Annotated in this window: 60 protein-coding genes and 1 other RNA gene (2 of these 61 cut by a window edge); 31 read left to right on the forward strand and 30 right to left on the reverse strand. The window is 64.0% G+C overall.

Going from position 1 to position 54,289, the window contains the following annotated elements; genetic code table 11:
• The 6 genes from fumC to ACEWPM_RS05335 all read left to right on the forward strand — a co-directional run.
• A protein-coding gene (fumC, locus tag ACEWPM_RS05310) for a class II fumarate hydratase (RefSeq protein WP_393963548.1) crosses the window boundary here: on the forward strand, positions 1 to 1,389 show its 3' portion. Its footprint begins 15 nt before the window's first position; 1,389 of the gene's 1,404 nt are visible here — the last part of the coding sequence; the start codon falls outside the window, past its left edge; it ends in the stop codon at positions 1,387 to 1,389.
• Entirely contained in the window at positions 1,386 to 1,577 is a 192-nt protein-coding gene (locus ACEWPM_RS05315) for a DUF4169 family protein (protein WP_393963549.1), read from the forward strand. Before fumC ends, ACEWPM_RS05315 begins: the two co-directional genes overlap by 4 nt.
• Complete coding sequence (locus ACEWPM_RS05320; RefSeq protein WP_393963550.1) at positions 1,574 to 1,810, forward strand: ribbon-helix-helix domain-containing protein; 237 nt, start codon at positions 1,574 to 1,576, stop codon at positions 1,808 to 1,810. The genes ACEWPM_RS05315 and ACEWPM_RS05320 overlap by 4 nt, the downstream gene beginning before the upstream one ends.
• Positions 1,811 to 1,884: 74 nt before the next feature.
• Positions 1,885 to 2,331, forward strand: coding sequence for a GNAT family N-acetyltransferase (locus tag ACEWPM_RS05325; protein ID WP_393963551.1), 447 nt, complete (start codon positions 1,885 to 1,887; stop codon positions 2,329 to 2,331).
• 160 nt (positions 2,332 to 2,491) lie between these two features.
• On the forward strand, positions 2,492 to 3,916 hold the full coding sequence (locus ACEWPM_RS05330; protein WP_393963552.1) for a protein adenylyltransferase SelO: 1,425 nt from the start codon (positions 2,492 to 2,494) through the stop codon (positions 3,914 to 3,916).
• Positions 3,917 to 4,024: 108 nt separating this feature from the next.
• Positions 4,025 to 5,275: a cation:proton antiporter gene (locus ACEWPM_RS05335; RefSeq protein WP_393963553.1), complete on the forward strand. Its 1,251-nt coding sequence runs from the start codon at positions 4,025 to 4,027 to the stop codon at positions 5,273 to 5,275.
• 132 nt (positions 5,276 to 5,407) lie between these two features.
• Here ACEWPM_RS05335 and ACEWPM_RS05340 read toward each other — a convergent pair whose 3' ends face one another.
• On the reverse strand, positions 5,408 to 6,694 hold the full coding sequence (locus ACEWPM_RS05340) for a DEAD/DEAH box helicase (protein WP_476454005.1): 1,287 nt from the start codon (positions 6,692 to 6,694) through the stop codon (positions 5,408 to 5,410).
• A gap of 371 nt (positions 6,695 to 7,065) precedes the next feature.
• Between ACEWPM_RS05340 and ACEWPM_RS05345 the strand changes: the two genes are divergently transcribed.
• Complete coding sequence (locus ACEWPM_RS05345) at positions 7,066 to 7,479, forward strand: Fur family transcriptional regulator (protein WP_393963554.1); 414 nt, start codon at positions 7,066 to 7,068, stop codon at positions 7,477 to 7,479.
• Here the strand turns inward: ACEWPM_RS05345 and ACEWPM_RS05350 are convergent.
• Together ACEWPM_RS05350 and dksA are read right to left on the reverse strand one after the other, a co-directional pair.
• On the reverse strand, positions 7,466 to 8,608 hold the full coding sequence (locus ACEWPM_RS05350; RefSeq protein ID WP_393963555.1) for an FAD-dependent monooxygenase: 1,143 nt from the start codon (positions 8,606 to 8,608) through the stop codon (positions 7,466 to 7,468). The two genes, ACEWPM_RS05345 and ACEWPM_RS05350, sit on opposite strands and share 14 nt — an antisense overlap.
• Before the next feature lie 77 nt (positions 8,609 to 8,685).
• On the reverse strand, positions 8,686 to 9,159 hold the full coding sequence (dksA, locus tag ACEWPM_RS05355; RefSeq protein ID WP_393934888.1) for an RNA polymerase-binding protein DksA: 474 nt from the start codon (positions 9,157 to 9,159) through the stop codon (positions 8,686 to 8,688).
• 143 nt (positions 9,160 to 9,302) lie between these two features.
• On the opposite strand from dksA, the gene ACEWPM_RS05360 reads away from it, so the two are divergent.
• From ACEWPM_RS05360 to ACEWPM_RS05375, 4 genes are all read left to right on the forward strand, one after another.
• Positions 9,303 to 10,142, forward strand: coding sequence for an AAA family ATPase (locus tag ACEWPM_RS05360; protein WP_393963556.1), 840 nt, complete (start codon positions 9,303 to 9,305; stop codon positions 10,140 to 10,142).
• 196 nt (positions 10,143 to 10,338) lie between these two features.
• Positions 10,339 to 11,694 carry a DUF2927 domain-containing protein gene (locus tag ACEWPM_RS05365; protein ID WP_393963557.1) on the forward strand — a complete coding sequence of 452 codons (1,356 nt, stop codon included), beginning with the start codon at positions 10,339 to 10,341 and terminating at the stop codon, positions 11,692 to 11,694.
• 13 nt (positions 11,695 to 11,707) lie between these two features.
• The gene (locus tag ACEWPM_RS05370) at positions 11,708 to 11,875 is read left to right on the forward strand and encodes a hypothetical protein (protein WP_393963558.1); all 168 of its coding nucleotides are present in this window, start codon (positions 11,708 to 11,710) and stop codon (positions 11,873 to 11,875) included.
• 9 nt (positions 11,876 to 11,884) lie between these two features.
• On the forward strand, positions 11,885 to 13,069 hold the full coding sequence (locus ACEWPM_RS05375; RefSeq protein WP_393963559.1) for a vWA domain-containing protein: 1,185 nt from the start codon (positions 11,885 to 11,887) through the stop codon (positions 13,067 to 13,069).
• A gap of 85 nt (positions 13,070 to 13,154) precedes the next feature.
• On the opposite strand, the gene ACEWPM_RS05380 is transcribed toward ACEWPM_RS05375, so the two are convergent.
• Together ACEWPM_RS05380 and mgtE are read right to left on the reverse strand one after the other, a co-directional pair.
• The gene (locus ACEWPM_RS05380) at positions 13,155 to 13,721 is read right to left on the reverse strand and encodes a 5-formyltetrahydrofolate cyclo-ligase (RefSeq protein ID WP_393963560.1); all 567 of its coding nucleotides are present in this window, start codon (positions 13,719 to 13,721) and stop codon (positions 13,155 to 13,157) included.
• Positions 13,718 to 15,121, reverse strand: coding sequence for a magnesium transporter (gene mgtE / locus ACEWPM_RS05385; protein WP_393963561.1), 1,404 nt, complete (start codon positions 15,119 to 15,121; stop codon positions 13,718 to 13,720). The genes ACEWPM_RS05380 and mgtE overlap by 4 nt, the downstream gene beginning before the upstream one ends.
• 167 nt (positions 15,122 to 15,288) lie before the next feature.
• On the opposite strand from mgtE, the gene ACEWPM_RS05390 reads away from it, so the two are divergent.
• On the forward strand, positions 15,289 to 15,537 hold the full coding sequence (locus tag ACEWPM_RS05390; protein WP_393963562.1) for a hypothetical protein: 249 nt from the start codon (positions 15,289 to 15,291) through the stop codon (positions 15,535 to 15,537).
• A gap of 29 nt (positions 15,538 to 15,566) precedes the next feature.
• Here ACEWPM_RS05390 and ACEWPM_RS05395 read toward each other — a convergent pair whose 3' ends face one another.
• From ACEWPM_RS05395 to ACEWPM_RS05405, 3 genes are all read right to left on the reverse strand, one after another.
• Positions 15,567 to 16,010, reverse strand: a complete 444-nt coding sequence (locus ACEWPM_RS05395; RefSeq protein WP_393963563.1) for a CAP domain-containing protein — start codon at positions 16,008 to 16,010, stop codon at positions 15,567 to 15,569.
• A gap of 108 nt (positions 16,011 to 16,118) precedes the next feature.
• The gene (locus ACEWPM_RS05400; protein WP_393963564.1) at positions 16,119 to 16,937 is read right to left on the reverse strand and encodes an inositol monophosphatase family protein; all 819 of its coding nucleotides are present in this window, start codon (positions 16,935 to 16,937) and stop codon (positions 16,119 to 16,121) included.
• Between the two features lie 85 nt (positions 16,938 to 17,022).
• On the reverse strand, positions 17,023 to 17,403 hold the full coding sequence (locus ACEWPM_RS05405; protein WP_393963565.1) for a helix-turn-helix domain-containing protein: 381 nt from the start codon (positions 17,401 to 17,403) through the stop codon (positions 17,023 to 17,025).
• Between the two features lie 319 nt (positions 17,404 to 17,722).
• On the opposite strand from ACEWPM_RS05405, the gene ACEWPM_RS05410 reads away from it, so the two are divergent.
• Positions 17,723 to 18,685, forward strand: coding sequence for an NADPH:quinone oxidoreductase family protein (locus tag ACEWPM_RS05410; protein WP_393963611.1), 963 nt, complete (start codon positions 17,723 to 17,725; stop codon positions 18,683 to 18,685).
• A gap of 4 nt (positions 18,686 to 18,689) precedes the next feature.
• Here ACEWPM_RS05410 and ACEWPM_RS05415 read toward each other — a convergent pair whose 3' ends face one another.
• On the reverse strand, positions 18,690 to 19,559 hold the full coding sequence (locus ACEWPM_RS05415; protein WP_393963566.1) for a LysR family transcriptional regulator: 870 nt from the start codon (positions 19,557 to 19,559) through the stop codon (positions 18,690 to 18,692).
• Between the two features lie 125 nt (positions 19,560 to 19,684).
• On the opposite strand from ACEWPM_RS05415, the gene ACEWPM_RS05420 reads away from it, so the two are divergent.
• Complete coding sequence (locus tag ACEWPM_RS05420; RefSeq protein WP_393963567.1) at positions 19,685 to 19,897, forward strand: YjiS-like domain-containing protein; 213 nt, start codon at positions 19,685 to 19,687, stop codon at positions 19,895 to 19,897.
• Between the two features lie 153 nt (positions 19,898 to 20,050).
• Positions 20,051 to 20,770 (forward strand): Bax inhibitor-1/YccA family protein, encoded by a 720-nt coding sequence (locus ACEWPM_RS05425; RefSeq protein WP_393963568.1) that lies wholly within the window; start codon positions 20,051 to 20,053, stop codon positions 20,768 to 20,770.
• Positions 20,771 to 20,830: 60 nt separating this feature from the next.
• Here ACEWPM_RS05425 and ACEWPM_RS05430 read toward each other — a convergent pair whose 3' ends face one another.
• The 7 genes from ACEWPM_RS05430 to gatC all read right to left on the reverse strand — a co-directional run bounded on the left by ACEWPM_RS05430 (position 20,831) and on the right by gatC (position 25,800).
• Positions 20,831 to 21,595 (reverse strand): Stf0 family sulfotransferase, encoded by a 765-nt coding sequence (locus ACEWPM_RS05430; protein ID WP_393963569.1) that lies wholly within the window; start codon positions 21,593 to 21,595, stop codon positions 20,831 to 20,833.
• 125 nt (positions 21,596 to 21,720) lie between these two features.
• Complete coding sequence (rpmG, locus tag ACEWPM_RS05435) at positions 21,721 to 21,888, reverse strand: 50S ribosomal protein L33 (RefSeq protein WP_007204264.1); 168 nt, start codon at positions 21,886 to 21,888, stop codon at positions 21,721 to 21,723.
• A gap of 219 nt (positions 21,889 to 22,107) precedes the next feature.
• Positions 22,108 to 22,519, reverse strand: an RNA gene (gene rnpB / locus ACEWPM_RS05440) — RNase P RNA component class A.
• An 11-nt stretch (positions 22,520 to 22,530) separates the two neighbouring features.
• Positions 22,531 to 23,238, reverse strand: coding sequence for an N-acetylmuramoyl-L-alanine amidase (locus ACEWPM_RS05445; RefSeq protein WP_393963570.1), 708 nt, complete (start codon positions 23,236 to 23,238; stop codon positions 22,531 to 22,533).
• 8 nt (positions 23,239 to 23,246) lie between these two features.
• Complete coding sequence (locus ACEWPM_RS05450) at positions 23,247 to 23,978, reverse strand: hypothetical protein (protein ID WP_393963571.1); 732 nt, start codon at positions 23,976 to 23,978, stop codon at positions 23,247 to 23,249.
• A 47-nt stretch (positions 23,979 to 24,025) separates the two neighbouring features.
• Positions 24,026 to 25,513 carry an Asp-tRNA(Asn)/Glu-tRNA(Gln) amidotransferase subunit GatA gene (gene gatA, locus ACEWPM_RS05455; protein ID WP_393963612.1) on the reverse strand — a complete coding sequence of 496 codons (1,488 nt, stop codon included), beginning with the start codon at positions 25,511 to 25,513 and terminating at the stop codon, positions 24,026 to 24,028.
• Positions 25,513 to 25,800 carry an Asp-tRNA(Asn)/Glu-tRNA(Gln) amidotransferase subunit GatC gene (gene gatC, locus ACEWPM_RS05460; protein ID WP_393963572.1) on the reverse strand — a complete coding sequence of 96 codons (288 nt, stop codon included), beginning with the start codon at positions 25,798 to 25,800 and terminating at the stop codon, positions 25,513 to 25,515. The genes gatA and gatC overlap by 1 nt, the downstream gene beginning before the upstream one ends.
• Before the next feature lie 151 nt (positions 25,801 to 25,951).
• On the opposite strand from gatC, the gene ACEWPM_RS05465 reads away from it, so the two are divergent.
• Both ACEWPM_RS05465 and ACEWPM_RS05470 read left to right on the forward strand, forming a co-directional pair.
• On the forward strand, positions 25,952 to 26,644 hold the full coding sequence (locus ACEWPM_RS05465) for a metal-dependent hydrolase (RefSeq protein WP_393963573.1): 693 nt from the start codon (positions 25,952 to 25,954) through the stop codon (positions 26,642 to 26,644).
• Between the two features lie 254 nt (positions 26,645 to 26,898).
• Entirely contained in the window at positions 26,899 to 28,533 is a 1,635-nt protein-coding gene (locus ACEWPM_RS05470) for an acyl-CoA synthetase (RefSeq protein WP_393963574.1), read from the forward strand.
• A gap of 12 nt (positions 28,534 to 28,545) precedes the next feature.
• Here ACEWPM_RS05470 and ACEWPM_RS05475 read toward each other — a convergent pair whose 3' ends face one another.
• Positions 28,546 to 28,998 carry a nucleoside deaminase gene (locus ACEWPM_RS05475; RefSeq protein ID WP_393963575.1) on the reverse strand — a complete coding sequence of 151 codons (453 nt, stop codon included), beginning with the start codon at positions 28,996 to 28,998 and terminating at the stop codon, positions 28,546 to 28,548.
• Between the two features lie 75 nt (positions 28,999 to 29,073).
• Here ACEWPM_RS05475 and ACEWPM_RS05480 point away from each other — a divergent pair, with 75 nt between their 5' ends.
• The 13 genes from ACEWPM_RS05480 to argE all read left to right on the forward strand — a co-directional run bounded on the left by ACEWPM_RS05480 (position 29,074) and on the right by argE (position 41,327).
• Positions 29,074 to 30,108, forward strand: a complete 1,035-nt coding sequence (locus ACEWPM_RS05480) for a pseudouridine synthase (protein ID WP_393963576.1) — start codon at positions 29,074 to 29,076, stop codon at positions 30,106 to 30,108.
• Between the two features lie 145 nt (positions 30,109 to 30,253).
• A complete protein-coding gene (locus ACEWPM_RS05485; protein WP_393963577.1) occupies positions 30,254 to 30,625 on the forward strand; it encodes a hypothetical protein in 372 nt (123 codons plus the stop codon).
• Complete coding sequence (locus tag ACEWPM_RS05490; RefSeq protein ID WP_393963578.1) at positions 30,625 to 31,455, forward strand: hypothetical protein; 831 nt, start codon at positions 30,625 to 30,627, stop codon at positions 31,453 to 31,455. Before ACEWPM_RS05485 ends, ACEWPM_RS05490 begins: the two co-directional genes overlap by 1 nt.
• Before the next feature lie 99 nt (positions 31,456 to 31,554).
• Positions 31,555 to 31,770 carry a hypothetical protein gene (locus ACEWPM_RS05495; RefSeq protein ID WP_393963579.1) on the forward strand — a complete coding sequence of 72 codons (216 nt, stop codon included), beginning with the start codon at positions 31,555 to 31,557 and terminating at the stop codon, positions 31,768 to 31,770.
• 4 nt (positions 31,771 to 31,774) lie between these two features.
• Positions 31,775 to 32,686: a 5-bromo-4-chloroindolyl phosphate hydrolysis family protein gene (locus ACEWPM_RS05500; protein WP_393963580.1), complete on the forward strand. Its 912-nt coding sequence runs from the start codon at positions 31,775 to 31,777 to the stop codon at positions 32,684 to 32,686.
• Entirely contained in the window at positions 32,686 to 33,882 is a 1,197-nt protein-coding gene (locus tag ACEWPM_RS05505) for a toxic anion resistance protein (protein WP_393963581.1), read from the forward strand. Before ACEWPM_RS05500 ends, ACEWPM_RS05505 begins: the two co-directional genes overlap by 1 nt.
• A 3-nt stretch (positions 33,883 to 33,885) precedes the next feature.
• Entirely contained in the window at positions 33,886 to 34,851 is a 966-nt protein-coding gene (locus tag ACEWPM_RS05510) for a DUF2927 domain-containing protein (protein ID WP_393963582.1), read from the forward strand.
• An 84-nt stretch (positions 34,852 to 34,935) separates the two neighbouring features.
• On the forward strand, positions 34,936 to 36,186 hold the full coding sequence (locus tag ACEWPM_RS05515) for a Hint domain-containing protein (RefSeq protein WP_393963583.1): 1,251 nt from the start codon (positions 34,936 to 34,938) through the stop codon (positions 36,184 to 36,186).
• Entirely contained in the window at positions 36,165 to 37,283 is a 1,119-nt protein-coding gene (locus tag ACEWPM_RS05520) for an SPFH domain-containing protein (protein WP_393963584.1), read from the forward strand. Before ACEWPM_RS05515 ends, ACEWPM_RS05520 begins: the two co-directional genes overlap by 22 nt.
• 51 nt (positions 37,284 to 37,334) lie before the next feature.
• A complete protein-coding gene (locus tag ACEWPM_RS05525) occupies positions 37,335 to 38,444 on the forward strand; it encodes a TFIIB-type zinc ribbon-containing protein (protein WP_393963585.1) in 1,110 nt (369 codons plus the stop codon).
• Between the two features lie 66 nt (positions 38,445 to 38,510).
• The gene (locus tag ACEWPM_RS05530) at positions 38,511 to 39,416 is read left to right on the forward strand and encodes a DMT family transporter (protein ID WP_393963586.1); all 906 of its coding nucleotides are present in this window, start codon (positions 38,511 to 38,513) and stop codon (positions 39,414 to 39,416) included.
• A gap of 52 nt (positions 39,417 to 39,468) precedes the next feature.
• Positions 39,469 to 39,906 carry a D-aminoacyl-tRNA deacylase gene (gene dtd, locus ACEWPM_RS05535; protein WP_393963587.1) on the forward strand — a complete coding sequence of 146 codons (438 nt, stop codon included), beginning with the start codon at positions 39,469 to 39,471 and terminating at the stop codon, positions 39,904 to 39,906.
• Between the two features lie 254 nt (positions 39,907 to 40,160).
• Entirely contained in the window at positions 40,161 to 41,327 is a 1,167-nt protein-coding gene (argE, locus tag ACEWPM_RS05540; RefSeq protein ID WP_393963588.1) for an acetylornithine deacetylase, read from the forward strand.
• 6 nt (positions 41,328 to 41,333) lie between these two features.
• Here argE and trmB read toward each other — a convergent pair whose 3' ends face one another.
• The 8 genes from trmB to ACEWPM_RS05580 all read right to left on the reverse strand — a co-directional run bounded on the left by trmB (position 41,334) and on the right by ACEWPM_RS05580 (position 49,367).
• Positions 41,334 to 42,047, reverse strand: a complete 714-nt coding sequence (gene trmB / locus ACEWPM_RS05545; RefSeq protein ID WP_393963589.1) for a tRNA (guanine(46)-N(7))-methyltransferase TrmB — start codon at positions 42,045 to 42,047, stop codon at positions 41,334 to 41,336.
• 162 nt (positions 42,048 to 42,209) lie between these two features.
• A complete protein-coding gene (locus ACEWPM_RS05550; RefSeq protein WP_393963590.1) occupies positions 42,210 to 43,727 on the reverse strand; it encodes an ABC transporter substrate-binding protein in 1,518 nt (505 codons plus the stop codon).
• Entirely contained in the window at positions 43,721 to 44,767 is a 1,047-nt protein-coding gene (locus ACEWPM_RS05555; RefSeq protein WP_393963591.1) for an ABC transporter ATP-binding protein, read from the reverse strand. The genes ACEWPM_RS05550 and ACEWPM_RS05555 overlap by 7 nt, the downstream gene beginning before the upstream one ends.
• Positions 44,764 to 45,762, reverse strand: a complete 999-nt coding sequence (locus ACEWPM_RS05560; protein WP_393963592.1) for an ABC transporter ATP-binding protein — start codon at positions 45,760 to 45,762, stop codon at positions 44,764 to 44,766. The genes ACEWPM_RS05555 and ACEWPM_RS05560 overlap by 4 nt, the downstream gene beginning before the upstream one ends.
• Positions 45,759 to 46,604 carry an ABC transporter permease gene (locus ACEWPM_RS05565; RefSeq protein WP_393963593.1) on the reverse strand — a complete coding sequence of 282 codons (846 nt, stop codon included), beginning with the start codon at positions 46,602 to 46,604 and terminating at the stop codon, positions 45,759 to 45,761. The genes ACEWPM_RS05560 and ACEWPM_RS05565 overlap by 4 nt, the downstream gene beginning before the upstream one ends.
• A complete protein-coding gene (locus tag ACEWPM_RS05570) occupies positions 46,601 to 47,539 on the reverse strand; it encodes an ABC transporter permease (protein WP_393963594.1) in 939 nt (312 codons plus the stop codon). Before ACEWPM_RS05570 ends, ACEWPM_RS05565 begins: the two co-directional genes overlap by 4 nt.
• Positions 47,536 to 48,480, reverse strand: coding sequence for a proline iminopeptidase-family hydrolase (locus ACEWPM_RS05575; protein WP_393963595.1), 945 nt, complete (start codon positions 48,478 to 48,480; stop codon positions 47,536 to 47,538). Before ACEWPM_RS05575 ends, ACEWPM_RS05570 begins: the two co-directional genes overlap by 4 nt.
• Complete coding sequence (locus tag ACEWPM_RS05580; RefSeq protein WP_393963596.1) at positions 48,477 to 49,367, reverse strand: proline iminopeptidase-family hydrolase; 891 nt, start codon at positions 49,365 to 49,367, stop codon at positions 48,477 to 48,479. Before ACEWPM_RS05580 ends, ACEWPM_RS05575 begins: the two co-directional genes overlap by 4 nt.
• A gap of 136 nt (positions 49,368 to 49,503) precedes the next feature.
• Between ACEWPM_RS05580 and ACEWPM_RS05585 the strand changes: the two genes are divergently transcribed.
• Positions 49,504 to 50,271: a helix-turn-helix transcriptional regulator gene (locus ACEWPM_RS05585; RefSeq protein WP_393963597.1), complete on the forward strand. Its 768-nt coding sequence runs from the start codon at positions 49,504 to 49,506 to the stop codon at positions 50,269 to 50,271.
• Between the two features lie 10 nt (positions 50,272 to 50,281).
• On the opposite strand, the gene ACEWPM_RS05590 is transcribed toward ACEWPM_RS05585, so the two are convergent.
• The 5 genes in view from ACEWPM_RS05590 to ACEWPM_RS05610 are tightly spaced (at most 51 nt apart) and all read right to left on the reverse strand, a layout consistent with a single transcriptional unit that may run on beyond the window.
• Entirely contained in the window at positions 50,282 to 51,289 is a 1,008-nt protein-coding gene (locus ACEWPM_RS05590; RefSeq protein ID WP_393963598.1) for a phosphotransferase enzyme family protein, read from the reverse strand.
• A 51-nt stretch (positions 51,290 to 51,340) separates the two neighbouring features.
• On the reverse strand, positions 51,341 to 52,111 hold the full coding sequence (gene fabG, locus ACEWPM_RS05595; protein WP_393963599.1) for a 3-oxoacyl-ACP reductase FabG: 771 nt from the start codon (positions 52,109 to 52,111) through the stop codon (positions 51,341 to 51,343).
• 23 nt (positions 52,112 to 52,134) lie between these two features.
• Positions 52,135 to 52,935 (reverse strand): ABC transporter permease, encoded by an 801-nt coding sequence (locus ACEWPM_RS05600; RefSeq protein WP_393963600.1) that lies wholly within the window; start codon positions 52,933 to 52,935, stop codon positions 52,135 to 52,137.
• Between the two features lies 1 nt (position 52,936).
• Complete coding sequence (locus ACEWPM_RS05605; RefSeq protein ID WP_393963601.1) at positions 52,937 to 53,788, reverse strand: ABC transporter permease; 852 nt, start codon at positions 53,786 to 53,788, stop codon at positions 52,937 to 52,939.
• Positions 53,785 to 54,289 carry the 3' end of an ABC transporter ATP-binding protein gene (locus ACEWPM_RS05610; RefSeq protein WP_393963602.1) on the reverse strand. Its footprint extends 584 nt past the window's final position, so the window shows 505 of its 1,089 coding nt (coding positions 585-1,089); the start codon falls outside the window, past its right edge; the stop codon is at positions 53,785 to 53,787. The genes ACEWPM_RS05605 and ACEWPM_RS05610 overlap by 4 nt, the downstream gene beginning before the upstream one ends.

The following is a 54,289-nucleotide window of genomic DNA, read 5'->3' on the forward strand; positions in this document are numbered from 1 at the left end:
ATGACCACCCGCACCGAAACCGACAGCTTTGGCCCTCTCGAGGTGCCATCGGACAAGTATTGGGGCGCGCAGACGCAGCGCTCGATCATCAATTTCCCCATCGGGTGGGAGCGTCAGCCCATCGCCATCGTGCGCGCCCTTGGCGTTATCAAGAAGGCTTGCGCGCAAGCCAACAAGGAAAACGGCAAGCTGGACGAGGCACGCGCCGATGCGATCATCGAAGCGGCAAGCGAGGTCATTACCGGCGATCTCGACGACAACTTCCCGCTTGTCGTGTGGCAGACCGGCTCGGGCACGCAATCGAACATGAACGCCAACGAGGTCATCGCCAACCGTGCGATCGAGATCATGGGTGGCACCATCGGCTCGAAGGATCCGGTGCACCCAAATGATCACGTCAACATGGGCCAGTCGTCCAACGACACCTTCCCCACCGCCATGCATATCGCCGCCGCGATGACCGCCCATGGCGTGACCCTGCCCGGCCTCGAAAAACTGCAGGACGCGCTGGAGGCCAAGGCACAGAAATGGGCGCATATCATCAAGATCGGGCGCACCCATACGCAGGACGCAACGCCGCTGACATTAGGCCAAGAATTCTCGGGTTACGTTCACCAAGTCGCCATGGGCATCGAGCGGATCCACTCCGCGCTCGAGCGGATCTACGAGCTGGCCCAGGGCGGCACGGCCGTCGGCACCGGGCTCAACACCCAAAAAGGCTGGGGCGAGACCGTCGCCGCCAACATGGCCGAGATCACTGGCCTGCCCTTCGTCACCGCGCCCAACAAGTTCGAGGCGCTGGCCGCCCATGACGCGATGGTTGAAATCTCGGGCGCGCTGCGCGTCGTTGCAGGTTCGCTCTTCAAGATCGCGAACGATATCCGCTTCCTTGGCTCCGGCCCCCGCTGCGGTCTGGGCGAGTTGATGCTGCCCGAGAACGAGCCGGGCAGCTCGATCATGCCGGGCAAGGTGAACCCGACCCAATGCGAGGCGCTGACGCAAGTCTGCGCGCATGTCATGGGCAATGACGCCGCTGTCGGCTTTGCCGGTAGCCAGGGCCATTTCGAGCTGAACGTCTACAAGCCGATGATGGCCTATAACGTGCTGCAATCCATGCAGCTTCTGGGCGATGCGGCATCGGCCTTCACCGACAACCTTGTGGACGGGCTGGAAGCGGACGAAACACGCATCGACAAGCTGATGCGCGAGTCGCTCATGCTGGTCACCGCGCTCGCGCCCGAGATCGGTTACGACAACGCCACCAAAGTGGCCAAGACCGCGCACAAGAACGGCACGACCCTCAAGCAGGAGGCGATCGCCCTCGGATTCGTGGACGAAGAAACCTTCGACCGGGTTGTGCGGCCCGAAGACATGGTCGGGCCGAAGTGAGCGAAACGCCCATCAACCTGAACCGCGCGCGCAAGACCCGCGCGCGGGTAAAGGCCAAGGCAGAGGCGGATGAAAACGCCGTCCGCTTTGGCCGCACCAAGGCGCAAAAAGCGGTCGAGCGCGCCGATGCCGAACGAGCGAAGCGCAGTTTCGAGGGGCACGAGCGCGCAGACCCGGAAGACGAATGACCCTGCGCCCGGTCAAACACTCTCTCACTCTGCGCGGGCACCGCACTTCGGTCACGCTCGAGCCGGAATTCTGGTCTGCCTTCCGCGCCATCGCTGCCAGCACCGGCACGCCGATCAACGCGCTAGCGGCCGAGATAGATGCGGACCGCGGCCCCGATCTGGGCCTCGCATCGGCCATTCGCCTTTTCGTGCTGCGCCACTACCGCGGGGCGGCGGAAAAGGGCCACGACTGAGCGCACCGCATGGACAGAGCGGCGCAGCGCGGGCATGTTGGCCCGGCGCTTCCAACAAAAGGCCAGTAGCCACCGTGACAGCCCTGACCCTCGCCAAGCCCGACGATATCGACCGCCTCATGCCGCTGGTCACCGCCTTTCACGCCGAAGAGGGTATCACGCTGGACGAGGGCCGGCGCCGCGAGGCCATACTCCCGCTGCTCGAAGGCTCCCCACATGGTGCAATCTACATCGTCGGCCCGCCCCGCGCCCCCATTGGGTATGCGGCGGTCAGCTTTGGCTGGTCGCTTGAATATGGCGGGCTCGACGGCTTCATCGACGAGATCTACATCCGTCCCGGCGTGCGCGGGCGCGGCATCGGCAGCGAAGTGCTGAATGCGCTTCCCAAGGCTTTGGGCGCAGCAGGCATGAAGGCGATTCATCTCGAAGTTCACGAGAAGAACGCCAAGGCGCGCACGCTCTATACCGCGCTCCATTTCGAGGCGCGCGATGGCTATGCGCTGATGTCGCGCATGCTGTAAGGTCAGTTTCCGGGGCGCTGCCCCGGACCCCGGAGTATTTGCGGAACGGTGAAAATGAAGTCGCCTACCTTGGCTTTTTCTTGGTAAAAATACCCATTGCGCAACGCCAGCACTTGGGCCGGGCATTGGCGAAGGTGCCGGCCGGTCCTATATCGAGACCATGACGCATACCGATATCCCTTTCGACAACACTTACGCGGCGCTGCCTGCAACATTTTATGCACGGCAAAAGCCCTCTCCTGTCGCGACGCCCCAACTGGTGGCTGTCAATCGCCCCCTGGCGGGCGAGCTTGGCCTCACGCTGGGCAGTGACGATGAGTTGGCCGAGATTTTCAGTGGCAACCGGGTGCCGCGGGGCGCCGAGCCGATCGCTCAGGCCTATGCGGGCCACCAGTTCGGCGGCTTTTCCCCGCAGCTGGGCGACGGGCGCGCCGTCCTTCTCGGCGAGGTCGTCGACCGCCAAGGCGTGCGGCGCGATCTGCAGCTCAAGGGATCGGGGCGCACACCCTATTCGCGCAGCGGCGACGGCCGCGCCTGGCTGGGTCCGGTCTTGCGCGAATACGTCGTCAGCGAGGCAATGCATGCGCTTGGAATTCCTACCACGCGCGCGCTGGCCGCCGTCCGCACGGGCGAGCGGATCCGCCGCCAGGAGGGCGCGATGCCCGGCGCGGTGTTGACCCGCGTCGCTTCAAGTCATCTTCGGGTGGGCACGTTCGAGTTTTTCGCGGTGCGCGGCGATGTGGGCGCGATCCGGCAGCTTTATGACTATGCCCGCGCGCGCCACTATCCGGAGGTTGGTGATCCTGCCGAATTCCTGCGGGCGGTGATTGCCCGGCAGGCGACCCTCGTGGCGCAGTGGATGGGGATCGGCTTCATTCACGGGGTGATGAACACTGACAACACCTCGATCTCGGGCGAGACGATCGATTATGGGCCCTGCGCCTTCATGGATCGCTTTAACGTTGATCAGGTTTTCAGCTCTATCGACGCTCATGGGCGCTATGCCTATTCCAACCAGGCGCATGTCATCGTGTGGAACATGGCGCAGTTGGCCACCTCACTTGTGCCGCTGATGCCCGATCAGGATGCAGCGGTGGCCGATTTCACCGCCGCCGTTCATACGATGCCGAAACTGATCGAAGCCGAATGGCTGCGCGTCTTCGGTGCCAAGATCGGCCTCGCCGCGCCCAACGAGGATGACTACGCGCTGATCCATGATCTGCTGGCCCTTATGCAGCGGGACAGCGCGGATTTCACGAACACGTTCCACGCGCTTGGCGAAGGCAAGGGCGGCGCGCAATTTACAGATACGGCAGCCTTTTCCGCGTGGCACGACCGTTGGAGCACGCGCATCCAGCGTGAAGACGGCTGGCGTGCGCGTATGGAGGCGGCGAACCCGGTCTTCATTCCGCGCAACCACCGGATCGAGCAGATGATCGACGCCGCAGTCGAGGGGGATGACGCGCCATTTCACCGAATGCTGAGCGTGCTGTCACGGCCCTTTGAAATGCAACCGGACGCAGCGGATCTGACAAATCCCCCGGCGCAAGACGAGATCGTCGCGCGGACCTTTTGCGGTACCTGATCCGGCGCCGCCGGGCGCAGCCTGGGTCTCAAGCAGGTTGCCAATCAGTCATTTTTTAAGCATGGCTTGCATCTTGCGCATCAAGTGCACGGGACAAGGGGGCACGTCATGACCATCCTGCAAATCACCTCGGCCCTGATCGTCCTTGCCGGGATATTCGGTGCGATCAACTACCTTTTCCTCAGGCTGCCATCGTCGATCGGCATCATGGTCGTCGCGTTGGCGGCGTCCTTTGCCCTTCTGGGCGTCGACGCGCTGGCCCCGCATCTGGGGATCGCAGACGCCTCTCGGCAGATCGTGACCGGCATCGACTTTTCGGATGCGCTGCTGGAGGGAATGTTGGGCCTTCTGCTGTTCGCGGGCGCGCTGCATGTCAAGACATCCGATCTGCGGGCACAATGGCTGCCCGTCGTGCTCATGGCGACGATCGGGGTCGGCCTCAGCACCGTGGTGATCGGCGCCGCCTTCAGCTGGTTGACAGGGATGCCCATCATCATCGCGCTGGTCTTTGGTGCGCTTGTTTCGCCCACTGATCCGGTTGCCGTTCTGGGCGTGCTGCGCGAGGCCGACCTGCCCCAATCGCTCGAGACGCAGATCGCGGGCGAGTCGCTCTTCAATGACGGGGTGGGTTACGTCGTTTTCCTGGTCCTGGTCGGAATTGCCTTTCCGTCGGGCGATCATCACGGCGACGGCGGTGTGGCCGGGGCTGCCACGCTCTTCCTGCGCGAGGCGCTTGGCGGCGCGGTTCTGGGCATCGTTCTGGGCTGGCTGGTCTTTCGCGTGATGCGCCTGATCGACGACTACTCGCTCGAGGTGCTGCTGACACTGGGCCTCGCCTTCGGAGGCTATGAACTGGCCGTCTATCTCGGGGTTTCGGCGCCGATCATGGCGGTCTGCGCGGGCCTTCTGATCGGGGATGTCGGCGCCAAGCATGGGATGAGCGACGAGACCCGCCGCTATGTCGAAGCCTTCTGGAAACTGATTGACGAGATCCTCAACGCCGTCCTCTTCCTGATGATCGGCTTCGAGGTATTCGCCGTGGCCTTCGGCGCCGATTACCTGCTGGCGGGCGCTGGCGCGATCGGTATCGCACTGCTCGGGCGGCTCATCGCCGTGGCCGTGCCGATCTACACTCTCAAACCCTTCCGCAGCTTTGACACCGGGGTCATCCGCATCATGACATGGGGCGGGCTGAAAGGCGGGATCTCTGTCGCGCTGGCGCTTAGCCTGCCGAGCAGCGAGTGGAGCCCGCTGATCCTGACTGCGACCTATATGGTTGTCGTCTTTTCGATCATCGTGCAGGGGCTGACGGTGGCCCCTCTGGCGCGCAAGGTCACCCAGCAGCCAGATCTTTTGTAATCTCGCGGGCCTACCCGAATCCGGCAAGGCCACTCGCAGGCTGCGCGAACAGATCCACACTATGCTTGCCGGGACTGCTGGCAGGTGAGCCTGCAACCGCCGCCAGAGCGGCGGTTGCTATCGTCTAGAGGGTCAGGCTGCGTTGCTGCGTGCGCCGCCACCACCGCCGCCACGACGACGCCGAGGCTTCGCTGAGGCGCCGCCGCCAGGCTTGCCACCGCCGGTGCCACGGCGACGACCGCCGCCGTTGCCGCCACGGTTCGGCTTGGCCTTCGGATCGGGAAGCTCTTCCCAAGCGCGGCCGGAGGCGACAGGGATAGAGAGACCCATGACCTTCTGGATATCCTTCAACTCGCCCATCTCGTCCGGTGCGCAGAAGGCGATGGCGGCGCCATCCTTGCCGGCGCGGGCCGTGCGACCGATGCGGTGAACGTAGTTCTCGGGCACGTTGGGCAGGTCGAAATTATAGACATGCTTGACGTCCGGGATATCGAGGCCGCGGGCGGCGACATCCGTCGCCACCAGCACCTTGACCTGCCCGTCGCGGAACGCTTTCAGCGCACGCTCCCGCTGACCCTGGCTCTTGTTGCCATGGATCGCGGCCACGGAGAAACCAGCGCTTTCAAGCTTGCGTGCCAGCTTGTCCGAGCCATGCTTGGTGCGGCCAAAGACCAGCGCCAATTCGCCCTTGTGTTTGCCCAGAAGCTCGACCAGCAGGTTGGGCTTTTCGGCCTTGGCGATGAAATGAACCGCTTGGGTCACCTTGTCGGCGGCCTTGCCCGGCGGGCTGACTTGCACCTTCTTGGGATGGGTCAGGTAGCTGCCTGCGATCTCTTCCATCTGCTTGGGCATGGTCGCGGAAAAGAGCATCGTCTGACGCTCTTTGGCCAGCAAAGAGGCAATCTTGCGCAGATCATGGATGAAACCCATGTCCAGCATCTGGTCCGCCTCGTCCAGCACCAGAAAGCGCGTTGCATCTAGACGGATGGCACGGCGGTCGATCAGGTCCAACAGACGGCCCGGCGTTGCCACCAGGATATGCGTGCCCTTCTCAAGACGGTTGATCTGCGGATTGATCGAGGCGCCGCCGACGACCACATTGATCTTCATTGGCGTGTCCTTGACCAGCGGCAGCAGTGTCTCGCGGATCTGGTTGGCCAGCTCGCGCGTCGGCGCGAGGATCAGGCTGGTCGCGGTGCGCGGCTTGGGCCGCTCGTCGTTTTCCATCATCTGCGCGATCAGCGGCAGGCCAAAGGCCGCCGTCTTGCCCGTGCCCGTCTGGGCAAGGCCCATGACGTCATTGCCGTCCAGCGCGTAGGGAATCGCGTGGGTCTGGATCGGGGTGGGCTCGGTGATGCCCATATTGCCCAGCTTGCGGACCAATACGGGCGGAAGGCCCATTTCTTCGAATAGGTTCAAATCTTATCCTTTCGGACATGGGAGTGCCCCATGCCGTTTTCCGGGCGCAAAAGGCCCGTGCGTCGGAGCGGCGTCCTGCCTGCCCCTGCGGTGGTTCCGCCAAGGCCCTGACGCACAGGCGGAATTGCCCGTCGCGCCGATCCGGCGGCTGGCCCCACGCGTGATATTGGGATCAAGTTCGCGGCATTTCGTTCACTGGGGGCGGCCATGCGGGCGGCCCGGCTGCTCACGCGGCAGGAAATGTCGTTGAGGGCTAAATGGACGCGGCCTGCGCGAAAGTCAACCTTTGCCGCACGGAAAGGCCATGAGCGGTGGAAATCGAAAGCGCCCCGCGCTAACAAAGAGGTCACGAGAGCCACGCGGATAGCCCCATGACCGACACCATTACCGACCGCTGCGAGGCACGCGGACTGCGCATGACCGGCCAGAGGCGCATCATCGCCGCCGTTCTCGAAGAGGCCGATGACCACCCCGATGTCGATGAGCTTTACGCCCGCGCTGCGGCGCGCGACCCCAAGATTTCCATCGCGACGGTCTACCGCACCGTCAAGCTGTTTGAGGAAAGCGGCATTCTGGACAAGCTGGAATTCGGCGATGGCCGCGCGCGCTATGAAGATGCCGAGCGGGGCCATCACGACCACCTGATCGACCTCGAGACCGGCGATGTCATCGAGTTCTTCGACCCCGAGATCGAGCGCCTGCAGGAAAAGATTGCGGCCCGCCTCGGCTACAAGCTGAAGGGGCACAAGATGGAGCTCTACGGTCGCCCTCTCAAGAAGAGCTGAGCGGAGGCGCGCCGCCGGTCACGTCATGGCCGTAGATCCAGTCAAACTGACCCATCATGCGGCGCGGCGCAAGGGCACTTCCCAGCTTAAGCGATAGATGAGCTGCGACACGTAGTGGCTTGAAAGTAATATGATATTTCCAGGCATTTCCATTGGCCGCCTCGACCACACGGCGCGCCCTGTCCTGCCGGGCCGCCTGATAGGCGCCAAGCGCGGCAGGCAGGTCCGGCGCATCATCGAGGGACGCGGCCAGCACCCAGGCATCCTCCAGCGCAAGGGACGCGCCTTGCGCCATGAAGGGCAGCGTGGGGTGCGCGGCATCGCCCAGAATGGCAAACCGTCCCTGCCCCCAGACCGGCGCCACGGGATGGCGGAAGAGGCCCCATTTGCCGACGCTCTCGACCTTGGTCAGCATGGCTTGCGCATTGGCGCCGAAATCGGCAAAGCGCGCGCGCAGCTCGCCCGGATCGCCCGCCGCGCTCCAGCTTTCCTCGGACCAGCCGGCGCGCTCCTCGATGGCAACAAGGTTCAGCTCGGTGCCGCCGCGCAGCGGATAGCTGACCAGATGCCGGTGCGGCGCCATATGAACGCGCGCCTCATGCGCTCGGCTGCCATCATGCGGCACCACCGCGCGCCACGCGACCTGTCGGGTGAAAAATGGCGCGAGCGTGCCGTTCAGCGCCCGCCGCACGATCGAATGCAGCCCATCTGCACCAATCACCAGATCCGCGTCCAGCGCGGCGGGGTCCGTCACTCGCGCGCACAAGGAAATTTGCACGCCCGCGTCCAATGCGCCCTTGTGGAGGATTTCGATCAGGTCGGCGCGGTGCAGGAACCAGTAATCGCGCGATGCCAGCTGCGTCAGATCCAGCCGCACCACCTGCCCCCGCCGATAGTCATGCAGGGCCACAGTGTTACCCTGCACCCCGGCGCTACGCACCGCGTCGCCCAACCCAAGGGCACGCAGAACGGCGAACCCGTTGGGCGAAGTCTGCAGACCTGCGCCCACCTCGGCAATCTCGCTCGCCTGCTCATGCACCGTGACGCGCGCGCCGCGTAGCGCACAGGCGCGTGCGACGGCCAGCCCGCCGATGCCCGCGCCGACGATCGCGATGGTGAGACCCTGCATATCCATGCCCCTAGATCATACGAAAAACGCCGGAGCGAAAGCCCCGGCGTCTGAAATCTCTCGCGTCTGCCCAGCGATCAATCGTCGCGGTGTACCTTTTCGCGGCGCTCGTGACGCTCTTGCGCCTCAAGGGTCATGGTGGCGATGGGGCGCGCGTCCAGCCGCTTGAGGCTGATCGGATCGCCGGTCATCTGGCAATAGCCGAACTCGCCCTCGTCGAGGCGGCGCAGCGCCTGGTCGATCTTGGCGACCAGCTTGCGCTGGCGATCGCGGGTGCGCAACTCCAGTGCGCGATCCGTCTCTTCGCTGGCGCGGTCAGCGACGTCCGGGATGGCACGGGTGCCGTCCTGAAGCGCCTCGATCGTGTCACGACTGCCGGCCAGCAGATCTTCGCGCCAATCCATCAACTTGCGACGGAAATATTCTTGTTGGCGCTCATTCATGAAAGGCTCGTCTTCGACGGGCCGGTAATCGTCGGGCAGGAAAACTTCGGCTTTCAAGCGTTGATCCTCTTTATTTTCAAGGTCCAAGGCGTCAGGATGCTGTGTCATCTGGCTCCCCCTCGGCCTGCGTTTACTGCAACCGGCGGCTCTTGTCACTACACGAATTCAGGCCGCATTGAACGAATGGAGCCCTCAAGCTATGGTCTGCCTCGATCTCAGTGAACTCTGCCGTGAAAAGGTTTGAAAGCATTATGAAATTCGAAGGAACGGACAGTTACGTCGCCACCGAGGACCTGACGGTGGCGGTGAATGCCGCTGTCGCGCTCGAACGGCCCCTGCTGGTCAAGGGCGAGCCGGGCACCGGCAAAACCGAACTGGCCCGACAGGTAGCCTCGGCGCTTGGTTTGCCGATGATCGAATGGAACGTCAAATCCACGACCCGCGCCCATCAGGGCCTTTACGAGTATGACGCCGTCTCGCGCCTCCGCGATAGCCAGTTGGGCGATGCGCGCGTCCATGACATCACCAATTACATCCGCCCCGGCAAGCTGTGGCAGGCATTTGCCGCCGAGGGCCGTGTCGTTCTTCTGATCGACGAAATCGACAAGGCGGATATCGAGTTCCCGAATGATCTGCTTCAGGAGCTCGACCAGATGGAGTTTCACGTCTACGAGACGGGCGAGACGATCCGGGCCAGGCAGCGCCCCATCGTCATAATCACCTCGAACAACGAAAAGGAATTGCCCGACGCGTTCCTGCGCCGCTGCTTTTTCCACTATATCCGCTTTCCGGATATGGAGACGATGCGCCGGATCGTCGAAGTACACCATCCGGGCATCAAGGATGCGCTGCTGACCACCGCGCTGACGCAATTCTACGAGATCCGGGACCAACAGGGCCTCAAGAAAAAGCCCTCGACCTCCGAAGTGCTGGATTGGCTCAAGCTGCTTCTGGCCGAGGATCTGGCGCCCGAGGATCTCAGGCGCAATGGCGCGGACGCCCTGCCACGGCTTCATGGCGCGCTGCTGAAGAACGAGCAGGACGTGCATCTGTTCGAGCGTTTGGCCTTCATGGCACGCCGCGGGGGATGACCACGGGCCACGCGCCCGCCCCTATTCGACGAAGGGAGCGACGCCCTATGCCGCAAAAAAGTCTCAAATGCTCCTTATACCGGACAACATGAGACCCGAGCCTTTGCCCAGGGCCGCTGTGGACGGCGGGCCATGCTCTTCGATGCCATTGCGGCGCCGGAGGGCTTTGTTGTCCGCTCCGCCTGAGGGAACGTTCATGCGCCAAATGATCCTGCCTATCTGCCTGATGCTGGGGGCCTGCGTGCCTGGCACATCGGGCGATGTCGCCTCGCGCGCGGCCACACCCGATCTGGGCGGCATGCACGGACTCAAGATGTTCTCGCTGCCCCAGCCCAGTGCGCCGACGCGCTCTAACGTGGATATCGCGCGCGATTTCATGGACTTGGCGCTGCGTCTCGAGTCGGGCCGTGATTTGTCCGTGCTCAGCCGGTTCGAAGAGCCGATCACCGTTGCGGTCACTGGCGCGCCTTCCGCCACACTGCAATCAGATCTGTCGCGCCTGTTGCTCCGGTTGCGCTCGGAGGCTGGCATCAAGATCACGCAGGTTTCTGGCCCCGCCAATATCACGATCGAGGCGGTCAGCCAGGACGATATCCGCCGCGCGCTACCGCAGGCGGCCTGTTTCGTCGCGCCCAACATCTCGACCTTGGCCGAGTACCGCACCGCCAAGCGCAGCCGCCAGACCGCCTGGAGCAACCTTGAGACCCGGCGCAAGGTCGCCATCTTCGTGCCGAATGATTCCAGCCCTCAAGAAGTGCGCGACTGCCTTCACGAGGAGCTGTCGCAGGCGCTCGGGCCGCTGAATGACCTCTACCGTCTGCCCGATTCGATTTTCAACGACGACAATGTACACACGGTCCTGACCGGGTTCGACATGCTGATTCTGCGCGCCTTCTATGCGCCCGAGCTGCGCTCGGGCATGCCCCGCCGCGAGGTCGCCGCGCGCATCCCAGCCATCCTTGCCCGGCTGAATCCGGGCGGCGAGCGGATCGCCTCGCGCCCCCTCGCAACCACGCCGCGCGCCTGGGTGCGCGCCATTCAGACGGCGCTTGGTCCGGGTGCCACGAATGCGCAGCGGCGCGCGGCCGCAGAAACGGCGCTCCGCATTGCCGAGACGAGTGGCCTGACCGACCATCGCCGCGCCTTCAGCCATTATGCCGTCGGCCGCATCGCCCAAAGCACCGACCCGGCCTACGCACAAACCCAGTTTGCCGCCGCCGATGCCTATTACCGCCGTGCGCCGGTAATGGCGCTTCACCGTGCCCATTCTTCCGCGCAACTGGCAGCCTTTGCCATCACCCAAGCGCGCGGCGACGATGCACTGGCCATCCTCTTGCCGCAGATCGCCATCGCCGAACGTCACGAGAATGCGGCCCTCCTGGCGCAGCTCATGATGATGCGCGCCGAAGCGCTGGAGCTGTCGGGGCGTGTCTCGGAGGGACGGCAGGTGCGTATGGACAGCCTTGGCTGGGCGCGTTACGGATACGGCGCGGATTGGGCCGTGCGTGCGAAACTGCGCGAGGTATCGGCGCTCAACCCGCTCAAAGGGTAGGAACGGACAGGTTATGATCGTCATTATCGCGGCCATCGTGGGCGCAATCGCAGGCAGCCTGATGGCCCGGCGCCGCAAGGGGCGCATGGCCGATATCCTGCAATATGCCTTCGTCTATGCGCTTGTTTTTGCGCTCGCCGCTCTTTTCGTGACAATCTTCATCCACCGCGCCGCCCTGTAGGGGGCCGCGATGTTCCTCCCCTTTTTCAACGCGCTTCGCGAGGCTGGCCTGCCGGTATCGCTGCGCGAGTATCTGACTTTTCTCGAAGGGGTTGGGGCGGGCCTTGTCACCTATGACGTGACCGGCTTCTACTATCTCGCCCGCGCGTCGATGGTGAAGGACGAGCGGCATATCGACCGATTCGATCGCGCCTTTTCCACCGCCTTCGGCGGACTGAGCCAGATCAGCGCCGAGGACGTGCTGAACGCGGTCGACCTGCCCGAGAACTGGCTGCGCAAGATGGCCGAGAAGCACCTGACCCCCGAGGAGCGCGCCGAGATCGAGGCGCTTGGCGGGCTCGACGCGCTCATGGAGACGCTGAAACAGCGCCTCGCCGAGCAGGAAGGCCGCCACCAGGGCGGCAGCAAGTGGATCGGCACGGCCGGCACCTCGCCCTTCGGCGCGTATGGATACAACCCCGAGGGCATCCGCATCGGGCAGGACAAGTCGCGCCATCAGCGCGCGGTCAAGGTCTGGGACCGCCGCGAGTTCGCCAATCTCGACGGCGATGTGCAGCTGGGCACGCGCAATATCAAGATCGCCCTGCGCCGCCTGCGTCAATGGGCCCGCGACGGCGCCCATGACGAGCTTGACCTTTCGGGCACGATCCGCTCGACCGCGCAGAAGGGCTATCTCGACGTCCAGACGCGTCCCGAGCGCCGCAACGCCGTGAAGGTGCTGCTCTTTCTCGATGTCGGCGGCTCGATGGATCCACATATCAAGCTGGTCGAAGAACTCTTCTCGGCTGCCCGCGCCGAGTTTCGCCAGCTGGAGTATTTCTACTTCCATAATTGCCTCTATGAGGGCGTCTGGCGCGACAACCGCCGCCGGTGGAGCGAGCAGATCGCGACGCAGGAGATCCTCAACACCTATGGCTCCGATTACCGCTGCATCTTTGTTGGCGACGCTGCGATGTCCCCCTATGAAATCGTCTATCCCGGCGGCGCGAACGAGCATTGGAACGCGGAGTCCGGGGAAGCCTGGCTGAACCGTGCCCGCACGCAATGGGCATCGAACCTCTGGATCAATCCTGTGCCCGAGGCGCATTGGCGGTACACGCAATCCACGCAGATGATCACGCAGATCTTCGACGGGCGCATGGTGCCTATGACGCTGGAAGGGCTGGACCGGGGTATGCGCACGCTTACCCGCTAGCGGGCAACGGACCCGATCCTTTTTGCCAAAAATATCCCCGCCGAGCGCGCTTTGGGCTGCAATCAGGCCACCGGTCGCCGCAGGCCTATAGGTTCGCAAACTCGATAATCTCGGCCTCGGTCACGATCATGTCCAGCGGCTGATCGGTGTCCTCCAGCGGCAGTTCCTCAGCCTCTTGCGCGGCATAAGCGTACCCGATGGCCAATGCCGCACCGCTGGCGCGCAGCCGCTCGAGCGTGCGGTCGTAGAAACCGCCGCCATAGCCAAGCCGCCCGCCTGCGCGGTCAAACGCGACCAGTGGCACGATCAGGATCTGTGGCGTGATCAGCGCCTCGACCTCGGGGACGCGTGCGCCAAAGGGGCCGTCCTTCATTGCGCAGCCGGGCGTCCAGCGCGAAAAGACCAGCGGCGCCCCCGCGGCAGTGATCACCGGCACGCCCACGGGGCCATGGGCCGCCGCCTCTTCCATCGCCGGCAGCGGGTCGATCTCGGTACGAATGGGCATGTATCCGGCCAGCGGCACGCCGCGGTAACCCGCCAGTACCTCACTCAGCCGACCCGCACCAATCCCGGTACAGGCCTCATGCGCGGCCTTCCTGCGGGCAAATGCGGCCTTGCGGGCTGCCGCCTTGATCCGTGCCAGATCCGTCATAACAGAAATATCGTGGCAAGCCCAAGAAACGCTAGAAAGCCGACAACGTCCGTCATGGTCGTCACAAACGTGCCCGAAGCAAGCGCCGGGTCGATCCCATACCGGTCCAGCGTCAGCGGCACCAAAGTTCCGACAAGGCCAGCGACGGTCAGGTTGATGATCATCGCCGCCGCAATCACATATCCCAGCACAGGTGAGCCAAAGTAGATATACCCCATGACTCCCATCAGCATCGCGAATACCGCTCCGTTGATCAGGCCCACCAGCACCTCGCGCCGCACCACGCGCAGTGCGTTCGACGACGTCAGATCCCGCGCCGCCAGAGCCCGCACTGAAACAGTGAGCACCTGGGTTCCTGCATTTCCGCCCATCGACGCGACGATCGGCATGAGAATGGCCAGCGCGACGAACTTGGCGATCGTCTCGTCGAATTGCGCGATCACCAGCGCCGCCAGATTTGCTGTCACCAGATTGACGACCAACCATGGCAAACGCCGCCGCGCCGTTGCCACGACCGAATCCGACAGCGAGCTTTCTTCGTCCACACCGGCGAGGCGCAGGATGTCTTCCTCGTGTTCATCGTCCAGCACGGCCATCGCGTCGTCGATGGTGATGACGCCCACAAGGCGGTCGTTATCGTCCACGACGGGGGCGGAAATCAGGTGATACTGGTTGAACGCGTAAGCCACGTCGCCCTCGTCCTGCGCCACAGGAATGACATGAAACGTGTCCTCGACCAGAGAGCTCAGCATGACTTCGCGGCGCGACGCCATCAGCTTGCCCAAAGTCACGTTACCGACCGGATGCAGCTTGGGATCGACAAGAATGATATGATAGAATTGCTCGGGCAACTCTTGCTGGTTTCGCATGTAATCAATGGCTTCACCGACATTCCAATGCTCGGGGGCCATGACGACCTCGCGCTGCATTAGTCGGCCGGCGGAGTATTCGGGGTAGGTCAGCGACTGGCGCACCGCGATGCGATCACTGTCTTCCAGCACCTCCAGAATGGCGTTCTGCTGGTGATCCTCAAGATCCTCGACCAGATCGACCACGTCGTCGCTGTCCAGCTCGCGCACGGCGTCGGCCAAGACCTCGGGGCTGAGATAACCCAGCACTTCCTCGCGGATAGACTCGTCCAGCTCCGACAGGATGTCTCCGTCGAATTCGTCCCCGTAGAGCGCAATAACCCGGCGCCGGTCAAAGGCGCTGATCTGCTCCAGCAAGTCGGCGATGTCCGCCGGGTGAAGCGGCTCCATCTCTTCGATCAGCTGGGTGCGGTCGTCATTATCGACGGCGTGAATGATCCGCGCTACCGCGTTGCGATCCAGCTCGTAGGCGTCGTCGCTGCGATCCTCGTCGGCGAGAGGGGCATCCGGGATCTGATCATTCTCGCTCATGGGGCCCTCTCGCTGCATCGCCGCAATATCATTGCGCAGGTGTAGACGGGGGCCGCGTGAAAAACAATCCGATGCTGCGCCGGGCGGCGGCGGAAAAGAGGAGCGCATGCCGCTCGCCAGCATCGCCGCCTGCGCTAGGTGACAGAGCCAAAGAGGAGAGATATTCCATGCAAGATACCCCAGCCGCCGCGCGCCATCTGGGCGATGCCGTCACGGCCATCGACGCCCGGTTTGGCGAAGGCTATGCCGCGCGCCACCCCGAGCTTGTCGCATCGCTCGTCCAATCCTCGACCATCGAGGCCGCGGTCACAAAGGGCTATGGCGCCCATCAGGAGGCGCTGGGCCTGGCGCAGAGCCTGACCTCGCAGATTTGCGAAACCCTTCTGAAGTTGAAGCCAAAATTCTTTGGTGGGTGAATGACTTGAGGGGTGCTGTTAATATGCCGTCAGCAGCCGGGCCGCCCGAGAACCATCACCCAAACATCGCCCGCGCCGCGCGCCACGGCGAACTCACGCGCCCCCTCGCTCAGAATATTGCGGCGGTGGCCCGAAGAGCCCATCCAGCCCTCTATGACTTGCGACAGGCTGCCCTGGCCCTTGGCAATATTCTCGGCGATGAAGCAATAGCCGTACCCCGCCGAATGGGCGCGGTCGCCGATGCCGGACCCATTGGAGCCCGTATGGCTGAAAAACCCGTTGGCGGCCATGTCGTCTGCATGGGCAGCAGCGGCCCGGCCAAGTGCCGGGCTGATCTCAAGTGCGGACAGGCCGTTGCGCGCGCGAATATCCGCCACGGTGGGTTTGGCCGACGCGCTTACATTTTCGGCGCTGAGTGCGGGCAGCGGCACGGTCATGATGAGGGCGAGGCAGGAGGCGAGGATCTGGCGCATCGGGGCAGCTCCGGGTGCAAGGGCAATTCGCGGGGACGTTAACGCTCTCGCTGCACTCCCGCCAGCGAGGAGTCACAACACAGCCACCACACATGCAAAATGGTGCGATCACGCCACGCGCCCGAGGATTTCCAGTGCCGCCCCGTGCTGCTCGGCATTGGCCGCGGCGACCACACGCCCGCCCCCGTGCGCAGGCTCGCCCTGCCAGCCTGTGACCAAGCCACCCGCCGCCTCGATCACAGCAATGGGCGCGCAAACATCATAGGGATTGAGTCCCGCCTCCACCACCAGATCGACCTGGCCCATTGCCAGAAGCGCATAGGCATAGCAATCGTAACCATAGCGCACCATGCGCGCCGCCGCAGCCAGGTCGGCGAAGGCCGCTCCCTCCTCCGGCGTCCCGATGGAAGGAAATGTCGTCATCACGGTGGATTGCCCCAACGGGCGTGCCGGCCGGGTGCGCAGATCCCGCGGACCCATGGGGCCGGTCATGGAGGCGCGGGCAAGCCCCCCCTCGAAACGCTCGCCGATGTAGGGCTGGTCGATCAGTCCATAGATGGGCCCGTCTGCGTTGCAGGCCGCAATCAATACCCCCCATGTGGGGGTGCCCGCCAGAAATCCGCGCGTGCCGTCGATCGGGTCCAGCACCCAAGTCAGCCCGCTGGTCCCATCGCTCCGGCCAAACTCTTCGCCAAGGATTGCGTCATCCGGACGTAGCTGTGACAGGACCTGCCGCATCTCACGCTCGGCGGCGCGGTCGGCGGCGGTCACCGGGTCGTAAACGCCCTCGCTGCGTGCACCGGGCAGGTACTTGTCCTCCGCGCCAAGATCGGAGAGGCGAAAATACGGCAAAATCGCCCGCCGCGCCGCATCGGCTGCGGCATGGGCCGCGCTGATGATCTGGCTGTTCCCCTGCTGGTCCTGCATCGCGCCGCCCTTGTCCCGCCTCACTGCCGCAGCAATAGGCGCAAGGGCCGCGCGTCACAAGCACTGCTGTCGGAGATCAGCTGTGTCAGGCGACGTCGCTGAGCACGCGTGCCAGATCAAAGAGGCGGCGACGCTGATTTTCGGGGATGGCATAGTAGGAGCGCACCAGGTCCAGCGCTTCCTTGTCGCCCAGAAGGTCCGCCGGACCCGTGCGGGACGTGGCCTGCGCGGCATCGGAAGTCTGCGCGGCATCCACCCCCTCAAAGAAAAAGGCAATGTTGACGTCCATCGACGCTGCGATATCCCAAAGACGCGAGGCGCTTACGCGGTTCGCACCCGTCTCGTATTTCTGGATCTGCTGGAACTTGATCCCGACGCTTTCCGCCAATTGCTGCTGTGTCATTCCGACCAGCCAACGGCGATGGCGAATTCGTTTTCCGACATGAACATCAACGGGATGAGGCATCTTTTAAATCCTTTTAAAAGTGGATGACCAGCGAGCGCCCAAGCATCGAATGAGCAGGTCCGCGTGGCTGCATCCCGCTAGAAACACAACGTCTGATACCTGCGAAAGATTAACATCAAGACGCAAAGATACAAGAATTTTTATACGCGTGAAGATGTTTGATCAAAATTTAATCAATTTAAGCGGTAGCGTGTCACTGTCTCCGTTCTGTGAACAAATTGACAGAAGCGCGCAATCTCCGATACGCTCTTGGCGCACAGGGCCGAGCTTGCCGTGTTTTCCCGTTTTGCTTGATCAAAGGATACCCGCCATGGCCATCATGCGCGCCTTTCGCGTCATCTCGCATGATACGCCGCCCGCACTCGAGACCTGCGAGAGGCCGCAGCCCGGCCCCGGCCAGATCGCTGTGCGCATCCATGCCTGCGGTCTCAACTTTGCCGACCTGCTGATGATGAGCGGGCGTTATCAGGACACGCCTGACGTACCCTTCACCCTGGGCCTTGAGGTTTCAGGCGTGGTCGACGCGCTGGGAGATGGCGTGACGGGCCCCGCGCCGGGCACTCGCGTGGCTGTCTATGGCGGCCAAGGCGGGCTGGCCGAATATGGCTGCTTTGACGCCGCGCGCGCCGTGGTCCTGCCGGACACCATGACGCATGAGGCCGCCGCCGCATTCCAGATCGCCTATGGCACTTCGCATCTGGCGCTGGCGCACCGCGCAAAGCTGGCCGAGGGCGAGACGCTGCTGGTGCTGGGTGCGGCGGGCGGTGTGGGCCTGACTGCGGTCGAGATCGGCACCGCCATGGGCGCCCGCGTCATCGCCTGCGCCCGCGGCGCGGACAAGCTGGCGGCGGCCCGCGCCGCCGGGGCGCATCACCTGATTGACAGCGACACAGATGACATCCGGGCGAAAGTCAAGGATCTGGGCGGGGTCAATGTGGTTTATGACCCTGTCGGCGGCGATCAGTTCACCGCCGCCTTCCGCGCCTGCCGCCCGGAAGCGCGCATCCTCACCATCGGATTCGCCAGCGGCGACGTGCCCCAGATCCCGGCCAATCACCTGCTGGTCAAGAACCTGACGGTCATGGGCCTCTACTGGGGCGGCTATCTTAAATTCGCACCCGATATCCTGACCGCGTCGCTGAAAGAGTTGCTGGACTGGACCGCCGAGGGACGAATCGCCCCGCAGGCGCATCACCTCTACCCGCTGGAGCGCGCCGCCGAGGCTCTGGAACTGCTGCGTGCGCGCAAATCCACGGGCAAGGTCGTGATCCAGATGGCGTGACCTCTCAGGAGGCCGCTGCCAGAAGGTTTGCGCCGAACCCTTGGCGCACCACTGCGGCCAGTTGCGTCACCAACTCGCTCCGCGGCGTTGCCGCGCCATACATGTTGATCTTCTGCAGCCCCAGATCCGGCAGCCCCGCCGCCTGCGGCACCGCCTCGAGCAGATGGGGGGCCGTGCCCTCCAGCATGGCGGTCACGGCCAGATCGGCGCTGATAGTCGCCTCGATCGCACCATCGGAGTCCGAATCGATCGCGCTTTCCCAGTCGATACCGGCCTCCTCCAGCAGGCGGATCGCCTTGGGGCGAAAGAGGCAGTTGCGGCAGGTCGCGATCCGCAGGGGGCGCTGCTTCCACGCGGTGCCGCCTTTTGCGCAGTAGAACCGCAGGGGCACCTCGCTCAGCGTCTCGCCGCCCGGGCCCAGCACCGTTTCCGTGGTCAGGATCAGGTCGATCTCGCCCTTGCCATGCGATTCCATCAGCAGGCTGGAATAGAGCGAGCTGAGATGCACCCGCACACGCGGAAAAGCAGCGTTGAACTGCTTGAGCACGCGGGGAATCACCGGATGAATAATGTCATGCGGCACGCCGAAGGTGACCTCACCCTCCCAGACCTGATCGGTAAGGCGGCCCACCACCTCGTCATTCAGCGCAACAAGGCGGCGCGCATAACCCAGCATCTGCTCGCCCGCGGGGGTTAACGCGATGCGCCGGCCGCTACGATCGAGCAAGCCGAGGCCCAGCAGATCCTCCAGCCGTTTGAGCTGCATCGAGACGGCGGATTGCGTGAGGTTCAGTATCTGCGCCGCGCGCGTCACGCCGCCCTGATCGGCCACCGCCACGAAGGAGCGCAACGTCGTCATGTCGAGATTTCTCATCCATCACCATCCATGATGTGTTTCCTCAAAAACATTCATTTCCAATATTGATCATAGCTCGGCATAAGCATCAACAGGCGAAATGTATTGCCGCTGACATATCACATATTGAAAGGCTACGCATCATGACCACGCTCATTCATTCCCGTCCCGCCACTGCCCTGCGCCCTCTGCGCCTCGGCTCGCTGATTGCGCTGTCCCGCTCGCGCCGTGCCCTCGCTGCATTGAATGACGCCGCGCTGTCCGATATCGGCCTCACCCCCGCCGAGGCCCGCCGCGAGGCGCGGCGCGCCTTCTGGGACATCCCGCAGACATGGCGCGCGCGGGGCCGTTGCTAAGCCCAAAACGGTATGGCACATGCCGCCGCGGCAATCCGCCCGGCGGTATGTGCAAATCCCTGACCGAAAAACCTTGAAAACATGCCCCCGGCCCCCGATATTGTCTGCAAAGCCCCCAGACAGGGGTCCAGCTTATGCAACACGGAGGCTTAAATGGCTGAATACAATACGATCCGGACCGCGGGCGGAACCCGCACGGCCGCGATCGACGAGGGTCTTCGCGCCCATATGAACAAGGTCTACGGCACGATGTCCGTGGGCATGTTGCTGACCTTCCTGACGGCCTGGGCCGTGGGCAACAACGCCTACATGATGGAGACGCTGTTCACCGGGATCACCCGCTGGATCGTCATGTTCGCGCCGCTCATCATGGTTTTCGCCTTCGGCGCCGTCATCAACAAGCTGTCGGCAGCCGCCGCGCAGCTGTTCTTTTACGCGTTCGCGGCCGTCATGGGCGTCTCGATCAGCTATATCTTCATTATCTTCACCGATTTCTCGATCGCGCAGGTCTTCCTGACCACGTCCATCGCCTTCGCCGGTCTGTCCCTGTGGGGCTACACGACCAAGAAGGACATTTCCGGTTGGGGCAGCTTCCTGATCATGGGTGTGATTGGCCTGATCGTGGCGTCGATCATCAACATCTTCCTCGGCTCGCCGGCGATCATGTTCGCGATCTCGATCATCGGTGTCCTGATCTTTGCGGGTCTGACGGCTTATGACACGCAGTCGATCAAGAACGAGTATCTGGCCCACGCGCATCACGGCGACAGCGAATGGCTGGGCAAGTCGGCGATCATGGGCGCCCTTCGCCTCTATCTCGACTTCATCAACATGTTCATGTTCCTGCTGCAACTGATGGGCAACCGCGAGTAGCTCTTGCTATACAGAACCCAAGATCGAGGCCGCCCCAACGGGCGGCCTTTTTCGTGCTCATCAGAGCCACCCGCCCTCTCTTTCGGCCATGAAACGCGCCTTCCAGTCCCGGCTAACTTCATCTGCCAGCCTAGCGACGCCCGGCTGCACACCCACGGCCGCTTTCAGATCCAGTCCCAGCCGCGCCAGTATGAGCGCCAAAGTGCCCTGAGGATCTGCAGCCAGGCCTTCGTATGTCAGGTGCAGCGGTATGAGACCTTCGCGCTCAAACCACCGTTCCCACGCGGCATTGGCAATCCGCAGCGCATCCAGCTGCGCCGAAATAGCGTCGCGATCATATGAGGCGCGCGCGGGCGGGGCCAACCGCTCAAGCTCGCGCCCGTCGGGTGCACGATGCCAAAGGCCAGTCTGCTGCGCCCTGACGTAGGAAACCGCCTGATCCAGCAGGTCAGCACGCGTCAGATGGATATAAAGCGTGGGCCCAAAAGCCGCCTCGATCCGTTCACGATCATCTACTGCTCGCGGACAAATGACTCCAAGTTGGTTCATTAAAAAGTCAAAACTGCTCTGCTGAAGCCTCAGCCCGAAGATATTTGTAGCGCCCCGTCCCCGCGCCTTTGCCGCATCGACAGCAGCCGCGAGAGCATCTGGGTCAGAGGCATAGTCAGACCGCACCAGGTCAAAGTCTGCCAGCCACGCGTCCGAAGAGGGCTCGTGAAAGTGCGAATCCGGCTTACCGCTGCATCCCGTCGCCGACAGCAGGCTGCATAGCAGCGTGCTGCCACTGCGCGGCGTCGTACAGATGATGTAGGAGTTGTGGCCCACAGATGATCTCTCCTCTGATCCTCGCGCAATCACGGGGCACGACAGAACGCCTCGAGCATGACACGGCATGAAAAAGCCGCGCTGAACCAGCGCGGCTTTTTCAATCTCGTCAGATGGGCAGATCGTTACTTGATCTTGCCTTCCTTGTACTCGACATGCTTGCGCACGACGGGATCGTATTTTTTGATCGCCATCTTTTCCGTCATCGTGCGGGCGTTCTTCTTGGTCACATAGAAGTGGCCCGTGCCCGCGGTCGAATTCAGGCGGATCTTGATTGTGGTCGGCTTCGCCATTTGTCATCTCCTGCGCCGGGCAGCGCCGCTGCCGGTAATTCAATTTCCTGCCTTTTACTCGTCCCGCCCCCCGAGTCAACCGCATAAGGGCAGATAGGCGGCATGCGGCCCCGGTTTTTTCTTGGACCAAATACCCATACTCGGCCCGCGTTAAGCGCCGTCGCATGAAACGAGGGCACGACCGCCTTTCTCGAGGAATTTCAATCCACCAAAGGCCGAATGCGCGGAGGGCCTGTAAGCCGGATTCTGTCCAGAGCGCGCCGTAGCCCGCCCCTGGATGACCATTCATCTAAAGACGGTGTTGCCACCGCCCCTTTGGCTGCCAACCCGGACCGCCGGGCCAAGACGTGCCTGCGGGCGGTATCGGCGATGCCGACCTGCCCCGCGCGCGGTCCCTATTTGGCATTGCTCCCGGTGGGGCTTGCCGTGCCGGTGCTGTTGCCAGCCCCGCGGTGGGCTCTTACCCCACCGTTTCACCCTTGCGCCCGAATACACGAACGCGGTTTGTTTTCTGTGGCGCTTTCCCTCGGGTTACCCCGGCCGGGCGTTACCCGGCACCGTTGCCTTGTGGAGTCCGGACTTTCCTCCTCAACAGGCCGAAACCCGTCAAAGCGGCCATCCGGCCCTCCGCGCACTTGGCACCTAAGCACCCGTGCCGCCCCGGTCAACGCCAAAGCGCGCTGCAATGTCCGCAAGCACCGCCATATCGCCTTCGGAGAGCGGCCCGCGCGCCCAGGGACGCCAGCGCAGGCGCAGCGCGGTCAGCAGATCGGTATCACTATGCTCGCCTCCGTACCCCACTTGCTGCGCGAGGCTGCGGAACGCCTCCGCCGGTGCAAAGGCGCCTGCCTTGGGCCAGACCGCCAGCCCCTGCAGCGCCAGCCGCCGCCAGTCAAAATGCGGGCCGGGGTCATCCTTGCGATCAGGGGCGATGTCCGAATGGCCGATAACCCGCTCGGGGCGGATATGCCAGCGTGCCATAATGCCGGGCATCAGACGCTCCAGCATGCGCATCTGCGGCTCGGGAAAGGGGTGGATACCGCGATTGGCCAGTTCGATCCCGATCGAGCGGGAATTGACGTCTCCGCGCCCATCCCAGCTGCCCTGCCCCGCATGCCAGGCGCGCTCGGCCTCGTCGACCAGCTGCCATAGGCGGCCATCCTCGGCGATGACGTAATGGGCCGACACCTCTGCCGCCGGATCGCATAAACGCGCCACCGCCGCTTCGGCACTGGCCATATTGGTGAAATGGATCAGCAAGATGTCGGGCGTGATCCCGCCCCGGCGGGCTCCGCGATTGGGCGACGGTTGCCAGATGGCCTCAACGCCCGGTGCGTCAGTGCCCGTCACGGGGCGGATCAGTTGCCAGCGGCCTTACGGAACGGGCGCGGATCCCACGAGCACGCATAGCCGTCGCCATCGGGGTCAAGGCCAAGGCGGTCCCGCTCGGGCCCGCCGCGCGACAGGAAATCGATCTGCGCCAGATCGGGGCCGGAATATCCCGCGCAGGCGCGCTCGAACTTGGCCTCTTTGTTCAGCCCACCACGGCGATAGAGCTGCGTGCCCGGCGCGTGATCGGTGCTGAGCGCATAGGCCACAATATTGGGGCCTTCACCGCCCGAGCGACTGGGCAAAGATTCGACCGAAGCCACTTGGTATTGCTGGCGCTGCGCGGCGACACGTGCGGCATCATCCTCGATCGAGCGGCGCGCACTGACAGCGTCGAAATTGTTCTCGACGGAGATGCCGTTGCTGTTGGTGATGGGCGGGGCGGGATTGCCGGGGGCGGCGTCAATGGCCGATCTTGCGGACGCATCCGCAGAGCCGGTGCCGAGGGCCGCGCGTGTCTGGGCCGCGATGTCATCTGCTTCACTTCCCGCCCGAACGTTGCCCGTGGCATCCAACGGCGCCGAGGAAACCGCCGCAGGCGCCGGCAACGTTTCGCCCGCAAGCTGCGCATCCTGCCGCGCCTGATACTCGGCGTAGTTTCCGAAGCCGACACCTGCCCCCATGTCCGGCCCGCTATCGGGAATGGACGTGCCGCAAGCGGCTAGCGCCAAAAGGGCCGCACCTGTCAAAAGATATCGCATGTCAAACTTCGCCTCGTCCAGCCCGGCTGATCAATATCCGCCGGGGATTACCACCATTTGCCGGGCTTTGCCACAAATCCGGCGGCCTGCTCGAGCGCATAGGCGCAATTCAGCAGATCGCCTTCTTCCCACGGGCGCCCGATCAGCTGAAGGCCCAGCGGCAGCCCTTGGGCGTTCTGCCCGGCTGGCACACAAACGCCCGGCAGGCCGGCAAGGTTCACCGTGACGGTGAAAACATCGTTGAGATACATCTGCACGGGGTCCGCGCTTGCCATCTCGCCAAGGCCGAAAGCGGCACTGGGCGTCGCGGGCGTCAGGATGGCATCGACACCATCGTCGAATACCTGCTCAAAGTCGCGCTTGATCAGCGTGCGCACCTTGCGGGCGCGGTTGTAATAGGCGTCGTAGAAGCCTGCCGAGAGCACATAGGTGCCCACCATGACGCGGCGCTGCACCTCGGCGCCGAACCCTTCGGCGCGGGTTTTCTCGTACATCTCGGTGATGCCATCGCCCGGCGCCAGCTTGGCCCGGTGGCCGTAGCGCACCCCGTCATACCGCGCGAGGTTCGATGACGCCTCGGCAGGCGCGATCACGTAATAGGTGGGCAGCGCGTATTTGGTGTGCGGCAGCGAGATATCGCGGATCTCGGCGCCCGCATCCTTGAGCATGGCGCGTCCGTCTTCCCAGAGGGTCTCGATCTCGGCGGGCATGCCGTCCATGTGGTACTCACGCGGAATCCCGATCACCTTGCCCTTGATATCGCCGGTCAGCATCGCCTCGAAATCGGGGACCGGCAGATCGGCGCTGGTGCTGTCCTTGGGATCATGGCTGCACATCGCCTCCAGCATGATGGCCGAATCCCGCACCGTCTTGGTCATCGGCCCCGCCTGATCGAGGCTGGAGGCAAAGGCGACGACGCCCCAGCGCGAGCAGCGCCCGTATGTGGGCTTGATCCCCGTGATGCCGGTAAAGGCCGCGGGCTGGCGAATCGAGCCGCCCGTATCCGTGCCCGTCGCACCAAGGCAGAGATCCGCCGCCACTGCGCTGGCCGAGCCGCCAGAGGAGCCGCCGGGCGTGAGCTGCGTCTCGTCATTGCCGCGCCGCCAGGGGTTCACGGCACCGCCATAAACACTGGTCTCGTTGGACGAGCCCATGGCGAATTCGTCCATGTTGAGCTTGCCCAGCATGACCGCACCCGCATCCCAGAGGTTCTGCGTGACGGTCGATTCGTATTCGGGGGTAAAGCCTTTGAGGATGCCGCTACCCGCCTGGCTGGCCACACCCTTGGTGCAGAAAAGATCCTTGATCCCCAGCGGGATACCGCAGAGCGGGGGGGCATCGCCGCCCTTGAGGCGCGCGTCGGCAGCGCTGGCCATCTCGCGCGCGATGTCGGGCGTGTTGTGCACGAACGCATTAAGCGCGGAAGCGCCCTCGATCGCGCCCAGGCACGCCTCGGTCAGCTCGGCGCTGGTCACATCACCCTTGCGCAGGGCGTCGCGGGCACCCGCTATGGTCAGCGTGTTCAGATCGGCCATCATTCCACCACCTTCGGCACGGCAAAGAAGCCTTCGCGCGCATCGGGCGCATTGGACAGGATCTTGTCTTGCTGGTTGCCATCCGTCACCACATCGGCGCGGCGTGGCAGGCGCATGGGCGTGACCGAGACCATCGGCTCGACGCCCTCCACATCGACCTCGCCCAGCTGCTCGATAAAGCCGAGGATGGTGTTGAATTCATCCGCAAGGGCGGGCAGCGCGTCCTCTTCGACGCGGATCCGCGCCAGTTTGGCCACGCGGGCGGCGGTGGTGGTGTCGATGGACATAGGGGCGATCCTTCGGTGTCTGAACTTGGGCTCTGGGCGCTTTGCCTGCGTTTACCGCCGCCCCGGCCCCAGTGCAAGCGCCGCCAAGGGAACCTCTGGCGCGTAGGCTGCGCTGTGCTAGCGTGATGGCAGCAGATATGAGGAGGACATCATGAAGATCATCTGGCTTGGACACAGCTCGTTTCGCATCGAATGGGGCGGACAGACGCTGCTGATCGACCCATGGCTGAACGGCAACCCGATGCTGCCCGAGGACAAGCACGAGGAGGCCACCCGCGGCGCCACGCATATCCTGCTGACCCACGCGCATTTCGACCATGCCAGCGATACCCTCGGCCTCGCGCGCAAGCTGGACGTTCCGGTTGTCGGCCAGTTCGACCTGATGAACCACTGGGCCGAGCATGAGGGGATCGAGACCATCGGCTTCAACAAGGGCGGCACCGTCGATCTGGACGGCGTGCGCGTAACGATGGTCCATGCCACCCATTCCAGCAGTTTTCCGGGCAAGGACGGCCCCAAGGTGCCGGGTAGCGAATGTGGCTACATGATCGAGAGTGGCGACCGCACCATCTATGTCAGCGGCGACACGGATGTGATGGCCGACATGAAGGTCTTTCAGGACCTGCACGCGCCCGAGATCGGCATCCTCTGCGCGGGCGGGCATTTCACCATGGACATGCGCCGCGCCGCCTATGCGGCCAAGACGTTCTTTGACTTCAAGACGGTCATCCCCTGCCACTACCGCACCTTTGACGTGCTCGAGCAATCGGCCGAGGCGATGGCGGCCGCCCTGCCCGGTGTCGACGTGATCGAGCCGGAAGTGATGAAGCCGATCGACCTCTGACGACGGTATTTGAGTATTCTCGCCAAGATGAAAGCCGGGGCCGGATGCCGTGCTGGCCCCGGTTTTCCGTGCCATGCCGCCGCTGGCGGGGCGGGGAATGTCGCGAAACTGTTCACGCACTGGCGCGGGCTGCGCTATGACTGTTCCGAAGCGCGCGCGCCGCTGGGTTGCGGTGACGGGAGAGCGCTTTGGACGAGGAGAAAACTGAGTGAAGTCACCCCATACCCTGCCCTGTGCTCAGCGCGTGTGAGCAGATGACACCCAATCCATATGACGCGGGGCTTGAGCGAAATCCGGCGAATTACCAGCCGCTGACGCCGCTGACCTTTCTTGACCGGGCGGCGCAGGTCTTTCCAGATCACACCGCCATGGTGCACGGTCCATTGCGGCGCAGCTATGCCGAGTTCTACGCGCGCTCAAGGCAGCTGGCCTCGGCGCTGGCGGCTGAGGGCATCGGGCGGGGCGATACGGTATCGGCCATGCTGGCGAATACGCCCGCGATGCTGGAATGCCACTACGGCGTGCCGATGTGCGGCGGGGTCCTGCACTCGATCAACACGCGGCTCGACGCGGCGATCATCGCGTTTCAGCTGGACCATGCCATGGCACGCGTGGTCATCGTGGACCGTGAATTCATGCCGCTGATGCAGGAGGCGCTGAACCTAAGCGAGGTGCGCCCGCTGCTGATACAGTATGAAGACCCCGAATTCGATGGCCCTGCCCAGCCCACCGAGGCGGTCGATTACGATGCATTCGTCGCACAGGGCGATCCCGAGTTCGCTTGGCTCATGCCCGAGGATGAGTGGGACGCGATCTCGATCAATTACACCTCCGGCACCACGGGCGACGCCAAGGGCGTGGTCTCGCACCATCGGGGCGCATATCTGCTGGCCCAGGGCAACGCGCTGATCACCTCGATGCCCAAACACGCGGTCTATCTCTGGACCCTGCCGATGTTTCATTGCAACGGCTGGTGCTTTCCCTGGACCATGTCCGCCATCATCGGCACCCATGTCTGCCTGCGGCAGGTCCGGGCCGAGCCGATCTGGAATGCGCTGGCATCCGAGGGCGTGACCCACCTGTGCGGCGCTCCTATCGTCATGTCCCTTCTGATCGAGGCCCCGGAGGACGTGCGGCGCTCGCTGGACCGCAAGGTGCAGTTCTTCACCGCTGCCGCCCCGCCGCCCGAAACGGTTCTGGCGCGGATGCAGGAGGCGGGCTTTGATGTCACGCATCTTTACGGGCTGACGGAAACCTACGGGCCCTCGGTGGTAAACGAGTGGCACGCGGATTGGTCGCAGCTGGCGCCGGGCGAGCAGGCCGCGCTCAAATCCCGCCAGGGCGTGCGCTATCTGCCGCTTGAGCAGCTGGATGTCATGGACCCGGACACCATGACCCCGGTCCCCCGCGATGGCACGACCATGGGCGAGGTGATGTTTCGCGGCAATGTCGTGATGAAGGGCTATTTCCGCAACCCGAAGTCGACGCAGCGCGCCTTCGAGGGCGGCTGGTTTCACTCGGGCGATCTGGGGGTGGTGCATCCAGATGGCTATATCCAGCTGAAAGACAGGTCCAAGGACATCATCATCTCGGGCGGCGAGAATGTATCCTCGATCGAAGTGGAGGAAGCGCTCTATCGCCACCCGGCGGTCAGCGTGGCCGCCGTAGTGGCCATGCCGCATGAGAAATGGGGCGAGACGCCTTGCGCCTTCATCGAGCTTGCCTCCGGCCAGGAGGTAGAGGAAGACGCCCTGCGCGCATGGTGCCGCGATCACCTTGCGCATTACAAGGTGCCCAGCCGCTTCGTCTTCAGCGTCATTCCACGAACCTCGACCGGGAAGATCCAGAAATTCGTGCTGCGCGACCGGGTTCGGGGCGAGATGACCTGACCCTTTGCGGGATCAGCCGCGCCGCGCAGCGAAGAACTCGGTCAGAAGACGCTGGCACTCCGGCTCGGAGATGCCGTCATAGATTTCGGGCACATGATGTGCCTGCGGGTGAGAGAACACGCGCGCACCATGCAGCACGCCGCCCGATTTCGGATCCGACGCGCCAAAGCACACGGCCTTGAGCCGCGCCGCGGCGATGGCGGCGGCGCACATCGCGCACGGCTCGAGCGTGACATAGAGCGTATGGCCCGCCAGCCGCTGGGACCCGGCGGCGGCGCAGGCGGCACGGATTGCCAGGATCTCGGCATGGGCGGTGGGATCGTTCAGCTCGCGGGTGCGGTTGCCGGCCCGCGCGACGACGACGCCCGACGCATCCAGCAGGACGGCGCCCACGGGCACCTCGCCGCGCTGCGCGGCGGCGCGGGCCTCGGTCAGGGCCGTCTCCATGTGACTGGCAAAGCTCATGCGGCCCTTTTGCCATTCCTCGCCGCCGCGCGATAGGCGCTTTCGCGAACCCTGCCGATGCGCTATTCCCGCGCCATGAGCACAGACACCCCCATCCCCGGCGACCGGATCGCCAAGGTCATCGCCCGCGCCGGCGTTGCCAGCCGCCGCGAGGCCGAGCGCCTGATCGAGACGGGCTGCGTCACCGTCAACGGCAAGGTCATAGGTAGCCCCGCCCTGAACGTGACCGCGCGCGACCGCATCACCGTCAATGGCAAGCCGTTGGCGGCGCCCGAGCCTGCGCGCGTCTGGCTCTATCACAAACCTGTCGGCCTCGTGACCACCACCAGCGACGAGCAGGGCCGCCGGACCATTTTCGACGAACTGCCCGACGATCTGCCGCGCGTGATGACCGTGGGGCGGCTTGACATCACCTCCGAGGGGCTCTTGCTGCTGACCAATGATGGCGGGATCAAGCGCAAGCTGGAGCTGCCGAGCACGGGCTGGCTTCGCAAATACCGCGTGCGCGTCAATGGCCGTCCGACCGATGCCACCTTCACCCCCCTGCGCGAGGGGCTGGTGATCGACGGCGAGCGGTTTCAGCCGATGGCCGTCACGCTGGACCGCCAGCAGGGCGCGAATGCCTGGGCCACCGTCGCCATCCGCGAGGGCCGCAACCGCGAGGTGCGCCGCGCGATGGAGGCCGTGGGCCTGACCGTCAACCGCCTGATCCGCGTGAGCTATGGCCCCTTCCAACTGGGTCAACTGGCCTCCGGTGCGGTCGAGGAAATCCGCCCCCGCGTTCTGCGCGACCAGCTGGGGATGGACCCGGACGAAGACCTGGACGCCGCCAAACCGAAGGCCCGCCCCCGGCGCAAGCTGGCCTCGCTGGCGGGAAAGCCCGGCCCGGCCAAGCCCGAGGTGACGCGCGGTGGCCGGGCCGCGGGCAAACCGGGTGGCAAGGCGGCTCACAAGGCCGGGCCGAAACCCGGCGCGCGGACTGGCGACGCCCCGAAGGGCAAACCGGGCGCGAAACCCGGCGGTAAACCCGGCCCCGGCGCCAAGGTTGGCCGCAGCAGCGCCCCGCGCAAGCCCGCCACGGGCGGCCCGCGCCGGCGCAATCAGGACTGACACCGGGGCTACACCCACAAGCGCCGCGCAGCGCCAAGCCAAGCCAGCCAAAAGAGGGCGATACCACCTCTTCGCCCTCCCCCTGCCCTCACCGTGACAAAATCTGCCGCCAGAACCCTTTGCGCAGCTTGGAGCGCGAATTGGCATGGACGGCATCATTCTGGCCATCATTCTGGGGTCTATGGCCTATATGGTCTGGAGCGCCAGACGATTTTTCAAAGGCTTTCGGGTCTTTCTGGAGGCCAACATCGCAGGCGGCACCGTCACCTCGCGATTGCTGCCCAACCTGTCCTTCGCGGCGCTTTTCTTCCTGCTGCTCAATCAGACGGCTCTGGTCGATGGATTCGAATATGCGGGTATCGAAAAGGGCAACGGCCTCTTCGGAAGCATCGTCAACCTGACGCGGATCGACGATCCGATGTTCGGCATCGCGGATCTGGACAGCGCACCGGGCAATCGGACAGCGGCGAAGCGCAACGTGATGATCCCCGCATTCGTGACGGGAGGCGATTTTTGATGCCGCGAGGTAGCCGCACACGCTCCGCCCCTGCCAGCGCGCTCTACAACGGGCCGCGGAGTCAGCAGGCGATATCGCTGCTCTTCATGGCGGTCGCTCCGCTGGTCATCACATTTTTCGGCGACGATACGCGCCAGATCCTGATCTATGCCGCGGCGCTCTTCTATTTCGGGATCGCCTTCTGGTGGCTGTCGGTCGGGATGCGCAATCGCGACGCGTTCAACGCCGCCGAGATCGCGCGGCGGCCAAGGTTTCCATTCCTGATCGCCGGTTCGGTCCTGACGGGCATCACGCTTGCCGGGCTCGTCTGGTCGAAAACCGGCGCGCTGGATTACGCCGCCATTCAGGGCGTGCTGGCGACGCTGCTGGCGGTCATGGCGTTCGGGATAGACCCGCTGCGCGACAAAGCCCTCGAGAGCGCCGTCGAAATTCGTCTGCGCGCGGCGCAGGCGCTGAGCGAGACGGCAAAGGCACGCCTGCTGAGGATGCGCGCGCGGATTGACGAGCTGAAGGATCCCGGCCTGGCCGAGCCCATCGAGACCTTTACCCAGACCGTGATCCTGATGCTGAAGGCGCTGGTCGACGATCCCGATCGCCACCGCGAGCTGCGCCGCCACCTGGGCCATTTCCTTGAACAGACGGGCGAGGTGACGGATCGCTTCGTGATGCAGTATCGCTCGACCGGCGACGCGGACACGCGCCGCGACTACATCGCCTTCCTCGCCTCGATGGACAAGGAGTTCACCCGCGAGCTGCGCGCCTTCGTGACCGAGGACCGTGACGCCATGGAGGTGCAGTTGAGCGCGCTGCGCAGCCGGATGCGCGGCTAGGCCGGTTTCGCGGCGCCGCGCCTGAACTTACCCCTAGCAAGCCACACCCGCTTGCCATAGGCTTGCGCGCAAGGCTTGGAACGGAACGAACGGCGCCCGATGACACGCATATTGCTATTTCTCTGCGCTGCTCTGGTGGTCGTGACGCTGATTGGCCTGGCCGTCACGACAACGGCGCGCGCGGTTCAGGACAGTCGTGACCTGGCTCGCGATATCGCTGTAGTGCCTCGGAGGACCCTTATGGAAAAGATCAGTTTCGCCGCGCTCATGCTCTTGATGCTGGGCGTGACGAGTGGCCTTCTGGGGGGGCTCTAGGCCCGTGGCGCAGCGTTTCGGCGGCAAGTACAGCCCGGATGGCGACAGCAAGGCAGATGGCCGCGGTAGATCCCGACCGGCGGCCCGTCCGCGCGTGGATCCGGCTGGCGCGCGCGCGAACCTCATGTTCGCGCCCGCCGCCGTAGTGCTTTTTGCGTCGCTTGCCAGCGGCGCGGCCGGGCTGGCCTTTGGCGCCGCCTCAGCGGCGGTTCTGGCACTGTCCGCCTGGCTCTTGCGCGGTGGGTTGCGCGCCGAGGCAGCCTATGCCGAACGCAAGGTGGCCCGCCGCCCCGGAATCCCGCGCAAGCTCTTTTCCTCTGCGCTGGCCGGCATGGGCATCGCGCTTGCCGCCCTGTCGGGCGATGGCAGCATCATCGCCGCCGCACTTTATGGCATCGTCACCACGGGCCTGCATATCGCCGCCTTCGGCGTCGATCCCTTGCGCGACAAGGGGATGGAGGGCGTCGACACGTTTCAGCAGGACCGCGTCGCGCGCACCGTGCGCGAGGCCGAGGCGCTGCTGGCTCAGATGTCGGACGCTATACTGCGCGCCCGCGACCGCCGCCTTGAAGAGCGCGTGGCGCAGTTTCAGCAGACCGTGCGCACCATGCTGCGCACACTTGAGGACGATCCGCGCGACCTGAGCGCCGCGCGCCGTTATACCGGCGTCTACCTTATGGGCGCGCGCGATGCGACGATCCGTTTTGCCGATCTGTATTCGCGCAGCCAGGATGCGACAGCCCGCGCCGATTACCTGGCGCTTCTGGATGACCTGGAACAGAATTTTTCCGCCAAGACGCAGAAGCTGCTAGAGAACGATCAAGGCGCGCTCGAGATCGAAATCAGCGTGCTGCGTGACCGGCTGGAACGCGAAGGCGTGCACTTGCCCCCATCCCCGACCCGAGAGGATCCCTAATGCCCGAAAATGTCCGCCAGCAGGCCGAAGCCAGCCTCGCCGAAGTCGAAGAGGTCAGCCGCCATATCCTGCCAGAGCCCAGAGACGCGAATGCCATCGTGCCCTACAAGGACGCGGACAAGCCCGCGAGCGCCGAGATCAAGAAGCGCATGGGTGAGATCGACATGGAAGATACGCAATCCATCGTCTCCTTCGGATCAGCGGCGCAGGCGGAGTTGCAGGAAATCTCGCAATCCATGCTGCAGGGCGTGCGCAACAAGGATGTGGGCCCGGCGGGCGACAGCTTGCGCGGGATCGTCACCACGATACGGGGCTTCTCGGTCAGCGAGCTGGACGTGCGCCGCGAGCGGACATGGTGGGAGAAACTTCTGGGCCGCGCCGCGCCCTTCGCCAAGTTTACCGCCCGTTTCGAGACGGTGCAGGCGCAGATCGACAAGGTCACCGATGATCTTCTGCGCCACGAACATGTGCTGCTCAAGGATATCAAGTCGCTCGACATGCTCTACGACCGCACGCTGACCTTCTATGATGAGCTGGCGCTCTATATCGCTGCGGGTGAGGAAAAGATCCGCGTTCTCGACGAGAAGGACATCCCCGCCAAGGAGGCTGCAGTCGAAAAGGCCCCCGAGAACGACAAGGTGATGAAGGCGCAGGAGCTGCGCGATCTGCGCGCCGCCCGCGACGATCTGGAGCGCCGGGTGCATGACCTGAAACTGACGCGGCAGGTGACGATGCAATCGCTGCCCTCGATCCGCCTGGTGCAGGAAAACGACAAGAGCCTTGTCACCAAGATCAACTCGACCCTCGTCAACACCGTCCCCCTGTGGGAGACGCAACTGGCGCAGGCCGTCACCATCCAGCGCAGCGCCGAGGCCGCCGAGGCCGTGCGCGGCGCCAATGACCTGACCAACGAGCTTCTGACCGCCAATGCCGCCAACCTGCGCGAGAGCAACAAGGTGATCCGCGAAGAGATGGAGCGCGGCGTCTTCGACATCGAGGCCGTCAGACAAGCCAATGCCGACCTGATCGGCACCATCGAGGAATCGCTCCAGATCGCCGACGAGGGCAAGGCGCGCCGCGCCGCCGCCGAAGAAGATCTGAAAAAGATGGAGTCCGAGCTGCGCGAGACGCTTGCCTCGGCCAAGGCAAAGAAGACCGGCCTTGGCGATACCGTCGGCACGGCGACGAAGGGCTGAGCGATGCAATTGGGCGGCATGTTGAAAACGCTTTGCGGCACGGCCTCTCTGGCTGCGATGGTGGCCTGCACGGATATGCCCGCGCCGCCCAGCACGACGCCGCAGGCCCGCCCTGCGGGCCTGAAACCGCCCGCGCCTGCGCCCGATCCCGGCCCCTCCGAGCGTAGCCGCATCCTCGCCGCGCATTACGCGCGGGTAGAGGCCAGCCTGGTTGCGCAGGGCCTGCTCCGCACCGATGGCGGCGGCCCCGATACGCCCTACACCGACACGGACCTCATGCGTAATTTCGAGAGGATCGCGTTTCACGACGAATACGCGCGCAACCGGGGTCTTGCGCCGGGCGATGGCCGCGCGGGGGGGCTGCGCAAATGGGCCGGGCCGGTGCGCATGTCCGTGGAATTCGGCAGCTCCGTGCCCGAGGCGCAGCGCGGCACCGACCGCGCCGTCGTGCAAGGCTACGCCAGCCGCCTCGCACGCATTACCGGCCATCCGATCAGCGCCGGGGCTGGCGCCAATGCCAATTTCAACGTGCTCATCATGGGCGAGGATGATCGCGGTGAGGCAATCGACCGGATTCGCGCACTGGTGCCCAACATCAACCCGGCCTCGCTCGATCTCTTTCGCACTCTGCCGCGCTCGATCCATTGCCTTGTCATCGCGTTTTCAGGCAATAACAATGACCACACCTATCGCCGCGCCATCGCTTTCATCCGGTCCGAACATCCTGATCTCTTGCGCAAATCCTGCGTGCACGAAGAATTGGCACAGGGCCTTGGCCTTGCCAATGACAGCCCGCGCGCACGGCCCTCGATTTTCAACGACGACGATGAGTTCGCCCTTCTCACCACCCATGACGAAGAACTGTTGCGCCTGCTCTATTCGCCGCGCCTCACACCGGGGATGACCTTCGACGTTGCCCGCCCCATCCTGACACAGCTCATCGCCGTGCGGCGTGGCGGCTCCAGCTGATTTTGTCCGCGAACGGAATGTTCATCCTCAGGTCCTAACCTGCCTCCAACGGCCCGATTCGCGGGCCCTTGATAGGAGGGTGCGATGGTTGCCAATCTGGGCGGCATTCGGTTTGATCAGGTCTATACCGATAATTCCGGAGGCGTCGAATTCGACAGCGACGGCGATGGCACGGCTACGCAGGAGGATGAATTCGTCTCCTTCACCAATGCCTGCCAAAGCGCGGTGGACATCTCTGGCTGGCAGATCTGGTCGCAGGGAAAGGGTGCCAACGCCCCCGATGGCGCCCGCGAAGGGCTTTTTCACACCTTCCCTTCGGGTACCGTTCTGCAGCCCGGCCAGACACTCTATATCATCAATGAAATCAGCGGAGTGCCACCCGAATGGGCGCAACAGGCGTCCCAGGGTGGCGTCGAATCGGGCGCTGGCGGCAACGCGACCAACATCATGACCGAGGGGAATAGCGGTCAACCCGACTCCCTCGCGCTGGTTGATCCGGCCAGCGGCGACTACATCGTCTTCAACATGGACACCGGCTCACCCCAAGTGGCCAATCAGCCCGGATTTCCGGGACTGAGCAATGTCGGTACGATCGAGGCTCAGACGGTTCAGGACGATCAGGCGGCAGGATGGTCTTACCAATACAACGCGGCGTCGGAGTCCTATGCCTATCGCGAAACCTTCGTGCCATGCTTTGCCGCAGGCACCCGCATCGCAACGCCGGACGGCCCGCGCGCCGTCGAAGATTTGCGGGCGGGCGATCTGATTCTCACGCGCGACCATGGGCCTGCCTTGCTGCGCATGATGCTAAGCCGCACGGCGACATTCGACGCCGCCGAGCATAAGGATAAGCCGATCGAACTCAAGCCGGGCACATTGGGTTACGGCACGCCGGAGCGGATGCTGGTTCTGTCACCCAATCACCGGATACTGATCGAGGATGCGCGCGGGGTAGAGGTGCTGGTTCCCGCAAAGGCGCTGACCGGGCGGCCCGGCATCCGCCAGCGCCGCGGCGCCCGTCATGCGCATTACATCCACCTTGTCCTCGATCGGCACGAGATCATCCTCGCAGAAGGGGCCGCGGCAGAAACGTATCTTGCGGGCGATCACGCCATGGCCGCCGCCTTGCCGGGCCTGCGCCAGGCATTGGCCACCCTGCCCGACCCCCTGCCGATTCAACCGGCCCGCCCGCTCTTCGGTGCTGCCGCCGCTCGGCGTATGCTGGCCGCTCGCCCGCTCGGCAAGTGCTTGGCACCGCCCCCCAAACATGCTTCACTCGCGCCCATCGAAAAGCGGCTGAGGAACGACGCGTCATGGGCATCTTCGACTTTCTGACCGGTGAATTCATCGACGTCATCCATTGGACGGACGACACCCGCGACACGATGGTCTGGCGCTTCCAGCGCGAGGGGCATGAGATCAAGTATGGCGCCAAGCTGACCGTGCGCGAGGGGCAGGCGGCGGTCTTTGTCCACGAGGGGCAACTGGCTGATGTCTTCACCCCGGGTCTCTACATGCTGGAGACCAACAACATGCCAATCATGACGACGCTGCAACACTGGGATCACGGTTTTCGCAGCCCGTTCAAATCCGAGATCTACTACGTCAACACCACCCGCTTCAACGATCTGAAATGGGGCACGAAAAACCCCATCATGCTGCGCGATCCCGAGTTTGGCCCCACGCGCATCCGCGCGTTTGGCACCTATACCGTGCGCGTCAGCGATCCGGCCCTCTTCCTGCGCGAGATCGTCGGCACTGACGGGGAATTCACCAAGGACGAGATTACCTTTCAGATCCGCAACATCATCGTGCAGGAATTCAGCCGCGCCATTGCCGCCTCGGGCATCCCTGTGCTGGACATGGCTGCCAATACCGCCGACCTGGGCAAACTGGTGGCCGCCGCGATCAGCCAGACCGTCGCGGCCTATGGCCTCAGCATCCCCGAGCTATACATCGAGAACATCTCGCTGCCGCCCGCTGTCGAGAAGGCCTTGGACAAACGTACATCCGTCGGCATCGCCGGCGATCTTAGCAAGTATACGCAGTATTCGGCCGCCGAGGCGATGACCGAGGCCGCGAGCAATCCGTCCGGCGGCGGCGGCATGGGCGCTGGCCTCGGGATGGGGATGGGCATGGCCATGGCGGGCCAGATGGCGCGCCAGCAGGGTCCTTGGGGCGCTCAGCCTGCCCCGACGCACCAAGCGCCGCCCCCGCCCCCAGCGCCCGACCGCGTCTGGCACATCGCCGAGAATGGCGAGACGCGCGGGCCCTTTTCCCGCGCCGCGATGGGCCGCATGGCCTCGGGCGGGGAGTTGTCGCGCGGCACGATGGTCTGGACCGCCGGACAGGATGGCTGGCTTGCGGCCGAGGATGTGCCCGAACTCGCCCAGCTCTTTACCATCATGCCGCCGCCCCCGCCTCCGGCGTGACACCGCAGGCTTCATCTTGGCAAAAATGCTCATATCCTCATCGGCCCCATAATGCCCTCGCCCCCCTCTGAAGTGCCAACCCTGGCCCAGCACCGTTTTCCCTGTGACGCCTGTGGCGCGGACCTGCGCTTTGCGCCCGGCGGCGCGGCGCTGATCTGTGACCATTGCGGCAACCGGCAAGAGATCGCAGGCCCCGGCCCGTGGCACAATGCCCTGAGCGAACAGGATCTGGCCACCGCCCTCGAGGCCCCCCGCGAGGCGGGCGAGACCGAGGAACAGGCGCTGCTTTCCTGCCCCAATTGCGGGGCCGAGGTCGCTCTTGCAGGCAATGCCCATGCGGGAGAATGCCCCTTTTGCGCAACACCGATGGTCACCTCCTCCGGCATGCATCGCCGCTTCAAGCCGCGCGGCGTCCTGCCCTTCGCCTTTGACGAGGGCACGGCACGCGCCGCCATGTCAGACTGGCTGGGCCGGCTCTGGTTTGCTCCGGGCGGGCTCAAGCAATATGCACGCAAGGGGCGCAGGCTGAACGGCATCTACGTGCCCTACTGGACATTCGACGCCGCCACCCGCTCGTCCTATCGCGGCGAGCGCGGTACGGTCTATTACGAGACGCGCACCGTCATGCGCGACGGCAAGCGTCAGACCATCCAGGTGCCGAAGGTGCGCTGGCGCGGCGTGTCGGGCCGCGTCGCCCGCGCCTTTGACGATGTGCTGGTATTGGCGTCCCACGCCCTGCCCAAGCGCTATACAGACGCGCTGCCCCCTTGGGATCTGGCCGCGCTCGAACCCTACAACCCTGAATACCTCGCCGGGTTCGCTGCCGAAGGCTACACCGTCCCGCTTGAGGACGGGTATACCGAGGCGCGCGCGCATATGGATGCGGTGATCGCCCGCGACGTCAAGTTCGACATCGGCGGCGATCGCCAGCGCATCCACCAGATTGAAACGCAGGTGGACGATGCGTCCTTCAAGCATATCCTGCTGCCTGTCTGGATGGCCGCCTACAAATACCGTGGCAAGAGCTATCGCTTTGTCGTCAACGGCCGTACCGGCCGCGTGCAGGGCGAGCGGCCATGGTCCGCGTGGAAGATCGCCTTTGCCGTTCTCATCGGCCTGCTGATCGCGGCAGCCATCGGATATATCGCCGCCACCCAGTGACGGCGGAACCTTGATTGCGCAGGAAACGGGTCGCGCCGCCGCGCCCCGCAATGGCATGGATCGGGCATGACATCGCCGTCCATCTCCCCCGCCTCCGCGCTCATGATGCTGGCCCTTTCGGCCATATGGGGCGGCTCCTTCTTCTTTGCCGAGATCGCCCTGCGCGAGGTGCCACCGCTCACCATCACGCTGCACCGCGTCATCTGGGCGCTGCCTCTTCTCGCGCTCGTCGTGCGCGTGCGCGGTATCGCCATCCCTCGTCCGCCTCGTGTCTGGGGCGCGTATCTGGTGATGGGCGGGCTCAACAACGCGCTGCCCTTTTCGCTGATCTTCTGGGGCCAGAGCCAGATAGAAGGCGGCCTCGCCTCCATCCTTAACGGAACAGCAGCCGTTTTTGGCGCGCTTGTCGCAGGGCTATTGCTGAAAGATGAGCCACTGACAGGGCGCAAGATCGGCGGTGCGGTGCTGGGACTGCTGGGCGTCGCGGTGGTGATCGGCCCCGATGCCGCGCGCAACCTCGATCTGCGCAGCCTTGCGCAACTCGCGGTCATCGTCGCCGCGCTCAGCTATGCCGTTGCGGGCGTCTGGGCACGCAAGCATCTGTCTAGCCAGCCGGCGCAGATGAACGCGCTGGGGATGCTGATGGGCAGCGCCGTCCTGATGATACCGGTTGCCCTGATGGTGGACGGCGTGCCGCGCGTCGATCTGGCAATGGGTACATGGGCCGCGCTGATCGCGCTGGCCGTGCTTTCGACCTCCTGCGCCTACCAGCTCTACTTCGCCATCCTCAGGCGCGCAGGTGCGGCCAACCTCTTACTCGTCACGCTGATGATACCGCCCTTTGCCATCGGCCTCGGCGCCGTCTTCCTGAACGAGGCGCTCAGCCCCTCAGCCTATCTTGGCCTGGCCATTATCGCGGCCGGAATCGCCGTTACCGATGGCCGCCTTGCCGCCCGCATGCGCCGGGCTTGACCCCGGACGGCGCCCATCGCAGCATCCGCGCGCATATCACAGGAGCCTGCCCATGCGCGCCCTCATCCAACGCGTCACCCGCGCCAGCGTCGAAGTCGAAGGCGAGGTCATCGGCCAAACCGGACCGGGCCTGATGATCCTCGTCTGCGCAATGCAGGACGATGACGAGGCCAAGGCCCATGCACTGGCCGCGAAAATCGCGAAACTGCGCATTTTCAAGGACAAGGCAGCCAAGATGAACCTCTCACTTCGCGACACTGGCGGCAGCGCGCTGGTCGTCAGCCAGTTCACTCTGGCGGCGGACACGCGCAGCGGCAATCGCCCCGGCTTCTCCAGCGCAGCGCCGCCCGCCGAGGGCGAGCGTCTCTACGAGTGCTTCACCGAAGCTCTGCGCGGTCACGGTATTGATTGCCAGACCGGACAGTTCGGCGAGTCGATGCAGGTCAGCCTCGTCAATGACGGACCGGTCACGATCTGGCTCGACGTCTGAGGCCAGGCCAAGAGTTTTCGGCAGTATTTCGAGACATCGCGTTTCCCCCACCCGGAGCGCGAACAGATTCGGCAGTGCCGGACATGTTCTGGGGGCCGCGCAAGTGTAATGTGACTGCGTGCGAACGGGCCTTGCCTTAACACAACACTTGAACGCAACACTTGGCAGGCCGCGTTTTGCGTGCCACAGATCGGGGTTGGCGGCCAAGGCCGCGCCCCCTGCCCTTGACCGTCTGACCTCTAGGATACACCGCCTTGTCCCTCCCCGTTGATGACACACTCTTTCTGCTGCGCTCGCTGATCGCTTTTCCGACGGTGTCCCAGGACAGCAATCTCGAGATGATCGACTACCTCGCCACCCGGCTCGAAGCATCGGGCGCGCGTGTTGAGATCATGAAGGATGCGGACGGCTCCAAGGCCAACCTCTTTGCCACGATCGGCCCCGAAGGCGACGGCGGCATTCTGCTCTCGGGCCATAGCGATGTGGTGCCGGTCGCCGATCAGGATTGGGCGACAGACCCCTTTGCCCTGCACGAGGAGGATGGCCGCCTTTACGGGCGCGGCACCTGCGACATGAAGGGGTTCATCGCCGCCGCCATCGCGATGGCGCCCACTTTTGCGCAGCGGATCGGACGCAGGCCGCTGCATTTTTCCTTTACCTATGATGAGGAAACCGGATGCGTCGGCGCCCGCGCCCTGGCCCAGACGCTGACCCAGCGCGGGATCAGGCCCGCTGTCGCCCTGATCGGCGAGCCGACGATGATGCGCGTGATCGAGGGGCACAAGGGCTGCTGCGAATACACCACGCGGTTCTCGGGGCTTGCCGGGCATGGCTCGGGGCCGGACCGGGGCGTGAATGCGGTGGAATATGCCGCGCTCTTCGTCGCGCGCCTCCTGGCGCTCAAGGACACGCTGCGCGGCCGCGCGCCCGCATACAGCCGCTTTGACCCGCCCTGGACTACGATCAATACCGGCGCGCTGGTGGGCGGGGTTGCGCACAACGTGATCCCCTCGACCGCACAGGTCGATTGGGAAATGCGGCCCGTTCAACATTCGGATTTTGCCCTCGTCAAGGACGACCTGCACTACTACTGCACCGATATTCTCTTGCCCGCGATGCGCGCCGTCTATCCCGAAGCAGACATCCAGACCGAAACCATCGGCGAGGTCGAGGGGCTGATTCCCGCCGACGTCTCGGAGGCGCGCGATATCATGATGGAGCTGACCGGCGCGAATGGCGCCGATGTCGTGCCCTTCGGCACCGAGGCGGGCATTTTTCAGACCATGGGCATGTCCGCCATTCTCTGCGGCCCCGGCTCGATCGAGCAGGCGCATAAGGCGGATGAGTTCGTGAGCATGGATCAGATGACGCAATGCCTGAGCATGCTCGACCGGCTCAGCGTCAAGATGCAGGGTTACTGACCGCGCTCAGCGGCGGCGGAAGCGCAGGTAATGCGGCACGCGCCCTTCGCGCAGCGCCTTTTGCTCGTACCGAGTCGAAATCCAGCCATCCCAAGGCTGGCGCCAGTCCTGCGGGCCCTCGGCCAGCCACTGAAACCCGCAACGCGGCACTTCCTCCAGCGTCTGGCGCACGTAATCCTCGATATCGGTCGCAACGCGCAGCTCGGCACCGGGCCGCATCGCGCGCGCCAGCGGCGCCAGATGCTCTTCGGTGACAAAGCGGCGGCGATGATGCCGCGCCTTGGGCCAGGGATCGGGATAAAGCAGGTAGGCCCGCCCTACCGATGCCTCCGGCAGCACATCGAAGAGATCGCGCGCATCGCCGGGATGCACCCGCACGTTGGGCCGCGGCGTCTTGCGCAGCTTGGTCAGTAGCATGGCGACGCCGTTGAGGTAAGGCTCGCAGCCGATCAGGCCGATATCCGGCTCGGCCGCGGCGATATGCACCAGATGCTCGCCCCCGCCAAAGCCGATCTCGAGCCACAGGTCGCGCCCGCCGAAGAGAGCGCCGATATCCAGCTCCTTGCGCTCTGGGTTGACGTCCCAGCCGACCCGGCCGGGCGAGAGCCCGTCCAGATCCGCGTCCAGAACCTCTTCCTGGGTCTTGCGCAGGGCCTTGCCCTTGAACCGGCCATAAAAATTGCGCCAGGGCGCGCCCGAGGGATGCTTGTCCTTGATCATGGGCGCAGGCTCTAGCCCGCCCTGCTGCGCAGCGCAAGACGGGCCGCGCAACATGGAAAGAAAGCAAATCATCCGGGGCCGCGGCCCCGGATGACATTTGCGCCGGTCACCGGCAACAGGCCACGCTGGGACGATTCATGGCCAGCGCAGCATCAGGTCTCGTCAGTTCTTGACCGTATCCTCCAGGAAGAAGCGGCCGAGCGGGTTCTGATAGAAGCCCTCGATGTTGCTTTGGGTCACGTTGCGATAGGGACTGTAATAGAGGTCAATCCAGTTGACGTCCTCTTTCGCCATCTTCTGCAGATCGACATACATCGTCTCGCGCTTGGCCTCGTCCATCTCGATGCGGGCGGCGGCGACCAGATCCTTGACCTCTGGATTGGTGTAGTTGGTCATGTAGTTGTTGTTGGAATCGTGGCCGAGAACGAAGGTCGTCTTCTGGTCGGGGTCGATGACATCCTTGGTCCAGTACATGACCGATAGATCGTATTCCCCGGCGACCAGCATGTCCCAGGTCTGGCTCGGATCCATCTTTTGCAGGTTTACGGTGATGCCCGCCTCACCCAACTGCTGCTGCAACAGGACGGCGATCTGCTCGTCCACCTGATCACCTGCATTGACCAGGTAATCCAGTGTCAGCCCCTCGGCCCCGGCTTCGGCCAACATCTCTTTGGCCTTCTCGGGATCATGCGGGCGTTGCAGATTGTCCTCATAGTGATAGAGCGCCCCCTTGGGGACGTAGGAATAGGCCACTTCGCCGATCCCGAAGGTGACAGCATCCACGATCGCCTGTTTGTCGATGGCCATGTCCAACGCCTGACGCACTGCTTTCTGGTCCAGCGGCGGATTTGCGTGATTGATCAGCAGGTGATCCTCGCGTGTCGACTGGTCCAGGTGCACCTTCAGGTTGGGATCGGCCTTCAGATCCTCGATCCGCGCAAAGGGCACAAAGATGGCGGCGTCGATCTCGCCTGCCTGCACCTTGAGGATGCGGGTATTGTCATCAGGGATCGAAATCCATTCGACCCCATCGAGGCTGACCCGATCCGCCTCCCAGAAATTGGGATTCTTGGCCAGGATCACGCGATCGCCGCGCAGCCAGTCCTCGACCGAAAACGCACCCGATGCGATGGGCCGCTCGGCATAGGCCTCGACGCCCATCTCCTCCATTCCGGCCTTCGAGATGATCGACGCACCGGGCATGGCCAGCGATGCAAGAAAGGGTGCCGATGGGCCGGAGAGCGTGACCACCAGCGTGTGGTCGTCGGGCGTCTCCATGTTTTCGATGATCTGATAGCTGTCGGACCAGAGCGAGCCCTCGTCGTCGCGGATACGCTCGAGCGAGAACTTGGCATCCTCCGACGTGATCTGGCTACCGTCCGAGAACTTGGCATCGCGCATCTTGAACGTGTAAGTCGTGCCGTCCTCGCTGACCTCCCAGCTTTCGGCCAGGCCCGGCTCCAGCTTGGTGCCGGATTTATCGACGCGCACCAGAACGTCATAGACGTTGGAGAAGACCCAGAAGTCGATGTTCTGTGCGGTCGCGATGGGATCGAAGGTGGTGCCGTCCTCGCGGCGGCCGATGGTCAGAACGCCTGCGGCTTCGGCGATGGATGTGCCGGCCATCAATGCGGTCACGGCGGCGGCGGCGAGATAGCGGGTAAATTTGCCTTTCAGCATGTCTCAGTCCTTTCTGTCGGGGTTGCAGGTATCGTTTCGGGCAGGTTTTTCCCTGCCTCGTTCAGTCGCCCGCCGGGCGCCAGGATGCAGGCGGCGCGGTGTGCGCCCCCGACAAGCGGCGGCACGGCGGTGCGGCATTCGGGACGTGCCAGAGGGCAGCGCGGATGAAACGCGCAGCCCTCGGGCAGGTTGACCGGGCTGGGCGGCTCGCCCGGAAGGGGCGTATCCGGCAGGTGGCGGTCAGGGTCGATCTCGGGGATCGCCTCTATCAGTGAACGGGTATAGGGGTGGCGCGGAGCGTTGAAGACCTCCTCGGTCGGGCCTTCCTCGACGATGCGGCCCAGATACATCACTGAGATCCGGTTGCAGAGGCGCCGCACCATGGCCAGATCATGGGCGATGAAGATCATGCCCAGATGCATCCGCGCGCCCAATTCCATCAGAAGATTGATGATCTGCCCCTGGATCGACACGTCCAGCGCGGCGACACATTCATCGGCCACGATCAGCCGCGGCTCGATCGCCAGCGCGCGGGCAATGCCGATGCGTTGGCACTGGCCGCCGCTCAAATCACCGGGGCGGCGGTTCATCAGCGCACGGTCCAGCCCGACAAGGTCCAAAAGCTCGGCGATGCGCGCGTCGGCGCCGCTGGGACCAGCCTTGCCGTGTACCTGCAAGACCTCCGCGATGGTCTGCCGAACCGTCAGGCGCGGATTGAGCGATCCGTAGGGATCCTGAAAGATCATCGCCGTCTCGCGCCTGAGCCGGGCGAGATCCTCGCCCCGCGCGCGGGCCATGTCCTGACCATCAAGCAGTACCTGGCCTTCGGTCAACTCTCCCAGCCGCAGAATGGCGCGGCCAAAGGTGCTTTTGCCGCTGCCACTCTCGCCAACGAGGCCGACGGTCTCGCCTGCGGCAACGCGCATCGACATATCGCTGACCGCTTTGAGGCTGCGCCGCGGGCCAAAGCCCATGCGGCTGCGCGCCATGGGAAATTCCACGCTGAGGTTGCGCACATCAAGGAGGACCGGGTCGCTCATGCCTCTACCTCCGCATCCATACCCACCGGATGATGGCAGGCGCGCGCGTGGCCCGGCTCGGCTTCCTCCAGCGTCGGCTGGCGCGCGGCGCAGAGCGCGTCGGCTGCGGCGCAGCGCGGGTGGAACCGGCAGCCCGATGGCATGTCGCCCGGGCTGGGCGGCTGGCCGGGGATCGTGTGCACCGGCCCGGTGCCGCCCTCGCTGCCGGGCTGACAGGCGACCAATCCGGCGGTGTAGTGGTGGCGCGGATGATGAATGACGTCGCTCTTTGGCCCATATTCGCACAGACGCCCGGCATACATCACCGCAACCGTATCGCAGAGCTGATAGACCACGCCCAGATCGTGTGTAATGAAGATGATCGACAGCCCCCGCTCATCCCGTAGCTGCTGCAAAAGACGCAGGATCTGCGCCTGCACGGTCACGTCCAGCGCGGTTGTCGGTTCGTCCGCGATCAGGATGTCGGGATCGCAAGCCAGCGCCACGGCGATCATCGCGCGCTGGCGCATGCCGCCGGAAAATTCGTGCGTATAGGCATTCGCGCGGCTTTCGGGATCGGGGATGCCGACCTGCCGCAGAATATCCAGCATCCGCGCCCATGCCTCGGTGTGGCCGACCTTGCGATGGTGGCGGATGCTCTCGGCGATCTGGCGACCGATGGACATGACCGGATCCAGATGGCTGGCCGGGTTCTGAAAGATCATGCCGATGCGCCGCCCGCGCACCTGTGTCAATTCGCGCGGCGGCAGGGCCAGCACGTCGCGCCCGTCCTCCAGTCGCACGGAGCCGCCCGTCACACTCAGCCGGCTGCTGGGCAGGAGGCGCATGAGCGCACGGCAGGTCATGCTTTTGCCCGATCCGCTCTCGCCCACGATGCCCAGAATCTCGCCCCGGCGCAGCGTGAAGGATACCCCGTCGATGATGGTATGCGATGTGCCGCCGCCCTCGTAGGCGACGCTCAGGTTATCCACGCTTAGGATCGGCGCATCGGTCATTCGCGCACTCCCAGGGCTTCGCCAAGCCCGTCAGCCAGCAGGCTGAACCCCATCGCCAGCGTCACGATCGCTATGCCGGGAAAGGTCGTGATCCACCAGGCAGTGGTAATGAAGCCCTGCCCTTCGGCGATCATGATGCCCCATTCCGCGACAGGCGGCTGCACGCCAAGCCCCAAATAGCTGATCGCGGCGCCGTTCAGCAGCACCAGTACCGCGTCCGACATGGAAAACACGACCGAACTGAGGATTGCATTGGGCATGATGTGGCGGAACATCACCCGCGTGTTCGAGTAACCGAGGCTGACGGCAGCCATGGCGAAATCGGAGTTTTTCAGTACGAGGAACTGCGCTCGGATCAGCCGCGCGTAAGACACCCAGCCCACCAGCGCCATCGCGATGTAGAAACTGCCCAGTCCCGGCCCGATGATGGTGATGATCGCCAGCATCAACACGAGAAACGGGAAGGCCAACACCACGTCGATGATGCGCATGAAAACGGTATCCACCCAGCCCCCGAAAAAGCCCGAGATGCTCCCGGCGATTGTGCCGATGACAAAGGGAAAAACCACGCCGAATACCGCGATTTGCAAGTCGATCCGCGCGGCCCAGATCACGCGGCTGAGGATATCGCGGCCAAAATTGTCGGTGCCCAGCGGATGCGCCCATGAGGGCGGCTGCAGCCGCACGGCGGCGTCCTGGTAGATCGGATCGTAGGGTGCCAGCAACGGCGCGAAAAGCGCGATCAGCAGCCAAGTCAGCAGGATGCCCGCGCCCAACACCAGCGGCGTCACCTTGCCGGGCCAGCGGATGCGGCGCGAACGGATGGCCCGGGCGCCGCTCATAATTCGACCCTCGGGTCGATAGTGACTGTCAGAATATCAGCGAGGAAATTCACCAGCACCGTCGCGCAGGCAAAGACCATCGCAACGCCCTGCACCACCATGTAATCGCGGGTAAATATGCCTCGGACCAGAAGCTGGCCCATGCCGGGGATGGCAAAGACGGTTTCGATCACCACCGATCCGCTGATCAGCCAGCCGATATTGACCGCCAGCAGGTTCACCGTGGGCACCAGCGAATTGGGCACGACATGGCGCCAGAACACGACGTTTTCAGGCAGGCCGCGGGCGCGGGCCGCGGTCGCCTGATCCGATTGCAGCTCGGCCAGGATCGAGGCGCGCAGGTTGCGCGTGAGCACTGCCGCCAGCGCGAGGCCGGTCGTCAGGCAAGGCAATGTCATGTGGTGCACCTTGTCCCAGAAGGTACGGCCATAGCCCGTGACGGGGAACCAGCCCAGTTGCACCGAAAACAGCAGGATCAACATGATTGCCAGCCAAAAGGCTGGAAATCCGAGCCCCGCGGTCGAGATGATGCGGATGAGGTGATCGGCCCAGCTGCCGCGCCTGCGCGCCGCGATGGCGGCCATGGGCGTGGCGATCAGCAGGGCCAGCAGGACGCTGCCGATCACCAGCACCAGCGTCGGCTCGATCCGGGTCGCGATCAGTTTCAGCACGTCCACCTTGTAGAGGATCGACTTGCCGAGCTCGCCCTTGAAGAGGTTCTTGACGAAGTAGAAATATTGCAGCCAGAGCGGCTCATCGAGGCCGAACTGCTCGCGCACGCGGGCAAGCGCGGATTCGGTCGTGCGCGGCCCCAGAAGGACGCGGGCCGGATCGCCGGGGATCGAGCGAACCAGGACGAAAGTGATGACGCTGATGCCGATCAGCACCGGAATCAGCTGGATCGGGCGATAGAGAACAAAGCGATAGCGGCTCATCTGCCTACCCCGTCGACATCGTCCAGAAACGCGGTCAGGGCGGCGCGGTAGGCGCGCGGCTCCTCGTAGAACGGCGAATGCGAGGATTGGGCAAAGATTTCAATCCGGGAATCGGGCAGCGCGCCGTGCATCCGCATGCCGCAGGCCGGGGACAGCGCGTCGTGCATCCCTTGGATCACGAGGCAGGGCCAGTCGAAATCCTTTAACGCCCGGAGCCTGTTCCAGTCCTTGAGGTTGCCGGTGTAGTGATATTCGTTCGGACCCTGCATCGTGTTGAATATCTCGAAGTTGAAACCGTCCTTGGAGCGTTGCACAGGTAAGGGGCGGTCGTCCATCCGGCGGATATGTCGATGATCCAGCAGCGTGATCGCCGCCTCGTAGGCGGGGTGATCCAGCCACCCCAGCGCCTCGTATCGCTGGATCATCGCGACCGTTTCGGCGCCCAGCGCATTTCGGTGACGTGCGATCTGCTGCAGCAGGTGAGGCATGTCAGCGCAGGTGTTCGCCAGGATCATGCTGCGCAGCCGCCCCCTGTGGCGCAGCGCATATTCGATGCCGCACCAGCCGCCCCAGGAATGGCCAAGAAAATGAACCGAGGTCAGACCCAGCGCGTCCAGAACCGTCTCGACCTCATCCGCGTAGCGGGTGATTTCCCACAAGGCGGGATCGTCAGGCGCATCGGATGCCCCCGTGCCCAGCTGGTCATAGGTGACCACGCGAAACCCCTCCTCGGCCAGCGGCACATGCGGATCGCGCAGGTAGTCGCAGGGCAGGCCCGGCCCGCCGTTGAGGCAAAACAGAACCCTGTCGCCGCTGCCATAGCTGTAAGCAGTGACGCGGCCATGAGCCGTCTTGATGTGCGTCACATCATCGGCGGCGCGGTCGTCCCAGACACGAAAACCGTCGCCAAGCAGTCCGGTTTCGGCCATGCGCGACGTCATGCCGTCGACGCCCTTTCAAGAAATTTCAGAAGCGCCGGGTAATAGGCCTGCGGCTCTTCGAAGAAAGGCATATGGCTGCTGTTGGGAAAGACCTGGATTTCCGAGTTTGGCAACGCTTCGTGCATCCGGCGCGCGCAAGCGGGCGTCAACTCATCATGCTGGCCGGTCGTGATCAGGCAGGGCACCTCGATCTTGTGCATGTCCGGAATGCGATTCCACTCGGCCATGTTGCCGGTATAGAGAAACTCGTTCGGGCCCTGCATCGTGCCATACGGCCCCATGTTCCAGTCATCAAGCGAGCGTTTGACAGGCGCTGGCCAGTCATCCAGCCGGCAGACATGACGATAATTCAGGATCGTGACAGCCGCCTCGTATTCGGGGTGATCCAGCGTGCCCAGCGCCTCGTGCCGCTGCATCATCGCAACTGTTTCGCTGCCCAGCGCATCGCGCAAACGGTTCAGCTCGGACACCAGATGCGGAATGTCGCCAGCGGTGTTTTCCAGGATCAGCGAACGCAGGCTGCCGGGATAGGTGAGCGCGTATTCGATGCCCAGCCAGCCGCCCCAGGATTGACCGAGGAAATGCACCTTGCCGAGACCCAGCGCCGTGCGCACGGTCTCGGTCTCCTCAACATAGCGCTGGATGGTCCAAAGCGCGGGATCGGTCGGGCGATCCGACGATCCGGTGCCAAGCTGATCCCAGGCGACAACGCGGTAGCCCTCGGCGGCCAGGCACGAATGCGAATCGCGCAGGTAGTCGCAAGGCAGGCCCGGCCCGCCGTTTGCGCAAAGTACGACGTTGTCGCCAGAGCCGAAACTGTAGGTCTTGACGGTATATCCGTCGACCGTGACATCCTTGACTTCATCGGGTTCGATTTCAGACCACATGGCACGTTCCTTTCGCTGCACTCCTTGATGCTATCCAGCCAAAAGCGCAGGCGTCTACCTGCCAAATTTGATAGCCTTGGCCCGGATAAGGTGTAAGGTCAGTGTAGCCATCACATGCGGGCGGCACATGAATGACATGCATACACTTATTGATCACCTGAAGCGCGATATCAACAAAACCGCCTCGGTCGGGGGTGTGGTGGATGCGGCTCACAGTGTGGCGCGGCAGGCCGGATTTGACGCCGTGATCTACGATTTCAGCCCGGTCGCCACTACGCCCGAAGGCACGCTGGTCATTCCCAGCCATCTCAGTCATCGCGATGTGCCGGGGGATATGCGGCATCTTTGGTGCGAGCAGAAATACCACCAGCACGATCCGGTGCAGCAAATCGCCCTGACGCGCAGCGCGCCCTTTGCCTGGTCCTACCGCCAGCAGGGACGGAACACCGCTCTTGCACATCACCTGAAGGGCGAACATGCGCCCGTTTCTGCCTATTTGCATGACACGGGGCTAACCTGCGGCATCACCGTGCCGCTGCATCGCACCATGGGCGGCTTTGCCACCTTCACCGTGATCCAGAGGGATGCCGGGGCCTCCTTCGTGCGCGATACGCGCGACGTGCTGCAAAAGGTGGGTCTTATGGGGCAGATCATGCACGAGGCCGCCCTGCCCCGATTTGCCGCCAACGAGACGCGGACCGCGACCGCGATGCTGACCCCGCGCGAGGCAGAATGCCTGCGCTATGCCGCCCAAGGCTACACTGCCAAGCAGATCGCAGACCTCATTGGCCGCTCGGTTGCGACGGCGACACTGCATCTGAAATCCGCCACGGCCAAGCTTGGCGCGCGCAATCGTGCGCATGCCGTGGCGCTGGCGCTGCATTACCGACTGATCCAGCTGTGACCCATGTGGCTCAGGCCACGATCTCATCCAGCCATGCTGTTCCCAGCTCAGCGGTGACGCGGGCGAAATCCGGGGCCATCGCCTGCGGCTCGGGCGCCTCGATATGGCTTCCGATCCACGCAAGAAGGGCCATGCGGCGCAGCATGACAAAGGTGTCGATCTCGGCTTTTTCCTCAGCCGTCAGCGGACGCACCTTTTCATAGCCGCGCACCCAGGCCTCCTTCAGAGCTGGCACGCGCGGATCATCCTCCATGAAGCTGATGCCGGTCGCGAAATCGTATAGAAACCAGCCAAAGCCGCAATCATCGAAGTCGATCAGCCGCGTGCCCTTCGGCCCGGTCAGCAGGTTCGCCAGCCGCATATCGGCATGGATCAGACCATAGCGATCCGGCCCATCTCCGAAAGCCTCCAACCGGGCGCGCACGCGTGCCTCGACCCGCTCCAGCACCGCCGCAACCTCGGGTGTGACATGCGGCGCATGGCGCCAATCGCCCCAGTTCGTCTGCTTGCCAAAGATCGTCTCGACATTCCAGGTCAGCCGCTTGAACTGCGCGGGGCGGGTCCACGTCTTTGACTGCTCATGCGTGCGCGCCGCGATCTCGCCCAACTCCTCGAAGGGGCCCTCCAGATCGCCCGTCTCATCCGGCTCGGTGCCTTCGACAAATTCGAACAGAACCATGTAGCGCGGATTTTCCAGCGTCTCGATGCGCCCCTCCTGGATGATCTCTCCATCCTTGCCGGCGTAGCTGTCGGGCGTGACCACTGCGCGCGCCTCTTTCAGCGCCGCGATCCAGGCCAGCTCGCATTCGATGGCGCGGCGGGTGTGATAGGCCTCACGGTGGATGCGCAAAACCGCCTTCCAGCCGCCATCCGCCTCGACGAGATAGGTGGCGTTCTCGGATACGTTGATCAGGCGTGCGCGCGCATTCGGCGGCATGTCCCAAAGGCTCAGCGATTGCTGTGCCAGCCGTTCAAGATGGATCAGAAGATCCGCCAGCGGCATGTCGGTCTGTGCCATGGTCCCTCCTTTGTCCTGGCCCGCACCGGGAATCCCCCGGCGCCGTGATGCTCAGATCTCGTCCATCGCCTCCAGCGACTCGGGCAGGATCTGACCGCCATCCACGATGACCTGCTGGCCGGTGATGTACCCCGCCTCGTCCGAGGCAAAGAAGAGCGCGGCGTTGCCGATATCCTCTACCGCGCCAAGCCTCTTGAGCGGGATCGAGGCGGCCATCGTGTCCAGATAGTCCTGCCCCAGGCCTTGCAGACCCTCGGTATAGATATTGCCGGGCAGCACCGCGTTGATCGTGGTGTTGTAGCGCGACAGCTCCATCGCCGCGGTCTTGAGGAAACCCAGCTGGCCGGCCTTGGACGCACCGTAATGCGACCAGCCGGGAAAGCCGGTGACCGCCCCGGTGATCGATGAGGTCAGCACGACCCGGCCCTTGCCCGCCTTCTCGAAATGCGGGATCGACGCCTTGACCGCCAAAAAGGACGAGCGGAGGTTGCAGGCCATCACGCTGTCCCATTCCTCGACATCCATGTCGACGATCTTGGTCTGTGGAAAATAGCCGGCATTGGCGCACATGATATCCAACCCGCCCTGTGCCTTGGCGGTGCTGTCCACGGCCTTCTTCATCTGGTCCCATTCGCCCACATCGGCGATCTCGTAGCGGACATGATCGCCCATTTCGCTGCAGGCCTTTTGTAGATCCGCCTCATTGCGCGCGATCAGCGTGACATTGGCCCCCTGCGCCGCAAAGACCGTGGCGATACCCCGCCCGATGCCCTTGGAGCCGCCAGTGACGATGACGCTCTTTCCCTTGATGGATGTCAGCATGTTTTCTCCTCCCTATGTCGTTTTCAGTTTTGCGGGCGCAGCGCCCGGTAGAGCCAGAAGCCGGTGAGCGCGGCCAGCACCAGCAGGAACGAGCCGATCACCGACAGGATGCCAAGCGTCGGCACGAGGGGCGAATAGCCCGAGACCATTTTCGCATAGAGCCATTCCGGCAGCGTGGAATCTGCGCCGGTGGTGAACAGAGACAGAGGAAAGTTTCCCCAGCTTAGCAGGAATGCGAAAAGCCCCGCGCTGATGACGCCCGGCATCAGCAAGGGCAGCGTGATCTCGCGCAGGATAACCCCGGTCGAGGCGCCCATGTCGCGCGCGGCCTCTTCCAGCGCGGGATCGAAGCTGTAGGCGCGGATGGCGACGATCAGCGTGGCAATGGGCGCAATCCAGACCAGATGCGCGACCACGGCCGTCTTCCATGTCGGGATGATCCCCAACGAATTGAACCACATCAGCAGTGCAAGGCCGAGCACGGTCTGCGGAAAGAAGATGGGCAGCAGCACCAGTTTTTGAAACAGCGAGCGGTAGCGCCACTGGTAGCGCGCGAAGGCCAGCGCCCCGAAAAACCCGATGATCATCGACAAGGCCGTCACGATTACCGCGATCTTGAGCGATGTCAGCGCCAGTTCATGCACCGCCTGGCTGTTCACCGCATCGGTGAACCAGCCGGTCGAGTAGCGGCGGATCGGAAAGCTGAGGTAGCGCGCCTTGGAGACCGACGCGAAAGCGACAGAAACCAGCGGCAGATAGAGAAAGGCGATGATGACGAGGCCATAGATCATCAGCGCGATGCGCGTGGCGCGGGACGTCTGCATCTCAGCCCCTCCCCATGATCTTGTCGAGGTCGATCTTGGCCACGCCGTAGATGGCCAGCGTGCCGATCAAAAGGATCAGCACCATCGACAGCGCCGCGCCCAGCGACCAGTTCTGCCCGTAGGTGAAAGCCGTCTGAATATCATCTGCGATGACGATCACGGCGCGCCCGCCGAGGATCTTGGCCTCGGCCATGGCGCCAGCAGCCAGAACGAAGGTCAGAAGGTATCCCACCATGATCCCTGGTGCCGCAAGCGGCAGGTCGATCTGCGTCAGGACCTGCCAGCGCGTCGCGCCCAGATCGCGCGCCGCCTGCCGCGCGTCCTCGGGCACCATCGAGATGCCTTGCGCCAGCGGAAAAAGCATGAAAGGCAGGTAGACATAAACGATGCCGAAGATGATTATGCCCGCATTGTAGAGCGGGCTTTCAAATCCGACGCCCGTCCAATAGCGGATATACCCTTCGAAAAGGCCGCCCTTCATCAGCGTCAGCACCCAGCCGAAAAGGCGGATGTTCTCGGACACGAAGAGGCTCATCACCACGGCGATGGTGATGACCAGCGCAAAGCGTTTGAACACCTTGGCCATGCCGTAGGCCAGCGGCCAGCAGATCACGAAGAGGATCGTCGTCGCCGCAAAGGCCATCAGCAAGGTCCAGAGCAGCGAGCGCCAGTAGCCTTGGGTCGCGATCGTCTTGTAGGCCGCGAAATTGGGCATGTTGAAGATGCTGAAGACCTTCTCGGGCATGATCGAGAAGATCGCGACCAGCCCCAGCGGCGCGAGGAAGGCCAGCAGCAGCACCGCCAGCATGGGCAATGACGCCAGCGCGCCCAGTTTGCGATCCAGCCGCTTCATGCCGGGTCTGCCCCGATCACATGCGCGCGGCCCGCGTCGAAGCCAAGGCGAACGCGGTCCCCCTCTGCCCCGTCATGGCGGTCCTCGCGCAGCTTCTCGACTGTCAGGATCTGGCCGTCTTCTGTCTTGACCTCGTAATGAATACGCGAGCCCAGTGCATAGATGCCGTGCAGTGTGCCTTCGACGATGAAATCGGCCGTGCCGCCGTCCTTCAAGAACTGCACGTATTCCGGCCGGATCATCAGCGTTGCGCCACGCGCGGCGGCGATCCGGTCGGCCATGGCGCGGGTGGCGTCATTCTGCGCCGCCGTCAGGCCCTCCCCGTCGATGCGGCCCTTCGAGGCCGACACGTCAAAGAGGTTCACCTCGCCCATGAACTCCGCGACAAAGCGCGAGACGGGCTGCGAATAGATCTTGTCGGCATCGGAAATCTGCTCGAACCGGCCTTCCTTCATGATGGCAATCCGGTCGGACATCACCATCGCCTCTTCGAGGCTGTGA

Source organism: Roseovarius maritimus (assembly GCF_043355895.2).
In the GTDB taxonomy this organism is placed as follows: Bacteria; Pseudomonadota; Alphaproteobacteria; order Rhodobacterales; family Rhodobacteraceae; genus Roseovarius; species Roseovarius maritimus.

Coding starts and splice junctions, on each gene's coding strand:
- ACEWPM_RS05360 (WP_393963556.1), top strand. CDS start 9,303: ATGAAATTCGAAGGAACGGACAGTTACGTCGCCACCGAGGACCTGACG.
- gatC (WP_393963572.1), bottom strand. CDS start 25,800: ATGTCCATCGACACCACCACCGCCGCCCGCGTGGCCAAACTGGCGCGG.
- ACEWPM_RS05580 (WP_393963596.1), bottom strand. CDS start 49,367: ATGTGGTCTGAAATCGAACCCGATGAAGTCAAGGATGTCACGGTCGAC.
- rpmG (WP_007204264.1), bottom strand. CDS start 21,888: ATGGCGAAGCCGACCACAATCAAGATCCGCCTGAATTCGACCGCGGGC.
- ACEWPM_RS05585 (WP_393963597.1), top strand. CDS start 49,504: ATGCATACACTTATTGATCACCTGAAGCGCGATATCAACAAAACCGCC.
- ACEWPM_RS05370 (WP_393963558.1), top strand. CDS start 11,708: ATGATCGTCATTATCGCGGCCATCGTGGGCGCAATCGCAGGCAGCCTG.
- ACEWPM_RS05550 (WP_393963590.1), bottom strand. CDS start 43,727: ATGCTGAAAGGCAAATTTACCCGCTATCTCGCCGCCGCCGCCGTGACC.
- ACEWPM_RS05400 (WP_393963564.1), bottom strand. CDS start 16,937: ATGCAGGACCAGCAGGGGAACAGCCAGATCATCAGCGCGGCCCATGCC.
- ACEWPM_RS05565 (WP_393963593.1), bottom strand. CDS start 46,604: ATGAGCGGCGCCCGGGCCATCCGTTCGCGCCGCATCCGCTGGCCCGGC.
- ACEWPM_RS05335 (WP_393963553.1), top strand. CDS start 4,025: ATGACCATCCTGCAAATCACCTCGGCCCTGATCGTCCTTGCCGGGATA.
- ACEWPM_RS05605 (WP_393963601.1), bottom strand. CDS start 53,788: ATGAAGCGGCTGGATCGCAAACTGGGCGCGCTGGCGTCATTGCCCATG.
- ACEWPM_RS05560 (WP_393963592.1), bottom strand. CDS start 45,762: ATGACCGATGCGCCGATCCTAAGCGTGGATAACCTGAGCGTCGCCTAC.
- ACEWPM_RS05475 (WP_393963575.1), bottom strand. CDS start 28,998: ATGAGCTTTGCCAGTCACATGGAGACGGCCCTGACCGAGGCCCGCGCC.
- ACEWPM_RS05600 (WP_393963600.1), bottom strand. CDS start 52,935: ATGCAGACGTCCCGCGCCACGCGCATCGCGCTGATGATCTATGGCCTC.
- ACEWPM_RS05420 (WP_393963567.1), top strand. CDS start 19,685: ATGACCACGCTCATTCATTCCCGTCCCGCCACTGCCCTGCGCCCTCTG.
- ACEWPM_RS05375 (WP_393963559.1), top strand. CDS start 11,885: ATGTTCCTCCCCTTTTTCAACGCGCTTCGCGAGGCTGGCCTGCCGGTA.
- ACEWPM_RS05320 (WP_393963550.1), top strand. CDS start 1,574: ATGACCCTGCGCCCGGTCAAACACTCTCTCACTCTGCGCGGGCACCGC.
- ACEWPM_RS05345 (WP_393963554.1), top strand. CDS start 7,066: ATGACCGACACCATTACCGACCGCTGCGAGGCACGCGGACTGCGCATG.
- ACEWPM_RS05525 (WP_393963585.1), top strand. CDS start 37,335: ATGCCCTCGCCCCCCTCTGAAGTGCCAACCCTGGCCCAGCACCGTTTT.
- ACEWPM_RS05390 (WP_393963562.1), top strand. CDS start 15,289: ATGCAAGATACCCCAGCCGCCGCGCGCCATCTGGGCGATGCCGTCACG.
- ACEWPM_RS05450 (WP_393963571.1), bottom strand. CDS start 23,978: ATGCGATATCTTTTGACAGGTGCGGCCCTTTTGGCGCTAGCCGCTTGC.
- ACEWPM_RS05510 (WP_393963582.1), top strand. CDS start 33,886: ATGCAATTGGGCGGCATGTTGAAAACGCTTTGCGGCACGGCCTCTCTG.
- mgtE (WP_393963561.1), bottom strand. CDS start 15,121: ATGAGCGAGAATGATCAGATCCCGGATGCCCCTCTCGCCGACGAGGAT.
- ACEWPM_RS05490 (WP_393963578.1), top strand. CDS start 30,625: ATGCCGCGAGGTAGCCGCACACGCTCCGCCCCTGCCAGCGCGCTCTAC.
- ACEWPM_RS05380 (WP_393963560.1), bottom strand. CDS start 13,721: ATGACGGATCTGGCACGGATCAAGGCGGCAGCCCGCAAGGCCGCATTT.
- ACEWPM_RS05520 (WP_393963584.1), top strand. CDS start 36,165: ATGGGCATCTTCGACTTTCTGACCGGTGAATTCATCGACGTCATCCAT.
- ACEWPM_RS05530 (WP_393963586.1), top strand. CDS start 38,511: ATGACATCGCCGTCCATCTCCCCCGCCTCCGCGCTCATGATGCTGGCC.
- ACEWPM_RS05405 (WP_393963565.1), bottom strand. CDS start 17,403: ATGCCTCATCCCGTTGATGTTCATGTCGGAAAACGAATTCGCCATCGC.
- dtd (WP_393963587.1), top strand. CDS start 39,469: ATGCGCGCCCTCATCCAACGCGTCACCCGCGCCAGCGTCGAAGTCGAA.
- ACEWPM_RS05485 (WP_393963577.1), top strand. CDS start 30,254: ATGGACGGCATCATTCTGGCCATCATTCTGGGGTCTATGGCCTATATG.
- ACEWPM_RS05425 (WP_393963568.1), top strand. CDS start 20,051: ATGGCTGAATACAATACGATCCGGACCGCGGGCGGAACCCGCACGGCC.
- ACEWPM_RS05330 (WP_393963552.1), top strand. CDS start 2,492: ATGACGCATACCGATATCCCTTTCGACAACACTTACGCGGCGCTGCCT.
- ACEWPM_RS05515 (WP_393963583.1), top strand. CDS start 34,936: ATGGTTGCCAATCTGGGCGGCATTCGGTTTGATCAGGTCTATACCGAT.
- ACEWPM_RS05410 (WP_393963611.1), top strand. CDS start 17,723: ATGCGCGCCTTTCGCGTCATCTCGCATGATACGCCGCCCGCACTCGAG.
- gatA (WP_393963612.1), bottom strand. CDS start 25,513: ATGGCCGATCTGAACACGCTGACCATAGCGGGTGCCCGCGACGCCCTG.
- dksA (WP_393934888.1), bottom strand. CDS start 9,159: ATGACACAGCATCCTGACGCCTTGGACCTTGAAAATAAAGAGGATCAA.
- ACEWPM_RS05465 (WP_393963573.1), top strand. CDS start 25,952: ATGAAGATCATCTGGCTTGGACACAGCTCGTTTCGCATCGAATGGGGC.
- ACEWPM_RS05365 (WP_393963557.1), top strand. CDS start 10,339: ATGCGCCAAATGATCCTGCCTATCTGCCTGATGCTGGGGGCCTGCGTG.
- fabG (WP_393963599.1), bottom strand. CDS start 52,111: ATGCTGACATCCATCAAGGGAAAGAGCGTCATCGTCACTGGCGGCTCC.
- ACEWPM_RS05480 (WP_393963576.1), top strand. CDS start 29,074: ATGAGCACAGACACCCCCATCCCCGGCGACCGGATCGCCAAGGTCATC.
- ACEWPM_RS05470 (WP_393963574.1), top strand. CDS start 26,899: ATGACACCCAATCCATATGACGCGGGGCTTGAGCGAAATCCGGCGAAT.
- ACEWPM_RS05575 (WP_393963595.1), bottom strand. CDS start 48,480: ATGACGTCGCGCATGGCCGAAACCGGACTGCTTGGCGACGGTTTTCGT.
- trmB (WP_393963589.1), bottom strand. CDS start 42,047: ATGATCAAGGACAAGCATCCCTCGGGCGCGCCCTGGCGCAATTTTTAT.
- ACEWPM_RS05415 (WP_393963566.1), bottom strand. CDS start 19,559: ATGAGAAATCTCGACATGACGACGTTGCGCTCCTTCGTGGCGGTGGCC.
- ACEWPM_RS05555 (WP_393963591.1), bottom strand. CDS start 44,767: ATGAGCGACCCGGTCCTCCTTGATGTGCGCAACCTCAGCGTGGAATTT.
- ACEWPM_RS05570 (WP_393963594.1), bottom strand. CDS start 47,539: ATGAGCCGCTATCGCTTTGTTCTCTATCGCCCGATCCAGCTGATTCCG.
- ACEWPM_RS05495 (WP_393963579.1), top strand. CDS start 31,555: ATGACACGCATATTGCTATTTCTCTGCGCTGCTCTGGTGGTCGTGACG.
- ACEWPM_RS05590 (WP_393963598.1), bottom strand. CDS start 51,289: ATGGCACAGACCGACATGCCGCTGGCGGATCTTCTGATCCATCTTGAA.
- ACEWPM_RS05395 (WP_393963563.1), bottom strand. CDS start 16,010: ATGCGCCAGATCCTCGCCTCCTGCCTCGCCCTCATCATGACCGTGCCG.
- ACEWPM_RS05505 (WP_393963581.1), top strand. CDS start 32,686: ATGCCCGAAAATGTCCGCCAGCAGGCCGAAGCCAGCCTCGCCGAAGTC.
- ACEWPM_RS05350 (WP_393963555.1), bottom strand. CDS start 8,608: ATGCAGGGTCTCACCATCGCGATCGTCGGCGCGGGCATCGGCGGGCTG.